Genomic DNA, 57,671 nt, shown 5'->3' on the forward strand with positions numbered 1-57,671 from the left:
GTGCACGGTGGAGTCTGTTGCGTAGAACTGTTTGGCGGAGGCGGCATTACCACCTACGTCATAGAATTCGCCGGAGACATTAAAGGGGGTATGGATTGTTTTTTCGTCAATATATTCTGCCTTATAGGTGTGTTTGTAGGTCATCTTAAAGGCGTCATTGACGAGTTGCTGGAAGTCATTTTTCGCATTTTTACCGATTTCCTTGTAGCTCATGTAGATCTTACCGTTCAGGGAAGGGAATTCGACATTGATCCAGTAGGGATTTTCGGTTTTCTGACCAAAGAAGAGGCTGTCCTTTACGACATTGGCATATACCGGGTACTCGAAGGTGTATGGATAACCGGGTACGTCAAACACGCGATATTCCTTTTTCGGGAAGTTGATCTGGAAGTAGCCGCGTGGTTTGGGCGTATAAGATTGTTCGCAGGCTGCAAAGATAAATGTAAGCAGCAGCAGGAGACAGATGGTATTCCCGGTTAATTTCATAGTAAGCTTCTTGTAGTTAGGTGTACTGCACTATTTCTCGTCATCCACATTTTGCCTGATGGTGACCTGTACTTTCTGGATACGCATTTTGCTTACTTCCAGTACGGTAAAGTCATATTCTTCGTAGGATATTACGCTGTTTTCTTCCGGGAATTTACCAGCCAGTTCGAGGATCAGTCCACCGATAGAGTCACTTTCTCCTTTCACGACTTCAAATGTATCGGGAGAGATGTTCATGATACGGCAAACGTCATTGAGCATGGTTTTGCCTTCAAAAACGTAGGTATTATTGTCTACTTTGCTGTAGTTGAATTCTTCTTCATCAAATTCATCTTTGATATCACCGATGACTTCTTCCACGATATCCTCGAGGGTAACGATACCGGAGGTACCACCAAATTCGTCTACTACTACGGCAAAATGCATACGTCTGTTCTGGAACTCGGCGAGGAGGTCTTCGATCAGTTTATGGCCATGTACGAAGAATGGTTGGCGCATAACGGTATGCCAGTCAAAGCTCTTGCCTTTATCGAGGTGGGGCAGGAGGTCTTTGGTGTGGATAACGCCGACGATATTATCGAGATTGCCTTTGTAAACGGGGAGGCGGGAATAGTGCAGATCAGCCACTCGTTTTACGACGATGTCGAAGTTATCGTCATATTCGATACCGGATACGTCCAGTCGTGTGTGCATGATCTGTTTAACGGTGATATTGCCGAATTTCAGGATGCCTTTGAGGATATTTTTCTCTTCCTGGGAGGCGGTTGGATCCACGCTCATTTCTATGGCTTCGTCAATCTCCTGATAGTTGACAGCGCCGCTGCCTCTGTGGAAGAAGCGGGCTTCAATGCTTTCGCTGAGGCTAACATAGAAATCGCTGACAGGTTCGAGGGTGGCGTGTACGAGGCTTACGAACCATGCGAAATAGGTGGCGAACCGGATATTGTTTTGTGCTGCCCATACTCGTGGGAGTACCTGACCACAGAAGAGGAGTACGAAGATGATAATGGCTATACGTACTACAAAAGACACAACCGGAACGGTCTGGAGGTCTTCCATCTGGGTGATGAGGTAGCTGGTGACCATGATAAAGGCGACGGAGAGCAGGATACCTGCTATCTGGAGGGATGCCAGCAGGGAGCGGGGCTTTTCCAATAGCTTGGTAATCAGCTTTCCGCTGGTGTTCTGCCTTGTTTTCAGGGCGTTCAGGTCTTTATAGTTCAGGGAGAAGAATGCTACTTCTGCGCCGGAGACGATAAAGGCCATGAGGAGGAGTATGAATATCACAAGCAGATAAATAACCACGTTCGGAGTGGCGATGGGCGCCGCTGCTTGTAACAGGGTAAGCTTACCAGGTAAAATGCTTGCCGGATAGGTGTACAAAATGTTCAACTTTGACGTGATAAATATTAGAACCCCGAGCATATAGCAAAGTAAGTTCCAAAAAAATGGGAAAGTAATTCAGGTCTTAAATTGAATCGCTTTCCCTATATGCAAATATAAGTAATGTCCCATAAAGGGATTATCAATCAAAAAGAATTAATATTTTTTATTGGATAGTTAAAAAGGAAGATCGTCCGCTGTGTCGTTCAGTTGGGGGGGTATTTCCATATTGGGGAAATTATCACCGGTATTGCTGCCTGTGTTGCTATGATGTATGGCATGTTCAGTGTTGTTCAGGTCCATACGTTTATCCAGCATAACAAGGTTATCACCTACTACTTCAGTGGCAAACTTCTTATTACCCTCCTTATCTTCCCAGCTGCGGGTACGGAGGCGTCCTTCAATATATACAAGACTTCCTTTGTGCAGGTACTTTTGGGCTAATTCCGCCAGTCCGCGCCATAATACAACCGTATGCCATTCTGTTTGGGAAATCAGTTTACCAGCTCTGTCCTTGAATGTTTCTGTTGTCGCCAGGGAAAACTTGGCTACTGCGATATTACCTTCTAAAAACTGTACATCTGGATCTCTACCCAAGTTGCCAATCAGGATTACTTTATTAACACCTCTCATTGTTGCAGGTTTTAATCTATTGATTTTAAACTATTGAAAATATACGCTTCTTTTAAAATGAACAACCTTTCTAAAGTTAATGTTTTTTTCAAATCGACAGTGAAAATTTTACCGTATAGTTTTTAGCTCAAATACCTTGCCGTAGCAAGTTGAGCGCTGTTCACAGGCAGTAAGTTTTCGTATCAGAAGAGGGTAAGTTCCCTGTTTTTGAGAAAGTCGGTGATGGTTTTAGGAAAGGCATAAAGATCCAGTTGATCCCTTGGAACGGCCGTGTATCCGGGCATTTCGGGCTTTTTACTGACTGAAAGCATGAGGAACTGACTATGGATCGTCTGGTGTGTAAGCTGTTGTTTAAAGGTAGCTGAAGCCCCATCCATGTTGTAACGTATATCTTTCATCACTGCTTTGAAGGCCGCAGAGGATTGTAAGGAGTCCGGGTCTTCCGGTCCTGGGGTTTCTATGAGAATGAACTCATGGAGGTTTTGCCAGATATCGTTTTCGGTACGTTTCCGGATATAGACATTGTCTTTATGCTGGAGTACCAGATAGTAGAAGTAGCGTTTCTTTACAACCAGTTTTTTGGACTTTACGGGCAGGAGTGCGGTGAGTCCCTGCTGATAACCTTTGCATTTTGAGGCAAGCGGACAGCTTTTACAGGCGGGTTGTTGCGGTTTACATACAACAGCGCCGAAGTCCATAATGGCCTGGTTATACGAAGCTGATTTTCCGTAAGGAAGCAGTTCCTGCGCCAGTGCGGTGAATTGTTTTTACCTGCGGTAGTATCGATCGGTGTATCTATATCGAAGAAGCGGGACAGCACCCGGAATACGTTTCCATCCAATACGGCGTGCGGCAGGTTGAAGGCAAAGGATGCGATGGCGGCGGCTGTATATGGGCCTACGCCTTTGAGTGATTGTATAGTATCGTATGTATTGGGAAAATGACCATGATACTGTGATGCAATCTGTCTGGCGGCGGCCAGCATATTTTTACAGCGGGCGTAGTAACCCAGTCCCTGCCATAGTCGGAATGCTGCTTCTTCCGGCGCGGCGGCCAGTTCCTGAACGGTCGGATAATTTAAGATAAACTTCTCGTAGTAGGCCCATCCCTGTTCCACACGTGTTTGCTGGAGTATAATTTCAGACAGCCATATCCGGTAGGGGTCTTTCTCACCTTTCCATGGCATGGAACGCGTATTCTCGTTATCGTTCCATTCCATGAGTGCATTCGTAAAAAACTGCTTCATTTCTGCAAATATAATGGGATGAATGTGAATGGGAATAATGGTAAAGGGGGAGATGTTTGTATAAGAAATATTTAATGTATGTAACGGAGCGGATAACCGATAAAAATTCCATCGGTTGCAAGTGAATATATTTACGATAATATTCAACTGTTGACAGGATGCAGTAAAATGGAACAGAAGTTGTTGAGATATAGACGAATATGGAAAAAAATGCGTTATAATAAAGAAAGAGTGTTTATCTGTTATGGGCTGAACAGGAGAGTTTTTTTTCATTAAGTGAAGAAAAAAAAGACGAAATGAATATTATTTTTTGTATATTCGTTAATGAGTGGTTTAGTGAATTATTGTGATTTACCCTAATGAATATGTACTTGTACTGGCCTCGCATATGGAATCATTCACTTTCCAGGTAGCTCATTACTCGTATTTTTCTGACTACTAATCGACTGATCTGCAAATAGATATATTATATTAATCTATGGTATAAGAAAAAAGTATAAAATTTATTTGCTTAAAATTCAGCAATTAAAAAAAAATAAATAATTTTGGGACAAGTAATCCTTCGCTTCAATTATGAGAAAAGCTGACTTAATTAACAATATTGCTGAAAAAACCGGCATACCTAAAGTAGATGTGTTAGTAACACTAGAAGCCATGTTTAAGGAGGTCAAGGAAGCGTTGGCTAATGGCGAGCATATCTATATCAGGGGCTTTGGTAGCTTCATTACGAAAAAGAGAGCTGCTAAAATTGGCCGTAACATCAAGAAAAACGTTGCCGTAGAGATTCCGGAGCATTTTATTCCGGCGTTTAAGCCTTCTAAAGAATTCGTTGCAGAAGTAAAGAAGCTTAAAAGTTTGTAGTTTTGCAGCCTAATATTTTAGGCGTGCAAAAATCACAGATTCTCTTGGTCGGTGCCGCAGCGACATTACTCGTAGTATTAGTCGCCTTCGGCCGCACCGTGCCTCATTCGGATAAAAAAGCGATGCCAACTGCCGCTCATATGCATGACGGACAGGAGGGAAAACCTATTGCCTTTGATGAATTGCTGGCGTCTGCCAAGCAAAAAATCCCTGCAGATAGACTCGTTGCCATCACCGCCCTTGAAAACAAGACGGTGCGGGGCGACGTGAAGAATCAGCAAATAGACGCTTACAAACAGTTATATGCCTCCTGGGACAGCCTTAACCAACTGCCCATAGCTGCGTATTACCTTGGCGAATCCGCTAAGTTGGAAAATTCCGAAAAAAGCCTCACCTTTGCAGCCAATTTATTTTTAGAACATCTGGAGCACGCAGAGGACCCTGCTATTGCCAAATGGGAAAGTTCACAGGCTATTGGTCTGTTGGATCAGGCTATTCAGCTCAATCCTAAGAATGATTCCCTTAAGATTAAACAGGCGCTGCTGTATATGAATACAGGAGAACCAATGGTAGGTGTCCAAAAATTACGGGATGTGGTAGCAGCCAATCCTGATAACGCAGAAGCGCAGATAACATTGGCAAATCTAGCTATACAGTCTAATCAGTTTGATAAAGCCATAGAAAGGATGGAGACGTTCACTCAGAAACATCCTGACGAGGCTAAAGCTGTATTTGTATTGGCAGAAGCCTATCGCGGCAAAGGTGATATCAAAAAAGCGGTCGAATTACTGGAACACTGTAAGACACTGTTAGATGATCCCTCACTGAAGGCTGAAATAGATAGTTATATTAAGAGTATTAAATAATATTCATTTTTCTAAACATTTAAAAACTTATTAGCGTATGCCTTGCGGTAAGAAAAGAAAAAGACATAAGATAGCCACTCACAAACGTAAAAAAAGACTGAGAAAGAACCGGCATAAGAAGAATAAGAAATAATTTTCTCCTGTTTCCCGCCATTTATACTAACCAGGTTTTATTTGCGGCGCGGTGATCGGATAAAAATTTTTATATATCCTGCATGATTTTGGCGATTATTATTAAATTGCTGGAGTCATGCAGGTTTTTCCACAAATCCCGCTTAGAATTCCGGATATTACCTGCTGATCGCTAAACCCTTAAGCAATCCATCATCACGTATGCTGGCCTTCGCCAGCAGTAATCTGGTATGCAGTACGCTGTTGTTAAATAGCCGTGCATAACTCAAAGGTGAAGTTATAATGGTTAAAATTTTGGACGCTTGAACAAGGAACTTATTATAAATGCGGCACCTACTGGTGTGGAAATAGCGTTGCTGGAAGATAAGAAACTGGTGGAATTGCATCACGAAAGCGGCAATCCCAACTTTTCTGTAGGGGATTTATACCTCGGGCGGGTGAAAAAATTGATCCCGGGCCTTAATGCGGCTTTTGTTGATGTGGGTTTCGAGAAAGATGCTTTCTTACATTACACAGACCTTAGCCCATATATACGTTCTATACTCAAATTTACCCAGCAGGCTATTTCAGATAAAACCCCCGAGGGGTTTGACTTTACAAAGTTTAAGAATGAGCCGGAAATCGTAAAAACCGGCAAAATCACAGATGTGCTGGGCGGTAAGCCTAACATCCTGGTGCAGATCTTAAAAGAACCGATTTCCTCCAAAGGTCCTCGTCTTAGTTGCGAAATTTCTCTTCCCGGAAGATTCATCGTGTTAACACCCTTTAATGACATTGTCGCAGTATCTAAAAAGATACACTCTTCCGAAGAAAGAAAAAGACTACAAAAAATAGTCGAAGCGATCAAAACACCCAACTTTGGTGTCATCGTACGCACCGCGGCAGAAGGAAAGAAAACGGCTGAACTGCATGAAGACCTGACAACACTCGTGGAAACCTGGAAAAATATTCAGGCTAACCTCCGCGGTGCACAACCTCCTCAGAAAATTCTGAGTGAACAGGCCAAAACTACCAGCATCTTACGTGACCTTCTTAACGAGAGCTTTAACCGGATTGTGATCAATGATCGCAACATGTATTCTGATACCAGGGCCTATATCCAAAAGATCGCCCCTGAAAAACAGGATATTGTGCAGCATTATCACAACGGCGCTCCTATTTTTGATCACTACGGTGTCACCCGTCAGGTGAAAGCTTCCTTCGGGAAAACAGTCAACCTGGATAGTGGTGTATATCTGATCATAGAAGCCACAGAGGCTTTACATGTCATCGACGTTAACAGCGGATATAAAAGCTCCAGCAATAATCAGGAACAGAATGCCCTCGCATCCAACCTGGAAGCAGCCGGAGAAATTGCCCGCCAGCTACGCCTTCGTGACCTGGGTGGTATCATCATCATCGACTTCATTGATATGAAGTTGCCGGAGAATAAGAAAGTAGTATACGAAGCCATGGAAAAATTCATGGCGCAGGACAGAGCTAAACATACCATCCTGCCTATTTCGAAATTCGGCCTGATGCAGATCACCCGCCAACGCGTGAAACCTGAAGTCACTATATCAGTCGCAGAAGATTGCCCTACCTGTCATGGTACCGGTAAAATCGGCGCTTCCGTATTGATCATTGACGAAGTCGAAAAGAACCTGCAATACCTGATCAATCATCAGCACAAAGGTCTTACTCTCAGGGTGCACCCTATTTTTTACTCCTATCTGGCCAAAGGCTTCCTTACCTCCCGCCAGTGGAAATGGTACTTCCAGTACAAGAAATGGGTCAGAGTCAAAGCTGATTCCAATTATCACCTGACTGAATATCGCTTCTTTGATGCCAACGAGGAAGAGATCAAATTATAGTTTCATCCTAACTGCTTTATCTAAAACGCTTAACACAATATTGTGTTAAGCGTTTTACATTTGTACCATCAAACATTTTATCAGCAAAGGCTGTTTTTCATTTTAATACCTCAAAGGGGACTTTCTGACTCATTACTAAAATTCAGGTACGTTTATGTCTGTACGTTACACATGTCTGTTACTTTCCTCAATCGTCCTGCTGGCTTCCTGTGGTGGTAGATTCAGCAGAAAAAAAGGTCTGGTAAGGGATACTTCCCACTATACCAGACAAGAATATATTGATCTCAAACTGGACAGTAATACGGTTAATCTCTTTCTGCAAAAAGATACCGCCTACGCCGACTATATCCGCGATTTCTACCGGCAGCGTGAATTTCACTATGCATGGATCGGCAATGACGGACAACTTACCGAGCAGGCGGGTAACTTCATCAACATGATGAAAGCAGATGCGGATTATGGGCTGCATGATAGCACGATCATCAATAAACCTCTGCGGGAAATGTATGATACACTGCTCATTGAAGGCGGGAAATTACGTCCGGGTGATAAAGCCATTCCGAGGGCAGAATTACTGCTCACCGCACAGTTCTTCGCCTATGGTAATAAGGTCTGGAGTGGATTGGCTTCTGATAGTGCCAAGTCATTGGAGTGGTTCATCCCCCGTAAGAAGATCAATATGGAAAGTCTGCTGGACTCTATGTTGAATAAACCCGCCAGCGCTTTTGAAGAGCCGGTTAACAGACAGTATAAATTGCTGCGGAATCAGTTAAAGAAATTCTCTGATCTGGAGAAACTGCCATGGGATTCTTTAAAAGCTTCCCGCAAGCTCTATAAGAAAGACGAATCTGATCCGCTGGTTGCAAATGTAAAACAACGCTTACATCTGCTGGGGGATCTGACAACAGCAGATACCTCTCAGTTATTTACGGCAGCACTGGATTCGGCTATACGTAATTTTCAGGACCGTACAGGATTGAAGACAGATGGGACTATTCAGACTCCATTGCTGAATGCGCTGAATGTTACGCCACGTCAGCGTATCCGTCAGATCCTGATTAATATGGAACGTATCCGTTGGGTGCCGGCTGAACCGCCGGCGGAATATCTGTTGGTGAACATACCTGCATTTAAGTTATATGTATACAATAATAATAAGCTGGACTGGACCTGCAATGTGGTTGTGGGAAAGCCGGGTGCTAACACGGTTATCTTCAGCAATGAGGTGAAATATGTTGTATTTGCGCCCTATTGGAATGTGCCTCCCGGCATACTGGTGAATGAGGTATTACCTGCTATGAAAAGGAACTCTGGCTATCTGGCCAGACAGAATATGGAGGTGGTAACAGGCAGCGGTAGTCCTGTGAATGCCGGTTCGCTCAACTGGAGTAAATACTCAGGTGGTAACTTCCCTTATATCATCCGTCAGAAACCGGGTGGTCATAATGCATTAGGTAAGGTGAAGTTCCTGTTCCCGAATGAATATAATATTTACCTCCATGATACGCCATCCAAAGGTTTGTTTGGAGAGAACAAACGTACTTTCAGTCATGGTTGTATCCGCGTATCTGAACCGCAGCATCTTGCAGAATGGTTGTTACGTAAAGATTCTGCGTGGACACAGAAGAAGATTGTAGAAGCAATGAATGGCAGTAAGGAGAAATTCATTACTCTGAAAGAAAGGGTACCGGTATACATTGGCTATTTCACCGCTTTTGTGGATAGTGATGGTCGCCTGAATTTCAGGGACGATGTATACGGACACGACGCGAAACTAGCGGCTACTTTATTTGGCAACAAATAATAAAAAGAGTCCGCCTGAGCGGACTCTTTTTATTTTCCGGATAATTATTTGCTCGCGATCACAGAGATCTCAACATTCACACCTTTCGGCAGTGCAGCTACCTGTACGGTTTCACGTGCAGGAAAGTCGCTGGTAAAGTAGGAACCATACACTTCATTGATCTGTGCAAAGTCGTTCATGTTCATAATGAAAATGGTCGTCTTCAGCACATTGTTGAAGTCCATACCGGCAGCGGTGAGTATACCTTTCAGGTTTTTCATTACCTGATGGGTTTCGGTTTTGATATCATCCAGCACCAGTTGGTTGGTTTCCGGATTAATGGCTATTTGTCCGGATACAAACAGCAGGTTGCCTGATTGCACGGCCTGATTGTATGGACCGATAGGAGCAGGCGCATTATTCGTATTGATGATCTGTTTTTCCATGAGCATAAAAATAGGGTCTTATTATTAGTTATTAATTAATAGGTTTGCGAAAATTTTGCACATGAATATCCTCGTTATAGGAGAGAAGCCGCATTATGCAGCTTTTCTTGAAAAGGGTGGTTTAAGTGGGCACCGGGTGCAGCAGGTGACATCGCTGGAGCGGACAGGATCGTTGACAGCATACGAGTTGGTGATAGACCTGAATTTTGATGAGCATACCGAACGGGCCGGGGTATATGCCCGTTTTCCACAGGTGCCGGTACTGGCCAGTATGGTAAGGACTTCGCTATCGGAACTGATGAATAATTATGCTTTTGAACAGGGATTTTCCATTATCGGATGTAACTGGCTTCCGGGTTTTTTGACAATGCCGGTGATGGAACTATCAGTGATTGATCACGGGCAGCTGACATCGTTGGCTGATATTATGTCTGCGCTGGGATGGGAATATGAGATAGTGGAAGACAGGGTAGGACTCGTAACGCCGAGAGTGATCTGTATGATCATTAATGAAGCGTACATGGCTGCTCAGGAAGGCACTGCATCGAGAGAAGATATTAATACCGCTATGAGATTAGGTACCAACTATCCGATGGGACCTTTCGAATGGTGTGATAAAATAGGTATCCGTAATGTATGCGGCGTACTGGACGCTGTGTACAGGGCTACGGGTAACGAACGGTATAAAATAAGCGCACTGCTGGCCCGTGAAGCCGGTATGGATGTAGCTGTTATGTGAACGCATTAAATTTAGAACATTGTCTTTAATACTGCATATAGATACAGCAACTTCAGTAGGGTCTGTTTGTCTGTCAAGAGACGGACAGCCATTGCAGACATTGGTGAATGACAAACAGCAGGACCATGCGGCGAGTATGGTATTGTTTGTGAAAGAGATCATGGAGCAGCAGGGTATTACACCTGCAGACTTAGATGCAATTGCTGTCAGCGCCGGACCTGGGTCTTATACAGGATTAAGAGTAGGTGTAGCTACTGCAAAAGGACTTTGTTATACATGGGAAAAACCATTGATAGCTGTATCTACATTACAGATGATGGCGCAAGGAGTATTGTCCCGTACCAATGATACAAACGCATTGTATTGCCCTATGCTGGATGCGCGGAGGATGGAAGTGTATACAGCGATCTATGATGCGTCATTGAATATCTTACTCGCGCCGCATGCGTTAATACTCACTCCTGAAGCATTTGGCGAACAGATGGCAAAACATAAAATATACTTCTTCGGAAACGGTAGCGACAAATGGCAGCAGTTAATGCCGCAAAATAATAATGCATTGTTTGTTCCTTATATATTGAATGCAGCGGATATGGTACCGTTGGCTACAGAGGCTTATGCACGTAAAGCATTTGAAGATGTGGCGTATTTCAGTCCGTTTTACCTCAAACCTTTCCATTCTACCATGAAAAAATAGGGCGTTTGTAATATAAAAAATGACCCCCATTCGCATGATAACAGGCTTTTTATGTCTTATTAAGAAGCGTAATCCCTACACTTCTGTCAATTTGTGTCATAGAACTGTCAAATTACGTTTATTTGGCAAGTAATCGGTGTGCATATATTAAAAAATAAGGTATAGAAGTTTTTTTTATTACGACTAATATTATATTTTTGTATAAATCGATACCCGGTTATTGTTGTCTAACAAGTTATGGGTTTACTGTCCGTTGATCCCTTTCATTTCATCATTTTTTAAAACTATTATGCGATGGAAAAAACATTATTAACGACCTCTTCTAATACTCTTATTATTTCTAGAGGTACCAATGAAAAAGACCAAATTAAATTGGATTACATTGCCGTTAAGAAGGCTGCTATGGTTTTGCGTGCTATAAACCATAAGCTGCGCCAGCAAATGATTAAGTTGCTGGAAGATCACAAAAAAATGACAGTAACTGAAATCTACGTTAAGCTGCGTCTTGAGCAGTCAGTGGCTTCACAGCATCTGGCTATTCTGCGCCGTGCCGGCATTGTGATTACAGAAAGAGATGGTAAGTTCATTCACTATACGATCAACAAACAGCGTATAGCAGAAGTTGCCAAATTCGTTGAAGAGCTGGTAGGCTAATCTGGTTTTGGAGTACTGGTCATTCAGACTACAGAAAATAAATTCGGGCCTAACTAAGAGTAAATAAAAGGACTTTTAGTTAGGCTCTGATTTTTTGTGATTATTTGTACCCTCCGGCGTACAAGTACACGCTACATCGTGGTGTATATTCCGGTTATGCTGTAACGGGCAGGGTATTTTATGCCTGATCTTCGTGCTCGGATTAAATCCGTAAATTTGCAGAAAATCAGAAATCAACAACCATGTTCGTCAAGCAACTTTACACCAATTGCTTATCAGAAGCCGCCTACTTTATCGAGTCAGAAGGAGAAGCTGTTGTGATAGATCCTTTAAGGGATATTGACGCTTACCTTGATTTAGCTAAAGAGCGTAATGCCACCATTAAATACATTTTTGAGACGCACTTTCATGCTGACTTTGTTTCAGGTCATCTGGACTTAGCCGCCGCTACAAATGCGCCCATCGTATACGGCCCTGAAGCTGTTACCACCTTCCCGATCTATCTCGCAAAAGACAGAGAGAAATTCACTATCGGTAAACTGACAATAGAAGTATTACATACCCCGGGACATACTCTGGAGTCTACCTGCTATCTTTTATCTGATGAAGCAGGTAATCCTCACAGCGTATTCACCGGCGATACTTTGTTTGTTGGTGATGTAGGACGCCCTGACCTGTTCAGCGGCAACCTGACCAAAGAAGAACTGGCAGGTTACCTCTTCGATTCACTGAATAACAAGATCAAAGTGTTACCTGACAGCGTTATTGTCTATCCTGCACACGGTCCGGGATCTTCCTGCGGAAAGAATCTGGGGCCTCATACCTACAGTACATTGGGTGATGAGAAAAGCACCAACTATGCGTTGAAGGCGACGGATAAAGATGCTTTCATCAAAGAAGTAACTTCCGGTCTGAGTACACCTCCATCTTATTTCCCTATCAATGCACGTATCAATAAAGAAGGATATGATGCACTGCAGGCTGTAATGGAAAAGAGTAACCGTGCACTGTCTGTTGCAGAAGTAAAGGAAAGACTGAAAGATGAAATTTTAGTTCTTGATACACGTCCGGCGGCTGAATTCGCAGAAGGATTTGTACCCGGTTCAATCAGTATCGGTCTGGAAGGCCGTTTCGCTGAATGGGCAGGTAGTCTGCTGCCTTTTGGTGAAGACATTATTCTCGTTACCAGCCCCGGTAAAGAGGAAGAGACTATCGTACGTCTGGCGCGTGTAGGATTTGATCACGTAGCCGGTTACCTTGAAGGTGGTTATGAAGCATGGATTGCAGCAGGTGAACCTCGTGATCTGATCATCACTGTAGAACCAGATGAACTGGCGATGGATCTGCCACATGATGAGAATCTGGTAATTGTAGACGTTCGTAAGCCTGCGGAGTACGCAGATGGGCATATCGAAGGTGCAATGAACCTGACCCTCAGTGACATGACTGACCCCGGCAATCTGGCTGATTTCGATGATAATCACAATCTGTATGTTCACTGTCAGGGTGGTTACCGTAGTATTATCGCCTGCTCTATCATGAAAAGAGAAGGTATTCACAACCTTCGTAATGTGCAAGGTGGTTACAATGCCATGAAAACACAGGAAGGTCTGAAAGTAGTACAGGAAAAAAACGTACTGAACTAATGTAAGATATTGCAATTTAAAGGCCTCGCGGGAATACTGCGGGGCCTTTGCTTTTTTTACAGGTATACTTTTTGACCCCTTACCGAAAAACCTTGCAATGGGAAAACTATTAGACGGACAGATTGCACTTGTTACCGGTAGCAGCAGTGGTATTGGCGCTGCTATAGCGGTGGCTTTCGGGGAAGCCGGGGCTACAGTTGTGGTGAACCATCACAGCGACAAAAGCTTAAAAGGCGCCGAAGAAGTACTGGCCAGCATCAAAGCAGCCGGTAGCGACGGTTTTATTCAACAATGCGATATCAGTAAGGAAGATGAAGTGAAGAAGATGTATGCGGAAATCTTTTCCCGCTTTGGTACCGTTGACATAGTTGTTGCCAATGCCGGTATTCAACAGGATGCCAATCTCTTTGATATGACGCTGGAACAGTGGAATACGGTAATTAATACCAATCTGACAGGTCAGTTCCTGTGTGCGCGTGAAGCTGCACGCGAATTCCGGCGCAGGGGTGTTGTGGAAAACCGTTCCAAAGCAGCCGGAAAGATCATCTGTATGAGTAGCGTGCATGAAGTAATTCCATGGGCAGGTCACGTGAATTATGCAGCAAGTAAAGGAGGGGTGAAGTTGTTGATGCAATCAATGGCACAGGAGCTGGCGCCGCATCGTATAAGGGTTAACGGACTGGCACCTGGTGCTATTAAAACCCGTATTAACGAAGATGCATGGGATACGCCGGAAGATGAGAAAAAGCTGCTGGAACTCATTCCATATGGCAGAGTAGGGGTACCGGAAGATGTAGCAAAAGCAGCCGTGTGGCTGGCCAGTGATGAGAGTGATTATGTAACAGGAACAACCCTGTTTGTGGATGGTGGAATGACCCTTTATCCGGGTTTTGCAGATAATGGTTGATTAACAGCTATTTGTAATAGAACAATCCGTTGGTCTAGCATGTTATTTGTTTTACTTAGTTAAACTTTTAACCATGAAATGTAAAACTTTCCTGATGGCCGGAATGATGTTCCTGGCCGTATGCTTATTTGCCTGTTCGCCCAGCGATAGCAGCGTTCAGCAATCCGTTAATGAGAAACTCACTGCTTCCCCTGGCGTTACTGCCGAAGTAAAGGAAGGAGTCGTTACCCTGAATGGTGAAGTAGCTGACGATGCCGCGAAAGTGGCTGCAGAAGATGCTGTTAAAGGCGTCAGCGGTGTAAAATCTGTGACTAACAACATTATGGTGCAGGCAGCAGTTCCTCCACCGCCCCCGCCAGCAGCTCCTGATACTACTATCAAAGTAGACAGCGCCGCTACGAAATAGTTTTGTGACTGAACTGATCAGTCACTTCAGGCGTACTGGTCAGTTCAGTTCTTTTATTACTCCCTGTACTCATGTTTCCACCTTCTGTGGCTCCACACCCATACTTCGGGTTGCTCCCGGATATTTCCTTCCAGAAATTTTACAAATTCTTCCGTGATCTGACCTTCAGGAACAGCTGCCGGTTCTTCAAATGCCAGTTTCAGCGTTGCATGATAATATCCTCGTTTTACCTTACGGATATCTACAAAAACAACAGGAATATTGCTTCTGCGGGCGGTCATTTCAGGGCCTTTATAAAATGCGGTCATTTTGTTCAGGAAAGGATACCAGTAACTGCGGCGTGGATTACCCGGATTCTGATCTGCCACAAGGGCAATCAGATATTGTTTGTCCATCCAGGGCAACATACTGTTTTTGATGTCATTCGCAGGAAGTAGCGTACTACCGGATTTCTCACGGAAATACCGGAACATACGATCGCCTACCTTGCTGGTCAGTGGCATATATACCACAAGGAAAGGAAACTGAACCCCCTGCATACAAAACTGATTCGCCCATTCCCAATTGAAATTATGGCCCAGATGCATCTGGCAGCTTTTACCTTCCGCATATAGCTTGTGCAGGACAGTCAGGTCGCAGACAAAACGGCTTTGTAGCTGTTTCCGGCTAAGCGTGAGAAGTTTGATGGTTTCCACCATCATATCCGTCAGATTGAGATAGTACTTCTTTGCAAGCCGGGTAATTTCTTTCTCCGTTTTCTCCGGAAATGCCTGCTTCAGATTCTCAAATACAACTGATTTGCGGTAACCAACAACATAATAAATAATCAGGTATAAAACATCACTTATGCGATATAATAACCATAACGGCAATATGGAAATGCCGTACATAAATGCCAGTAACAAATAATACATGTCATCAATTTCTATAACACAATATTCTGTACAAGGGCGCTCTTATGAGGATAGTCTGTATTAAAGTGTAAACCGCGGCTTTCCTTACGGAATGAAGCTCCTTTTACAATCAGGTAGCCTACGGTGATCAGGTTTCTTAATTCACACAACTGAGGAGATACCTCCGTTCTTTCGTACAACTGTTCTGTTTCTTCATGCAGAATATCCAGCCTGCGACTTGCACGCTGCATACGCTCATTTGTACGTACAATACCGAGATAGTCACTCATGATCTGTTTGAGCTCTTTCAGGCTCTGGGTGATCAGAATCATTTCTTTTGGTGCAGTGGTGCCGCCTGCATTCCAGTCGGGCACATTCACCTTATCTGTGATGCTGTTTATTTTTTGTACGCCATCCAGATAACAACGATGTGCAAACACCATCGCCTCCAGCAGTGAGTTGGAAGCAAGTCTGTTTGCACCATGCAGACCTGTACTGGAACACTCTCCGCAGGCATAAAGGTTATTGATGGAAGTACGTCCGTATTCGTTCACCTTGATACCGCCACAGCTGTAATGTGCTGCGGGAGCTACGGGAATCATGTCTTTCTTGACATCGATACCGGATGCAAGGCATTTTTCGTAGATGTTGGGGAAGTGATGAATGAACTTCTCCTGATCCATATGCCGGCAGTCGAGATATACATACTCTGTACCGGTGATCTTCATCTCGCTGTCAATTGCTCTTGCAACGATATCACGCGGAGCAAGTGAAAGACGGGGATCATACTTATGCATGAAATCTTCGCCGTGTATATTACGAAGTATACCACCATCGCCACGTACAGCTTCTGTGACCAGAAAAGCGTTATTTACGCCCGGCTGATACAGGGCAGTAGGATGGAACTGGATAAATTCCATGTTCTCAATCCTGCCTTTTGCACGATATACCATCGCTACACCATCGCCGGTAGCAATGGTCGGATTGGTCGTACTACGGTATACCTGTCCGTTACCACCAGTCGCCAGCACAGTAATGCGGCTCAGGATCTTTTCGATCTTATTGGTAAGCAGATTCAGGACGTATACGCCGTAACATTCTATATCGGGAGTGGATTTCGTAACAAGGTAGCCCAGGTGATGCTGGGTGATCAGGTCTACCACGAAGCAATGGGTGACCATCTCTATATTGGGTTGTTTGTGTACTGCATCCAGCAGCGCACGTTCAATTTCCTTACCGGTAACGTCTTTGTAGTGAATTACGCGGAATTCGGAGTGACCGCCTTCTTTACCCAGAGAAAAATCTCCGGCTGCATTCTTGTCAAAGTTGGCGCCCCATTCAATAATCTCATTGACACGTTCTGGTCCTTCTTTCACCACTATTTCCACAATCTCCTCATTGCAGAGACCATCACCGGCGATCAGCGTGTCTTCAATATGCTTTTCAAAGCTGTCGTTCTCGAGATCGTTTACTACAGCAACTCCACCCTGTGCGTATTTGGTATTGGTCTCATCCTCATGTGATTTGGTGATGATGGTGATTTTCTTGTCAGGACATGCGGCCGCTACCTTGAGGGCATAGGTCAATCCTGCTATACCGGAACCAATAACTAAGAAATCTGTTTGTTCCATAAGTTGTTCTCATCAAGCAAGGATCAAATGTACGGTTTAATACGGTTTATTTGCTCCATTTATTGCATGGCATAGCCCCGGCGCATACGGAGATAGAATAGTCCACCGGTAACCAGGCCCCATTGTGCCAGGCCGTACGTCAGCATGATAAGAAAGGTGCCCATTTGCAGGGGATGGTAGAAGTAGTGAATGGCGATAATTGCACAGGAAATGATATAAAGACCCGCTCCAGCCATCGCATACCAGCCGGAAGCTTGTTCTTTCAGTCTATAGGCATGTTTTACCGCCTGTAGCATAACAGAGGCAATTGCGGCAAAAATGATCACAGGAATAGCCATTTGTCCGAGGTACGGTAACATGAAGAAAATGAATGCAATAACAGCGGCCTGCGCGCCGATGATAAATGCCCATTGACAACGGGGCAGGGGATAGTTGGAATACCGGATCTTCAGGAAGAATGCTATATAGGCCATCAATGAAAACGCAAAAGTGACGAGGCTGAAAGAGAAGAACCATGTATTCTGCTCTGAAAACAGCAGGAACATGTCACCAAAGCCTGTAAAGAACAGGGCCGCCAGCATGGAAATCCGGAATACAGGCGGAATACCTTCCGTTCCCAGCACAAACTGGATAGCCAGTATAAAAGGCAACAGGAACTTTGAGGCGTAACTAAGTATTTCCAGGTGAAACACGATGGCTAAGAGGTGAACAGATAGTGTGACAGCGTACAATATGTTTAATACACTTCTCCCTTGCATAATGAGCATTATAATATCTTAAAGTACGACATCTTTGTCTAAATGGTTTCAGCTGACAGGGAGGAATACTGAAAAGGTCGTGCCATTATTGCCGGAACGGCTCACTTTAAGTTGTCCGCCGTGTGATTGTATGATCTGCTGGGAGAGGCTCAGACCAATACCACTGCCTTTTTTCTTCGTCGTATAGAAGGGGATAAAAATCTTGTTCATGGCTTCAGCGTCGATACCCGGACCATTGTCAATAATCTCGATATGTACCTGACCTGGGGTGCTCATGGTCGCCTTTACCTGTATGGCCGGCGTCTGGGTTTGTTCCAGCGCATCCATGGCATTTTTGATCAGGTTGATCATCACCATCTGTAATTGAGCTACATCTGCATGGATCTCTGTGCCGGCAGCCTCTATTTCGTAGTTATAATAAATACCAGCCTGCTTCAGCTCCGGTTGCAGCAAGCTGCTTACCCCACTAACAAGTTCTTTTATATTGACCTGTGTGAACTGCGGTTTAGGCAGCGTTGTATAGTCCCGGTAAGCATTTACGAAGTTCATAATACCCTTACTCCGGCTCTTGATCGTTTCCAGTGCTTCCTGCAGATCGTCAATAGCTTCTTTCTGGGCTGCCTCCGGAGAAATGTCCTGTTCTACGATATCCTGCATGGTGCCTATCAGAGACACAATAGGCGTGACGGAATTCATGATCTCATGACGTAATATCTTGGTCAGATTCTGCCAGGCTTCCAGTTCTTTTTGTTGCAGTTCGGCATGGATGTTCTGTAGCGAGATCAGTTTGATCAGCCGTCCCTGTAGTCTTACACTGGCGGCATGAATAGACAGTTGCTGCTCCTGCCGGGTACGGTACAATAACTTACTGCCTGAACGGATCTCCATCAGATATTCCGGTAATCCCGGATGGCTGTTTTTGAGTTCGGAAATGTTGCGTAGCCGGTAGATACCCAACAAGCGGAATGCGGCTGGATTAATCAACTCAATATGGCCTTCTGTATCAAAGGAGAGAACGCCTATGCTGATATGCTGGACGATCGTATCTATATACTTCAGGTTCGCTTCTTTTTCGGCTCTGGTTTGCCGGAAGGCCTCGAGCACCTCATTAAACTGGTGGTTCAATGCCTGAAAGCTTTTGCCCAGTTTATTGTCGGCGCTGAAGCGGATAGAAAAGTCCTCGTAGCGGATCGATTCCAGGAACAGGGTCAATTTCCGGTTTACCCGGTTGATGTAGTAATACATGCCGTATATCTGCATACAGATCAGGATAGCCATGGCTATTCCCGGAAACACGCCAAGCACTGTCCATACCCATACACTTGTGATGGTGCTGAGCGTCAGAAGAATAATACGCAGAAATATATTGACACTGAACTTGTTCATCGTAAACTACTAGATGTTATATTTTTCCAGTCTTCTGTAAAGGGCGGCTCTGCTCAGTCCCAGCTCTTTCGCTGCTTCCGTGATATTGCCATTGCACTTTTTCATGGCCTGAGTAATGATATTGCGTTCCATTTCCTCCAGATTATAGCCGGTATTCAGCGCCTGCTCCTGTATCGGATTTTTTACAAATACGTCCTTGGGCATGAGCGTTTTACCCTGCGAGAGGATCACCGCTCTTTCCATGGCATGTTGCAGTTCGCGGATATTACCCGGCCATTCGTATTGGCGTAACTGCTGTATGAGGGATTCATGCAGGTTAGTCACGGTACGTTTATATTTTGTCGCATATTTCCCGAGGAAATATTCCGCCAGAGGCACAATATCTTCCAGACGTTCCCGTAAAGGCGGTAACTGGATCTCAATGGTATTAATACGATAGAGTAAGTCCTGCCGGAACTGGTACTCTGCTGCCATCCGCTGGATGTTCCTGTTTGTGGCAGTGATCAGGCGTACATCTATAGAAGTTGACTTGTTACTACCTACTTTGGTCACGGCCCTGTTCTGCAACACCGTCAGCAGCTTTGCCTGTAAAGGCAGGGAGATGTTTCCCAGTTCGTCCAGAAAAATAGAGCCTCCATTTGCCTCTTCAAAACGGCCGGTACGGTCTTCTCTGGCATCAGTGAAAGCGCCTTTCACATGGCCAAACAGTTCACTTTCGAACAAGGTCTCGCTGATGGCACCCAGATCGACACTGACAAATGGCTGTTTATTACGGAGTGATAAGGCATGTATGTGACGGGCGAGCAGGTCCTTTCCGGTACCATTTTCACCCAATATCAGCACATTGGCATCTGTACCGGCTACCCGGGCGGCGGTATCCAGCACCTGCTGCATAGCCTCGCTACTGCCAATGATATTAACGTCTGACTGTGGGGTTACCGGGGCTGTTACTACCTTTTCTTTATTGCCGCGCTTCTTATTATAAGCCGCCTGCATGGTAGCCAGCAGTTTATCATTTTCCCACGGTTTCAGCACGAAATCGACCGCTCCTGCTTTAATGGCCCTTACAGCCATTTCCACATCTCCGTAGGCGGTAAACAGCACGACTGCCACTTCCGGTCTGATATCCAGAATGCGGTCCAGCCATTCAAAGCCTTCTTTTCCACTACTGAGGTCCCGGGTAAAGTTCATATCCAGCAGGATCACATCATAATCGAAATTAGTGACCATGTAGGGGATCTTCTGCGGGTTACGTTCAAAGTCAACCTGTTCAAAATGGCGTTTTAACAATAAACGGGCGGCACGCAGCACGTCCATGTCATCATCTACAATAAGAATTTTGCCGGGCAAGGGTGTGGTCATAACTTAATGTCTTGTCTATTGTTTTCTGTAATGAATCCGCAAACAGCGTTCCTGACAGGGGCGGTGGGATAGCAACCCGTGGTGGATGCGGCCACTGGCAATATTATAAAAAGATTTCGGTTTTTAAAGGCTGTTGGCCGGTACAACAGGAATTGTCCGGAAATGGACGTCTGGTGTACGCTTCAGGACGATCATTGGAAGGGCTTGTCCTTTGAAATGCCCTGCTGTACTGTGTTTCGGGCTTTGGCATGACCGTTGCCTTATTCGGTCAGGAAAGTAAGTATCACCTATGGACAGAAAAATAGAAAAGAAGTACTGGTCTAAAAAGAGAATCGCCCTTATCAGCGGAGGCGCTGTAGTAGCGATGTTACTTCTGTATAATCTCATATTTGCCGATCATCGTTCCAGGTTGAACGTAGAGAAAGATAAGATCACTATTTCTACCGTAAGCAAAGGCACCTTTGATCAATATATAGCAGTTACCGCTGTTGTGTTGCCTCTTAAAACAATTCGCCTCGATGCTATCGTAGGTGGTTATGTTAGCCAGAAATACCTCGAAGGAGGTAGCATGGTTAAAAAGGGTGACAGCATCCTGCGTCTGGAAAACCAGAACCTGATGATGGACTTTGTGAATCATGAAACAGAAATCTACCGTCTGATCAATGAGCTCCAGAATACGCGCCAGACTCTGAAACAGAATCGTTTTACCATGCAGCAGACCGTGGCAAACCTTGATTTTCAGATCGAACAGGCAAAAGACCTGTATGATCGTACCAAACAACTGGTAGACGAAAAGATCGTTTCCCGTCAGGAATTTGTAAAGAATAAGCTTGATTACGAGCGTCTTGTGAAGCAGCGTCAGATAGAAGTAGAAAGCCAGCGCTTTCAGGAAGAAAACGCCAAAATACAGATTGACCGCCTTGAGTCCACTATTCTGCGTACCCAGCGTAACCTGCAGATGATGAAGGACAATCTGAGCAATCTGGTGTTGAGAGCGCCTATCGACGGACAATTATCTTCTGTTGACGCGGAAGTAGGGGGAAGCATCACCGCTGGTCAGAATATTGGTCAGATCGATGATCTGGATGGCTTTAAAATGCGTGCGGAAGTGGATGAACATTATATATCAAGGGTATTCCCGGGTTTGAAGTCCACTTTCGAATTCAATAATAAAACCTATGCATTATCTATCATCAAAGTATATCCGGAGGTAAAAAATGGCCGTTTCAATGTCGATATGAAATTCGAGAAAGAAATGCCGGAAGGAATCCGTCGCGGACAATCTTCTCCGATCCGCCTTGAACTGGGCAAGTCATCCTCCGCACTCTTACTGCCAGTAGGTGGTTTCTTCTCTGACACCGGTGGTAACTGGGTATATGTAGTGGATAAAGCCGGAAACAGAGCAGTGAAACGTAACATCTCTCTGGGACAGAAAAACCCACAGTATTTTGAAATACTGGAAGGTTTGCAGGAAGGTGAGCAGGTAATTACTTCCTCATATGAAAATTTCGGAGACAAAGAGGTTTTAGTATTTTAATACGGCAGTCACAGTTGTTTTAGTTCCGGTGCCAGCCTCTGCAAGTCAGCAGAGGTGGTATCCTGAACACCTCACCTGAAAACTATATATGCAGATGATCAGCACTTACATCACCATTGCATTAAGGCATCTTTCGAAACGTAAACTGTTTTCGTTCATTAACATTGCAGGACTTGCTATTGGCATTACATTCTCTCTTCTCATTACCGTATACATCTGGGAGGAGAAACAAGTCAATCGTGACCTGCGCAATCTTCCTCAGCAGTATTTCATGCAATCTGCGTGGAAGGCAGATAATATGTACATGCCGCTGATCACTCCTGCGATGCTGGCGAAGGGATTGCATGACCAATACCCTTCTCTGGTAGCTGATTACTATCGCACATTTCCCTGTTCTGCCAATGCCAGCTATAAAGACCGGCATTTCAGGGTAGGACTGCAACCGGGTGATACAACCGTCGTATCCAATTTCGGACTGACAATGCTGTATGGCGATCCGGCGCATGCTTTTCGTGACAATAATTCTGTGGTGATCACTGAAGCAACGGCACTGAAGTTCTTTGGTAAAACGAATGCACTGGATGAAGTACTGACAATAGATACAAGACAGGATGGTAAGAAAGACTATACCGTTACCGGTGTATTGAAGGATGAAACACGGGAAAATAGTGTGACAACCATCAACGGGTTTAAGAACGACATCTTTATGCCAATGCAGAGTGTTGACTACTTTTTGGGCAAAGACGCTGATAAGGACTGGAACAACGTATCTATGGCCTCTTACATTCAGCTGAAACCGGGAGTGACTCCTGCACAACTGGATGGCCCTATCCGTAAACTGGTAGCCATGAACTGCAACCAACAGCTGAAAGACAATATGAGCATTCAGCTGGTGGGACTGGATTCATTCTATCTGGATACCAACAACGGTCTGGTAAGAAAGATGATCTACATACTCGCTATCATTGCAGGTTTTGTATTGCTGATGGCAGTGATCAACTATGTGAATATCAGTGTAGGCACTTCTACATATCGTCTGAAAGAGATAGGGTTGCGTAAAGTCTTTGGTGGCAGACGCCAGCAACTTATCGCACAATTCCTTGCAGAATCAATCGTACTTACTGGTATATCGGCCTTTCTGTCCATTGCTTTCTATGAACTGCTCCGTCCTGTATTAGGGCAGATCCTGAACAAAACGTTACCCCATGTATGGTCTTTCTCCGGAATGATGGTATTGTTTTATCTGCTGCTGGTGCTGGCTGTCGGATTGGTAGCGGGTATATATCCTGCATTTGTGCTGACTGCCAACAACCTGCTGAAAGTACTGAAGGGAAAGATATCCGTAGGAAAAGGGGAGCTTGTTTTCCGAAAAGCTTCCCTTATTCTACAGTTCTCCATCGCTATACTGGTATTTGTATGCACACTCTATATCTCCCGCCAGATCAACTATTTCTTTAACAGAGATCTGGGATATAATAAAGAGCAACTACTGGTTATTTCCTCTGTGCCCCGCCAGTGGGATAGCACAGGGCTGAAACGCCTCGAGTTGTTAAGAGATGAAATGATGCAGAAGGCAGGGGTGGTAAGCGCAACAATTTCCTACGAAGTACCTGATGGTATGAATGGGGGGAGTGTACCAATATTGCCGGAAGGCGCCGCCAATGACGCGCCTGTCAATGTAGAAAGACTTGTTACAGACGGAAACTATGCTAATACTTTCGGTTTAAAGATGACCGCTGGCCGCTTTTTTACGGATCATGACAGTCCGCTGGACGTCGTGCTTAATGAGACTGCCGTAAAAGCATTACACCTTAAACAGGGTGTTGGTCAGGAAATACGTATCCCGGGTAATGATACGAGACTGACTGTAAGAGGGATCGTAAAAGACTTTCATTTCTTTAACATGGGGCAGAAGATCGCTCCGATGATTTTCTTTGCTCAGCAGGTTAATCCTGCATACCGCTTCCTGAGCATCAAACTGCAAACGGCTGATATCAGGAAAAGCATTGCCGGTATTGAATCTGCCTTTAAATTCCGCTATAACGATTCTCCATTTGACTACTTCTTTATGGACGAAAAGTTTCAGGCCATGTACTTCAGTGAAACCCGCCTCAAAAAGGCAGCTGATGTAGCTACCGGATTAAACTTTGTGATTATCTTACTGGGAGCTGCCGGTGTCGTGGCCTTCAGTCTGACGCGTCGCGCGAAGGAAGTAGGCGTGAGAAAAGTATTAGGCGCTAATACGCGTAGTATCATCTTTTTGTTCCTGAAGGAGTATACAACCGTTATTATCATTGCCAACCTTGTTGCATGGCCGCTTGCTTATTTCCTTGCCAGTAAATGGCTGGATGGGTATGCATACCGTACCAGTATGAGCCTGGTGCCATTTATAGTAGCAGGAGGTATTACCTTTAGTTTAACCTATATACTGATTGCATTACAAAGTTTCCGCACGGCAAATGCCAATCCTACCGGATTGCTGAGACATGAATAATAAAAACCCTCATTCTAAAAATTTTAATAAACCGAAGTCATGATACGTACAGTCAATCTTCAAAAGATTTTTACAACAGAAGAAATTGAGACTTCTGCATTGAATGGCATTAACATGGAGGTAAAGGATGGTGAGTTCGTTGCTATCATGGGTCCTTCAGGTTGTGGTAAATCCACCTTGCTGAATATTCTTGGTCTGCTGGATAACCCTAGTGGCGGAGAATATCATTTCTGGGATCATGAAGTAGCGCGTATGAGCGAACGTCAGCGTGCACAGCTCAGAAAAGGTTCTATTGGTTTCGTATTCCAAAGTTTCAACCTCATTGATGAACTGACTGTATTTGAAAACGTAGAGCTGCCGCTCTTGTATCTGAAAGTACCTGCCAGTGAAAGAAAAGAGAAAGTAGAAAAAGTACTGGAGCGTATGAACATTATGCACCGTCGTAATCACTTCCCGCAACAATTATCCGGTGGTCAGCAACAGCGTGTAGCAATTGCCCGTGCAGTAGTAGCTAACCCTAAAATGATACTGGCGGATGAGCCTACCGGTAACCTCGATTCTACCAATGGTGAAGAAGTAATGAAGTTGCTGCAGGAGTTGAATGAGGCCGGTACTACCATGATCATGGTGACGCATAGCCCTTATGATGCTGGCTTTGCACATCGTGTTATCAACCTGTTTGATGGCCGTGTGGTGACTGAAAATATCAAAGAACAGTTCCACGTATAATGCGCTTGTCTGATATACCCTTTACTCATATTTTAAACTGACTCATATGCTTAACAACTATCTGAGAGTAGGCTGGCGCAATCTCCGGCGTTACAAAATGTACAGCAGTATCAATATTGGTGGTCTTGCACTCGGATTGGCATTGGGTATCCTGCTACTTGTATGGGTACAGGATGAGTTAAGCTATGATAAGTTTCATGAAAAAGGCGCTAACCTATATAAGGCTTCGGTTACGTTCACATCAGGGGCCGATGTGCAAAGCTGGAATCAAATGCCGGCACCACTTGCCCTGAATGCTGTAAAAAAAATCGCAGGTGTGCAGCAGGCCGTGCGTATGGTTCCGAACTGGGGGACTATCTCTAAATTCACTTATAATAATAAGGACATCCATGATGTCAAACTGGCTTTTGTAGAGCCGTCCTTCTTTACTCTGTTTACATTCCCTATATGGAAAGGAAAAACGGATAAACCTTTTACCGACAACTCATCTCTGGTAATAACGCGTAGTGCTGCTAAACGTTATTTCGGTACCGAAGATGCTGTTGGAAAGGTGATTGCAGGTGATAAAGACCAATATATAGTAAGTGCGGTAATGGAAGACTTTCCGACACAATCTACTATCCAATATGACTTCCTGATGCCTTATGGTATTCTACAACAGAAGTTTACTAAAGGAGATTACTGGCATTCGCTGGACGAAGACTGGGGTGATTTCGTTTTTGATACTTACTTTTTACTGGCTCCGGGTACATCTGTAGCGAAGGTGAGTAAAGAACTGGCAATGCTGCGTCCTGATGCGAAGCCGGATCCCAATGTACGCTACAACCTTCAGCCATTGTATGACGTGCACCTGTATAACCCGGACCTGTCAGAAGGAACGATTAAAATTGTCAGAATATTCCTGATCATTGCAGTAGTCATACTATTGATCGCCTGTGTAAACTATGTAAATCTATCAACAGCCAGAGCTATGCAACGTGCAGCGGAAGTCGGTGTACGCAAGCTCATCGGCGCTACCAGAAGACAACTGTTTATGCAGTTTGTAGGTGAGTCTCTGCTGGTGTTTGTGCTGTCTCTTGTGTTGGCTATTATGCTTATTTTATTACTGACTCCATTCTATAATAATCTCACCGGAAAAGAGCTTTCTTTCAGCCTGCAAAACTTCCAGATGATACTGGCCATCGGTACTGCTATGCTATTGACGCTGATTGTAGCAGGTATCTATCCGGCAGTATTGCTGTCTTCTTTTAACCCCTTAAAAACATTAAAAGGCGGACTGACCTTATCAGGCGGGAATATCAGTTTCCGCAGGGTGCTGGTGGTGGTACAGTTTCTGATCGCCACAGTACTTATTGTCAGTACGATCGTCGTAGGACAACAATTGCGTTACATAAAAAATAAGGCAATCGGCTATGATAAAGAGAATGTATTTATGTTCAATGGAGGCGCTATGTCCACCCATATGGAGACTGCCTTACAGGAGCTGAATACCGCCCCCGGTGTTGTCGTAGCTGCAAACGCCAATACCAGATTGACTTCTATCGACAACAGTACCGGCGATGTGGAATGGGATGGCAAAGGTGAAAAAGAGGCCATGATTGCGCATACCATCAGCGGAGATAAGAACTTTATGGAAATGATGAAGCTCCGGTTTGTAGCCGGACAGAACTTTACCAATTCCAAAGCTGATTCCAGTCACTATATCATCAATGAAACGGCTGCAAAGATGATGGGTGTAAAAGATCCTGTGGGTAAGCGTTTCAAGCTATGGCGATTCGAGGGAACTATTGTCGGTGTAGTAAAAGATTTTCATTATGCGTCTATGCATGAAAAGATAGGGCCTGTCGTATTCTATTACAGGGCAGATAACAATATCGTATATGTAAAAACAAAACCCGGTCAGGCGCAACAGGCTATCACTTCAGCAACACAGTTATTCAAAAGATATAATGCAGGCGCCCCTTTCAACTATGCATTTATTGATGAGAATCTGGACAACATGTACAAGGTTGACAGGCGTACAGGCAAACTGTTTGATTACTTTGCCGGTGTCGCAATCTTCATCAGTTGTCTGGGATTGTTTGGACTGGCCACTTTTGCTACAGGACAACGTGTGAAAGAAATTGGCGTAAGAAAGGTACTGGGTGCGTCTGTTACCAATATTGTTGCATTGCTGACCAGCGATTTCCTGAAAATATATTGATCTCTATAGTATTGGCTATCCCTGCAGCCTGGTATATTATGAACAGATGGCTGGATGATTATGCTTACCGCATTAGTATCAGCTGGTGGGTATTTGCAATAGCTGGTTTGCTGGCTGTGGCCGTAGCTCTGCTTACTGTAAGTTTTCAGGCTATAAAAGCCGCATTAAGAAATCCTGTACGCTCATTAAGAACTGAATAGTCCACATTATAAAAAAGAGGTATGTTAAAGAGTTATCTTAAGATCGCCTGGAGGAATATCACAAAGCAAAAGTTCTATTCCTTCATCAATATACTGGGACTGACAATAGGTATGACCTGTTGCTTCCTGATCTTTATCTATGTGCAGTTCGAACTGAGCTATGATAAATTTCATGAGAAAAAAGAGCAGATCTATAGGGTTGTTACAGATGTAAAGACACCTACTGAGGTGATCGAAGCAGATATTACTTCTGCACCAATGGGGCCAAATCTGAAAGCAGATTACCCTGAAATAAAGTCAGCTGTGCGGGTGTACTTCACAAAATGCTTGTGACAGTTGGTGATGACAAATATCAGGAGGATAAGCTGATCCTTCCTGATTCAACCTTCTTTGACGTATTTACTTTTCCATTGCTTAGCGGTAATGCCAAAACTGCTTTGTCAGAACCCTTTAGCGTCGTGTTGACAGAAAGTAAAGCGAAGAAGTATTTTGGTTCAACTAATGTCATTGGAAAAACTATTCAGATTGGAGGGAGAGAATATACGCTGAAAGTAACCGGTGTTATCAAAGATGTACCGGAGAATTCACAGATGCCATTTGATATGCTATTCTCTTTATCAACCTATAAGGCATTGGGAGTTGACCTTGATAATTCCTGGGGAAATTTTGGCGCTATGACCTATCTGCTGCTGGAAAAGGGTGCAGATGCTGCGAAGCTGGAAAAGAAACTGCCTGCTTTTATGGAGCGTCACATAGGTGCGCAGATGAAGAAGAACAATATGCACTATACCCTGCATCTTGAACATTTGAAGATGTATACATGCACTCAAAGAGAGTAGGTAGTACACTTGCGCATGGTAGTATTGCGAATGTGTATATCTTTTCTTTTGTAGCCCTGTTCATTATGCTGATTGCCGTGATCAATTTTGTTAATCTGGCTACAGCAAGAGCTACGGAAAGAGCGCGGGAAGTGGGTGTGCGTAAAGCTGTCGGAGCTTATGAACTACAACTCACTGCACAGTTTTTAAGTGAGACACTATTATTAAGCCTGTTTGCATTCATTTTATCAGCCCTGTTATGTCAGTTGTTGTTGCCTGCATTTAATCTGCTTGCCGGAAAGGAAATCGCTATTAATATATTTAAAACAGGCGTCGTTGGCGTATTTCTGTTAATTGCGTTAATGGTAGGCCTGTTGGCGGGTATTTATCCGGCGCTGGTGTTATCATCCTACAAACCGGTGATGGTGCTGAAGGGTGCGTTTAGTAGCAGTAATAAAGGCCTGTTATTGAGAAGAAGTCTGGTGATCTTACAGTTTGTGATTACAATTGTTCTGATTGCTGGTGTGATCGTTGTTTATAACCAATTACGTTATATGCAGTCACGTGACCTTGGCTTTAAGAAGGACCAGCAGCTGGTAGTGAGTTTTGATGGAATAGATGATATGAAGTTGAAATGGAAAGACATCAAAGGACAAGTGGCCAGTGTTCCCGGTGTGATCGGATGTACTTTCTCCTCTTCATTACCAAGTGTCAATCATAATTCTGCTTACAGTCAGATGGAGATGAAGGGAGGAGACATGCAGGCGAGCAATATCAATCTTTATTTTGTAGATTATGATTTTATAAAGCAATATGCCATTAAGGTAATAGCCGGACGTGCTTTTTCTGAGGAGATGGGCACTGACAGCACACAGGCAATGATCGTAAATGAAGCGACAGTTGCTTCTCTGGGATATAGTAAACCGGAAGAAATTATCGGCAAAAAATTCTCCCAGTGGGGACGTGATGGAAAGGTGATTGGTGTCATTAAGAACTTCAACTATCGTTCATTACGGGATGAAGTCGCTCCACTGACAATGCGTATTGAGCCTGGTGCATTTTCTCCGATGACTATTAATGTGAGCCCTGCCAATCTGAAAAAAGTGCTCGCCGGTGTAGAAGCTGTCTATAACATATGCACCGGGTGGAAGATTTGACTATTATTTTGTTGATGAAGCATTTGATAAGCAATATCGTGCTGAATATCGTTTTGGCCGCCTTGTGCTGACATTTACCGTGCTGGCTATCTTCCTTGCCACTTTGGGTTGTTAGGCCTTATTTCCTATATCGTGATTCAGCGCACCAAAGAGATCGGTATCCGTAAAGTGTTGGGCGCCTCTGTGAACAGTATCCTGTTCCTGTTGTCCAGCGACTTCCTGAAACTTGTATTGATCGCTTTACTGGTGGCCACTCCACTGGCCTGGTACCTGATGTATCAGTGGTTGAAAGATTTTGCATACCGCGTAGATATTCAATGGTGGGTGTTTGTGTTGTCCGGAGGTATCGCAGTAATACTTGCATTGATTACCGTGTATGTACAGACTGTAAAGACAGCTCTGACCAGTCCGGTAAAATCATTGCGTACTGAATAAGTTTCTTTAGTAGTTACGTTTAAATATGACAAGTGAAATGTACCATGGGCAGGTGTCTACCAGCCCATATGTTTCTTTCATGCACAAAAAAGGTACTATGATAAAAAGTTATATAAAAATAGCGTGGAGGAATTTGTGGCGTAACCGCACATTTTCCGCAATCAATATAGTCGGTCTGACCGTTGGAATGGCCGTGAGTTTTACTTTATTACTGTATGTATTATTTCAATTCAGCTATGATAACTTTCATGAACATGGCAAGGATATCTACCATCTGAAGCTTGGCGCAGATGGTGGACCTAATACGCCTGTACCATTGGGGCCATTTGTGGAGAAGAATATACCGGAAGTGAAAAGCGTAGTGCGGACTACCTACCTCACGCCGCATCTGTTGAAGGTAGGCGATAAGTCTATCAAGCAACATGGTATTTTTACAGACCCGCAGTTCCTGAACGTATTTACGTTCCCATTGGTGAAGGGGCAAGGTACACTGACAGATGAAAATGCCATTATCCTCACGGAAAGTACTGCCCGTAAATTGTTTGGAAATACAGACCCGATCGGGCAGATCATCAATTTTGATATCACACATCCACTCGTTGTACAAGGTGTTGTGAAAGATCCGCCTAAGAATTCTACTATACGTTTTGCATACCTGTTAAGCTGGAAACTTTGTGTACAGATGATGGCATGGGTGGGTGAAGAGGAATGGGGTAATTTCGGTGTCAATACATTTGTACAACTGAATCCGGCTGCTGATCCTGCGGTAGCAGGACGTAAGCTGAAAAATCTCCTGCATGAACAATCCAAAGGGATACCTGAGACAACTTATCTCATCATGCATCCGATGAGCAAATGGAAATTGTATTCCGAGATAAAGACGGTAAAATAATTGGAGGCGAGATTAGTTCCGTTCGTCTGTTTGCGTTGCTGGCATTGGGTATCCTACTGATAGCCTGCGTAAACTTTATGAACCTCAGTACTGCGCAGAGTGAAAAAAGGGCGAAAGAAGTAGGTGTGAGGAAGGCAATTGGCGCTAATAAACGGACCCTGATTGGTCAGTTTATGTATGAGTCCATGATGCTGGTATTTATCTCCTTAATACTGGCTCTGGTATTGATGTGGATAATACTTCCCCGTTTCAATGCATTGACAGATACTTCGCTGCAGCTATCATCAGCTCCTGCTTATTTCTGGTTCGCAATACTGATGCTGGCGGTGATAACCGGCTTTGTTGCGGGTAGTTATCCCGCTTTTGTATTGTCTTCTTTTAAACCGATTAAAGTATTGAAAGGCGGTCTGGGGAAATAAAGGGCAGCTTTAAATCAAGACAGACACTGGTTGTGTTTCAGTTTACGCTGGCTATAGTATTGATATTGGTGACAATCGTTATTTACAGACAGATAGATTTTATCCGCAATCGCCCTCGGGATATAATGCGAAAGGATTGGTAGATGTAGAACTGGAAGGAAAGGTATTTGACAATTACGACGCTTTCAGACAGGAAGCTATCGCATCAGGGGCTGCTGTCAACGGTAGTATCATGATGAGTTCTATTGCACAAATAGGTGGTAGCGTATGGGGATTGAAATGGCCGGGACAATTACCCGGTGAGGAAAATATAAACTTTGGTATTATCACCGCTACGGAAAACTTCGTTTCTACATTCGGGATACAATTGAAAGAAGGAAGGGATTTTCAGTCAGCTGCTGATTCCTTGTCGATCATATTGAATGAGGCTGCGGTGAAGACGATGCATTTGAAAGATCCGGTACTCGGACAGCAGGTCGTGCTGAACGGAGAGGCAAGGACTATCACAGGAGTGGTAAAAGATTTTGTGTGGATGAAGTCCTATATGCCGGCCACGCCTGCGGTAATACCTTACAATCCTTCGTGGAGAGGTATGCTGACTATTAAGCTCAATCCTGCATTATCGGTCAGTGAAGGACTGGCGCGATTGGAAAAGGTGTATCATAAGCTCAATCCCGATTATCCGTTTGAATATTCTTTTGTAGATGTTACTTACGAAGAGAAGTATGCCTATGAGAAATTGCTGGGCCTCATGATCAATGTTTTTGCAACACTGGCAATTGTGATCAGTTGTATGGGATTGCTGGGGCTATCTGTTTTTGCGGCTGCACGCAGAAGGAAAGAGATCGGAATTCGTAAAGTGATGGGCGCGGGCGTCGCACAAGTGACGATGTTGTTATCCAAAGACTTTCTGAAACCGGTATTGATAGCGATCGTGATCGCTTCTCCGGTCGCCTCTTATATTATGATAAAATGGCTGCAACAGTATACTTACCGGATTTCGCTGGAATGGTGGATGTATGCACTGGCTGGTATCACAGCGATCGCAATAGCATTGATGACGGTGAGCATACAGTCAGTCAGGGCGGCATTGATGAACCCTGTGAGGGCATTACGTTCGGAATAGAAAATGCACCATGTTAAATCTTAAAATAGATGCTTAGAAACTACATCAGGATAGCGTGGCGAAATCTTAAAAGAAACAGGGTATTTGCCTTCATCAATATCGGCGGTATGACGGTGGCCATTTGTGTTGCCCTGCTGCTGTGTATTGCGGCTTATCATGAATGGTCGTTTGATCAGTTTCATTCGAACAGGTCTTCGCTATACGAAGTATACATGGAGGAGGCCTTGCCCAACGGTAAAACCGTTATGGGCGCTAATCATCCGGCACCCTTAATGGCAGCCTTGCAACAGGAATGTCCTTCTGTTAAACAGGCGACTCGTTATCAGTCGAGTAAAAGGAGTGTTTCCTATAATGGGAAGACCCTGTCCAGAGTGATTGGTTTTGCTGATACGTCGTTTCTTCAGATGTTCAGTTTCCCTATACGGAGCGGTAACATCAATACTTTGCGCAACAGAGATCAGGTGTTAATATCCGAGGAAACTGCAAAGAATATCTTTGGTAATGAAGATCCGTTAAATAAGATCATAGAAGTAAAACTTGGGCAGCTACAAAAGAGCTATACAGTAGGCGGCGTGATGGCTAATGTGCCGGAGAACTCCAGTATTCATTTTGATATGCTTGTCAGTTTTTCTTCCTTATTGGAATGGTATGGCAATGAAAGTTCATGGTCCTACAGTTCTTATTATACCTTTCTGCAGGTAAAGGAACACGCGTCTGTACCTCTGGTCTTAAAGCAGATGCAGGGACTGGTGAATAAGTACATGTCTGAGAAGTTGCAGGGCATGAAGCGGGATGGAGTGCAGCCCGGTAAAGACGGACAGTTACTGACATACGGCTTGATGCCGGTCGGTGATATTCATTTCGACAGACGCAGTGATCTGGCTGGTATCGGCGCTTTTTATCCGTGGTTGATGGTTATTATCTCTATCATGGTATTGGCTATTGCGGCCGGTAATTTCATCAATCTTTCCATGGGACGTTCATTCACACGGGCAGGGGAGATAGGTATGCGTAAGGCATTGGGGGCCAGAAAAACACAGCTGATAGCGCAATTTTGGAGTGAGTCTTTTATATTGTGTGGCATCTCTCTTTTTGCCGGTATCGTCCTTGCCGCTTTTGTATTGCCGCAGTTTAATGAACTATTCAGATATCATTTCAGGATGGCATCCATTTTTAGCAGCATCCGTATTTTGAGTGGTGTTGTTGCCGGTTTTCTATTAATCACTGTATTGGCGGGCGGCTATCCGGCATGGATGATTTCCCGGTTTAAAATGCTGGAAGTATTAAAGGGTAAACTCAGTCTGGGAAGAAAGAGTATTTTCAGAAATGTATTGATCATTGTGCAGTTCTCAATAGCTGTATTACTGATCAGCTGTACTATCATTCTCTGGCAGCAGCTGACTTATCTGCGATCCAGACCACTGGGATATAATCAGCATGAAGTGATCAGTATCCCTGTAAATTCCGGCTTATTGCAGAAAGGGGATGCACTATCCAGATTGAGAACAACACTCGCAGGTGACCCACATATTCTGGCTGTCAGCGGATCGAATACGAATATGGGAGATGGGCTGGATGGTGGCCGGAATAGTGCGACCTATGGCTTTGATTATAAAGGGAGAGGGGTGAAATGTAACTGGTCGATGGTAGAATATGATTATCTTCAGACACTGGGTTTGCACCTGGTGGCCGGCCGTGATTTCTCCCGTGAATTTTCAACAGATTCCAGTGCCGTCATCATCAATGAGCTGATGGCGAAGGAACTGGGAGAAAAGGACCCTATAGGTGCTGAATTGGACGTGATAGGTAAGTTTCATGTGGTTGGTGTTGTAAAGAACTTTAACTTTCATTCCCTGAAAGAGGAAACCGGTCCGATGACCATACAGCTGATCCCCGGAATGAAACCAATGTATATTTTTGTGCGTGTACTGCCGGCAGATCTGCCCCTTGCTATGGAGAAAGTGAAGAAGGCCTGGCATACTATTGACCCTGACGGCGAATTTGAAGGCTCTTTCCTTGATGAAAATATTGACAGAATGTACAGATCGGAGGCCAGACTGGCTAAGATCAGTATTAGTGGCGCGGTGGTAGCCATCGTTATCTCCTGCCTCGGTCTTTTTGCGATTGCGGTATTAGTTATTGCACAGCGGAATAAGGAAATAGGTGTGCGCAAAGTACTCGGCGCCTCCGTATCAGGTATTGTTACCCTGATAGCAAAAGACTTTCTGCGGCTGGTACTGATAGCCATTCTGATCGCTACACCCGTTGCCTGGTATCTGATGAGGATATGGTTACAGGATTTCGCCTATCATATTGATGTTAAATGGTGGGTATTTCTGCTGGCAGGAATTACAGCCATCGTGATTGCATTCTTCACGATAAGTTTCGAGTCGGTAAAAGCAGCATTAATGAACCCGGTTAAATCACTTAAAACAGAATAACCAATGATACAATTAAGACATATCTCCAAGTATTATCCCGTTGGATTTGGTAAGAATGAAATATTAAAAGATATTGATCTCAGAATTTTCGAAGGAGAGTTTGTATCTATTATGGGCCCTTCCGGTTCAGGTAAATCCACCCTGTTGCATATAATGGGTTTGCTGGAAGAACCCAATCAGGGGGAATACCTGTTTGACGGAGAACCGGTGCATAAGATGAATGAGAAGAAACGTACCCAGCTGCACCGGGGTGCAATAGGATTCGTTTTCCAGGCTTATCACCTGATTGATGAGCTGACAGTATATGAGAACATTGAGACACCACTGCTATATAAAAATGTCCCTGCTGCTGAACGTAAGAGCCGTGTGGCCGATATTCTGGACCGTTTCAATATAGTAGCAAAAAAAGACCTTTTTCCCAGTCAGTTATCCGGCGGACAGCAACAGCTGGTCGGTATAGCGCGTGCATTGGTAGGTGAGCCTAAAGTGATCCTTGCTGATGAACCAACCGGCAACCTGCATTCTGATCAGGCGAAGGAGATCATGGAACTGTTCAAACAGCTAAATGAAAAAGATAAGATTACGATAGTACAGGTAACCCATTCCGAAGTTAATGCAGGTTATGGTCACAGGATTATACAGATCCGTGACGGGAAAATCGCATAAATCAATATAGGCCATTCCCGACGTCAGGTAATCTTATCAAGCTGTTACGCACCGGCGTAGGTTCTGATAGGATATCCGTCGTCGGGAATTGTTTATCTGCAAGTATTTTACGCCCTTCATAAAGAATTTATTTATGTTATCATCACAATTATTATATTTTTGGAATGTCATGAAAATATCCAAACTCCCGGGATTTCTCCTGGCGCTGTGCATCTTGTTTGCTAACTCTGCGGCCCTGAAGGCGCAGGATACCTGGACACTGCAACGCTCCGTGGAGTATGCGCTTCAGAACAATATATCTATCAAGCAGCAGGACGTGCAGAAGCGTTATGCATTGCTGACGCTCAAGCAAAACCAGATGTCACAGATTCCCACCCTCGGCGCTGGTGTACAGGCTCAGTTGGGTTCTGGTCGTAATATTGACCCATATACGAACGTTTACGTCACCCAATCTTATTTCAACCTTGGTGGTGGAGTGAATACCAGTGTTGATATCTTTAACTGGTTCGCAAAACGTAATGTAATCGCTGCTAATAAATATGAGTTACAGGCACAGGATCGCTTTCTGGAAAAGGCAAGGAATGATGTTGCTTTTAACATTGCCAGTACCTTCCTGCAATTACTCATGAATATTGAGCAGGTGCATGTCAGCGAGTTACAGGTGAAACTGACTTCGTCGCAGCTGGACAATACAAAGAAGCTGGTTGTTGCGGGTTCTGTTCCCGAAAGTAATCAGGCTGACCTCGAAACAAAGCTGGCGAGTGACAGTGTAACTCTGATCACCGCGCAGAACAATGTGATCATGTCTACCCTGCAGATGAAAGCATATCTGAACCTGAGCTTTGATCAGTCTTATGTGCCTCAGATTCCGGAAAATATTGCAGAACTAAAATTACCAAGACTGGATGAAGTAGATCCGGAGATGGTATACAGTTCTTCCCAGATGACCAATCCATTGATAAAGGGGTATGAGGCGAGAATAAAAGCACGGCAACGTACTTTGGCGGCTCAGAAAGGGTTATTGTACCCCAGTCTATCCGCAAATGGGGCATTGAATACCAGTTTTACCGATGTGGCAAAAGATGGCGCAACAGGTAAAACAATCAGTTTTAATCAGCAGGTGAATAATAACTTCCGTCAGTCCGCAGGGCTGAGTCTGAATATTCCGATTCTGAACGGCTGGCAGCAACGTACAGCAGTACAGAGGGCAAAACTGGATATTGTTGATCAGCAGCTGTTAATGGATAAAGATCTGCAGACACTGCGTCAGGATATCTATACTGCTCATGCAAATGCGGTAGCCGCAATTCAGAAATTCTCCGCATCTACCAAGGGTGTTGATGCTTCCCAGCGTGCGTATGATTTTGCGACCAAACGGTATAACCTGGGTTTAATGAATACTATTGACTATATTACTACGCAAACTAACCTGTTTAAAGCGCAGATCGATAAGGTATCCGCGCAATACGAGTTCATATTTAGAATGAAACTACTGGAGTTTTATAGGGATCAAAAGATCTCCCTGTAGCGGCTCCCTCCCTTTTGAAATAACGCCGTTTTATGAAGAGAAAGACACTTTTCTGGATCCTGGGGATCATCATTGTGCTGATTGCTATTTTCGCCTTGAGCAATGCACGCAAAGATGACAGCATTAAAGTGGCTGTCGATAAGGCAGAAGATAAAAATATCATAGAGGTGGTATCTGCCAGCGGCAAGATCTACCCTGAAACAGAAGTTAAGGTGAGTTCCGACGTATCAGGCGAAATAGTAGACCTTCCGGTACTGGAAGGTGATTCTGTTAAAAAAGGACAGGTATTGGCCCGTATCTATGCGGATGTCTATGGCTCCGTAAGGGACAAAGCGACAGCCTCTCTCAGTCAGGCACAAGCTCAGCTGGCAAATACAGCGGCCTCTCTCAACGCATTTAAGGCTAAGCTGGAACAGAGTAAAGCTGCTTATGACCGTAACAAGGAACTGCTGGCACAGAAAGTAGTGTCCCGCAGCGAATTTGAAACTGCTGAAGCAACTTACCGCTCCGCTTTGGCTGACTATAACGCAGCAGCAGAACAGGTGAACAGCAACCGTTATGCAGTACAGAGTGCCAGAGCCGGTGTAACTGAAGCAAATACCAATCTCCAACGTACTACCATTGTGGCGTCTATGGATGGTGTGGTGTCTTTGTTGCCGGTAAAGAAAGGTGAGCGTGTGGTAGGTACCGGACAAATGAGCGGTACTGAAATCATGCGTATCGCAGATCTGAATATTATGGAAGTACAGGTGGATGTCGGAGAAAACGATATTCCCCGTGTAAAATATAACGATACTGCTATCGTTGAAGTAGACGCTTATAGTGATCGTAAGTTCAAAGGTATTGTAACGCAGATCGCCAGTTCCAGCAAAGGTGCTGCAACTGCTACAGCCGCAACTTCTTCTTCTGCAGAACAGGTAACCAGCTACATCGTACATATCCGCATTCTGGCAGAGAGTTACGCTGACCTGATTGACCCTGCTCATCCGAAGAACTTCCCTTTCCGTCCGGGTATGAGCGCCAGTGTTGATATCCAGACCCGCAGAAAGAATAATGTGCTGGCCGTACCTATTAATGCAGTAACTACCCGCGATGTGGTGGATAGCTCAAAAGCGGTAGGCGCCAAAAAAGAAGATCTGGCAGCAGCGAAAGAAAGCGGTAAGAATCAAAAAGAGGTTGTTTTTGTATTGCAGGCCGATAAAACCGTACGTCAGGCTGTTGTAACAACCGGGGTGCAGGATGATGCGAATATTGAGATCCTGAGTGGATTGAAGCCGGGAGAATCTGTTATCAGCGCTCCTTATTCCGCCGTATCAAAAGACCTTGAACAAGGAAAGAAAGTAAACGTGGTACCTAAGAAAGAATTATTCGAAGGAACCACTAAATAGATATTTCAATAATAATAAAAGCGAAGGGCTCCGTTTAAACGGAGCCCTTCGCTTTTATTATTATATCACTTTGGATGATTTTATATTGTTAGTATTTATTATGGATTCGTTTGTTCACTCATGATGTATTGAGTATATAAAATGCCGCTAAAATCTCCTGTAGAAACTGCTGTTAAAACGTTCATTTTTACATCTCAATATCTGGTGTAATGCCTTCCTATTGCATGGATATTCAACTGTTTAGGAGGGCCGGAAAAAACTTAACATTGTCCTGTGTTAATTTAATATTAAATTTATGTTATCACATCAAATAAAGTTACATAATATGTCAAGTACAGATACTGCGAAGCCCGCCAAACCTTCCAAATCCTCCCGAAAAGAAGCACGCGACACCATAGAAAAGAAGCTGGACCTCCTGTTGGTAGACCTGAAAACTGAGTTAGGAGATACGAAATTCAAAAACAGAATTAAGAAAGCTGCAAAACTGCTGAGCAAAGGGCTGGACAAAAAGAAGAAAGCAGCCATCGTGAAGAAGAAAGCCACAAAGAAAGCAGTAAAGAGTGCCAAACCAGTTAACGTAAAAGCTGAAACCACAACAAAAGCTGCTGAATAAATAATAGTAACCCGCTTTCTGATGCGGCATCCTTTTATTTTTTGGTAATAAATAATTAACGGTCCACTGATAACACTTAACTGTTATTTGTGGACCGTCTGCTATATATTTAGGGCTTTTGTATGAAAAAGTCGCTAATATATCTACTGAGCCTGCTTTCTCTCACGGCAGTTGCCCAGCAATCAGGTCAGGTGAATGTATTCCTCGGTTCTTCCGGGGATAACGGGCAAATGTCTCCCGCCGCTTCCTATCCTTTCAGTATGGTCAGCATTGGTCCGGAAACGTATCCTTCCACTCATACAGGGTATGAGTATTATGCTAAAGAATTTCTCGGATTTACCCACAACCGTATGGAGGGGGTGGGCTGCCAGGGTTGTGGCGGTAACCTGCTGGTGCGTCCTTTTCTGGGTGACGGTCCGGTAAAAGCTGATCTTATCAAATATGAAGAACAGGCTTCTCCGGGTTATTATCACGTAGGGTTTACCAATGGCATCAAAGCTTCTTTTACTGTTTATAAGAATGGTGGTCTGCATCAGTATACTTTCCCTGAAGGAAAGAAAGGGCTGTTACTGGACCTGGGATTTGCGCATGTAGGTCGTTTTGTAGCTGAAGAGCATACCATAGAAGGTAATGCCGTAAGCGGATGGGTGGAATCCAGAACAACCTGTAGTGCAGGTATCTACAGAATATACTATTATGTAGAAGCGGATCGTCCGGTAAAATGGACAGTTACGCAGGCACATGAGCTGATCGCCAATGTCACTGATAATAACTTGGGTCTGAGAGTAGGCTTGTCATCTGTAGGTACATCCTATGCAAAAGCTGCTATTGCGAAAGGCCCATTCGATGTAATAAAAGGAAAAAGTGAAAAAGAATGGAATGATATGTTGGGGCATATCAAAGTAAAAGGGGATCCTGCAAGAGAGAAGCTGTTTTATTCCCTTTTTTACCGTTCTATCCAGTCTCCTTATGTGATATCTGAGCCAGATGGGGCATATGCTGCCACCAACGGTACTTTACAACATACAAACAGTAAGATGTATAACGGCTGGGCGATCTGGGATAATTACCGCGCACAGCTGCCTTTATTGTCTATTGCTTTCCCGCAGGAATATCAGGATATGACGACCTCTATTGCAGGGTTGTACGCGCATGGTAAAAAAGACTATGCGACGCTGCATGAACCTTCCATTACCGTAAGAACAGAACACGCAGTAGTAGTACTGCTGGATGCCCTGAAAAAAGGCTATAAACTTGATTTTAAGGCTATCGCTGACTCAGTAGAAAAAGAGATCAAAGGACTGGATTATGCGCATCCGGATAAGGCGCTGGAATCTTCCTATGATGCATGGGCACTGGCAGAACTGTATTATGCACAGAAAGACAAAACCCGTGGCGATCTCTATAAAGCACAGGCAGCAGATTATAAAAAATACTGGCAGAAAGACTTTCAGGACCTCACGAAACGTGATGTAGATCGTATGCAGGCAAGAGGATTATATCAGGGTACCATCTGGCAATACCGTTGGTTTGTGCCATTCGACCTGAAAGGTCTGATGGAACTGTGCGGCGGTGAGCAGGCATATCTTTCCCAGCTAGATGAATTCTTTGATAATGACTACTACTGTCATGCAAACCAACCGGATCTGCAGGCGCCGTTTATGTATAATGTGACTAACCAGCCCTGGAAGTCACAGGCGCTCATTCATAAGATCGCTGTTGATACCATGGTACAGCACTACTTCAATGATAACAGCCGGGGTATCGGTTCAGAAATCGGCCCGATCTACAAGAACCAGCCAAATGCCTATGTCAGAACAATGGATGACGATGCCGGTACGATGTCTTCATGGTTTGTACTAGTATCCACCGGGATATTTCCAGCCTGTATCGGTTCGCCGGTGTACTACCTGAATGTGCCTTTATTCGAATCCGTTGAATGGCAATGGCCGGGTGCAAAACCATTCTCTGTACAGGTGAAGAATTTCGGACCTAAGAATGTATACATCAAAGAAGTGTGGCTGAACGGTAAGAAATTGGACCGCAACTGGATCACACATACCGAGATCGCGAAGGGTGGTAAACTGGAGATCGTAGCCAGTGATAAACCAGATATGCAGCAGGGCCTTGGTAATAAATGGATTGCAGACATTACCCTTCAGTAGTCGTCTTAAATGGCGCTTAATCGGCAAGATTATTTACAGATACCCCGTAGATAAGCCGTAGATAACCCGTATATAAGCCATTCTTATAGATACGGGTTATCTACGGCTTATCTACGGGGTATCTATGGCAAGACTATGAATTATCTTCCTGATCCGGCCGGCAAAAAGTAGGTACCGGTATAGTCTTGATATAGGTTTACACTTACCAGTTAAGCCCTTTAATATCCCCGTCTTTTTACCCCTCTGGAAATTGAGACTTAACGATATGGTCATATTAGCAGGTAAAATTCCTTACTTTGCGAGAAAAAGACAGATACGTGAAAGCAGGTATTATCGGTAGCGGCAGTTGGGCAACAGCATTGGCCAAGATTTTAACGGATAATGGTAATCAGATTTCCTGGTGGATCCGGAATGAAGACACAATCCGCTATATGCAGCTGCGTCATCATAACAGGCATTATCTCACTTCCGTGTATTTTGACACGAACATGGTGAAACTGAGCAGCAACCTTGAAGAGGTAGTAGCGGCAAGTGATGTGCTGGTGCTGGCAGTACCTTCTGCTTTTCTGGAGGATGTGATGTTGCAATTGTCACCGGAGGCGCTGAAAGGCAAGAAGGTGGTGAATGCGGTAAAAGGTCTTGTACCGGGAAGCAACCTGCTGATCAACGATTATCTGTCAGATATTTTTGACCTTCCGCTGGAGCAGTATTATGCGATTACAGGTCCTTGTCATGCGGAAGAAGTCGCCAATGAGAAGCTATCTTACCTGACTTTCTCAGGTTTACAGGAGTCATCTGCACAATCTATCGCAGATCTGTTCACTAACAGTTATCTGCAAACGATCGTGAACCGTGATGTAATAGGCGTGCAATTGGCAGCGGTACTGAAAAATATTTATGCGTTAGGTGCAGGTATTGCGCATGGTCTGGAATATGGCGATAATTTCCTCAGTGTATATATCACCAATTGTTTCCGGGAGATGCAGTCTTTCCTCGAAGCATATGGAAAAGATCATAGTGAAGCAGGCGCACATAATTATAACGCAAGCGCCTATCTGGGTGATCTGCTGGTAACCTGTTATTCTTTGCATAGCCGTAACCGTACTTTCGGCAACATGATCGGTAAAGGATATTCTGTGAAGGCCGCCCAGCTGGAACTGAATATGATTGCAGAGGGCTACTATGCCAGCAAATGCCTCTTTGAAATGAATATGGAAGTCGGTGCTTATATGCCTGTTGCACAGGCAGTATATACCATATTATGGCAAAACTTAAATCCACGTGAAGCCTTCCTTTCCCTTGAAAAAGGATTTATTTAACTGATTGTTAACGTCTTGTTAAAATAGCGATAAGATAGGTTTGTAACCTTCGCAGCAGAATTCATCAACCACTAAAACTTGTATTCTGCTATGCGCTACACACGTCTATGCCTACAATTCTTATCGTTAGGCGTTTTCCTTCTTTTATTTTCCGTGAGTGTGATGGCCCAGCAGGCTATCAGCGGGAAAGTAATTTCCGGGGACGACAAGCAGCCATTACCTGGTGCGACCATACAGGTAAAAGGTGCATCTAAAAAGACCATTACAGATAATGCCGGCAATTTCAGCATTCAAGCCGGGAACAGTGACATCCTTATTATCAGTAGTATTGGATTTACCACACAGGAAGTAAGCGCCTCTCAGGCGGCTAATATTGTGCTTCCTACAGATACCCGGGGACTGGGTGAAGTAGTGGTAACCGCATTAGGTATTAAGAAAGAACGTAAAAAATTAGGTTATTCTCTGCAGGAGGTAAAAGGTGAAGACCTGACCGTAGCAAGAGAGTCTAACGTAGTTAACCAGCTGGCTGGTAAAGTAGCTGGTGTAACTGTGATTGGTAGTCCATCGGGTGTAGGTGGTTCCGCAAGGGTATCTATCCGTGGTGAAAGATCTGTAGATCTGAACAAGAACCAGCCATTATATGTCGTAGACGGGGTGCCTATCAGCAATGCCATCAATGGTGGTTCTGGTAGCAATAACCTGGAAGTGGACTTTGGTAACGGCGCCAGTTTCATCAACCCTGATGATATTGAGAGCATGAACGTCCTGAAAGGACCTGCTGCTGCTGCATTATATGGTTCCCGCGCAGCGAATGGCGTGGTAATGATCAAAACCAAATCCGGCCGTAAACAAAAGGGACTGGGTGTAGAAGTAAACAGCAATATCACGCTGGAATCAGCTTTAAAGCTGCCTGAATACCAGAAAACATATGGTCAGGGTAACGCCAGTGGAGGTGATTTCGCCTTTGTAAACGGTGGTGGCGCTGGTTTATCAGACGGTACAGACGAAGGTTGGGGCCCGGCTTTCCGTGGACAGCTGTTCCCTCAGTTCAACTCTCCCCGCACTTTGAATGGTCAGGCTATTCCTTATACAGGTGGTGATATGAACGCACCGGCAGGTAGCGTGATCACACCAACCACCTGGGAGGCAGACAATGACAATCTGAAGAACTTCTTACAGACTGGCAGAACCTTCACCAATAACGTAGCACTGGTAGGTGCTAATGACAACGGTGATTTCCGTCTGAGCTATACTAACCTGAATCAGACCGGTATTGTCCCTAATACTGATCTGAAAAGAAATACAACCAGTTTCTCTGCAGGCTACCACTTCACGCCAAAGTTCACAGCAAAAGCATTTGTAAGCTATATCAAGAGCGAAAGTGACAACCGTCCTTCCATCAGCTATGGTACTGAGAGCATCATGTACCTGTTTAACTGCTGGTTGCCGGCTTCTGTAAGAGTAAGCGATCTGAAACGCCTGTGGCAGCGTGGTCTGGATAACAGACAACAATATAACTGGAACTACAACTATCATGACAACCCATACATGACTGTGTATCAGAATACAAATGGTCAGTATTATGATCGTCTGATTGGTAATGTTGTTTTAAGATATGATCTCGCCAGCTGGTTGAACCTGCAGGTGCGTACAGCAACTGACTGGAGCAATGAGCGTCGCGAATATCGCAGAGCTTTCAGTACACAGCGTTTCCCTTATGGTGAGTACCGTGAAGTGAACATTGTGAATGAAGAGCGTAACACTGACTTCCTGTTTGCAGCTGACAAAGAGATCAATTCCAATTTCTCTTTCAATGCTACTCTGGGTGGTAACCAGATGCGTCAGACTTCCCGCTTCAATGAAAATATTGCCGGTCAGCTGAACATTCCTGATGTATACCGCCTGACAAACTCCCGTATTGCACTGGTATCTAATCAGAATAACGTAGGTAAGCGTATCAACAGCTTCTACGGATCAGCAGGTATTTCTTATAAAAATAAGCTGTTCCTTGATTTCACGGGTCGTAACGACTGGAGTAGTGCACTGACATTACCGGAAGACCTGAAAGCTTTCGGTCAGGAACAGAATTCCTATTTCTATTCTTCAGTAGCATTGAGCGCTATTATCAGCGATATGGTTAAACTGCCTGATGTGATCAGCTTTGCGAAGCTGAGAGGTAGTTTTGCACAGGTAGGTAATGACACTGATCCGTTTGCATTTACACAGACTTTCAATCGTAGCGAGCCTTTTGGTGCTTCGCAGATCTATGGTGAGACCAGCCGTTTATCTAACCTGAATCTGAAACCAGAGATCAGCAATGCCTTTGAATTTGGTGCTGATATCCGTTTCTGGCAGAACAGGGTAGGATTGGACCTGACTTATTATCAGAGTAATACAAAGAACCAGATCCTGAACATTCCATTATCTAATACCAGCGGTTATGAGAGCCGTGTGATCAATGCGGGTTCTATCCGTAACCATGGATTTGAGGTGATGTTGAATGTGACTCCAATCAAAACTAAATCCTTCAACTGGGATGCTTACGTGAACTTCTCTGCTAACCGCAGTAAAGTACTGGAGCTGACTGACGGTCTGACCAACTATGTAATGGCTGACAGAAGCGTATCAGTAGAAGCGAGAGTAGGAGAGCGTATGGGAGACCTGTATGGTATTGGTTTCGCACGTGTGCAGAATACGGATGCGAATGCTCCTTATTATGATGCAAGTGGCCAGTATACCGGTCAGATGGTATTTGCGGCAAATGGTCGTCCGGTAGCTACTACCGAAAGGATCAGACTGGGTAACTACAATCCGGATTGGCTGATGGGTATTGGCAATACATTTACTTATAAAGGAGTACGTCTGAGCTGTCTGTTTGATGTGCGTCATGGAGGTAAACTTTATTCTCTGACCCAGACGGTAGGTCGTGAAGGCGGTATCATTAAAGAAACGCTGGAAGGACGTGCAGACGGTTATGATATGAGCAAAGCCGGTAATGGTGTGATCGGAACAGGTGTGGTGCAGGCAGCAGATGGTAAGTTCAGTACTAACACTACCAAAGTAGCGGTACGCGAGTGGCACAGTGCCTGGACCGGTGGTCGTAACATTGCCGAAGGTGTAATGTATGATGCATCATTTGTAAAACTGCGTGAACTGCAGATTGGTTATTCTTTCCCCGGATCATTTAAAAAAGGTGTGATTAAGGGTATGAACGTATCACTGGTAGGTCGTAACCTCTTCCTGTGGGATAATGTACCACACGTAGATCCTGAGGTGATGTCTTATTCCGGAGGTACAGCCCTGCCTGGTATTGAGTATATGAGCTTGCCAAGCAGCCGTAGCTACGGTGTGAACCTGAGTTTTAAATTATGATCACCTTTAAACAAGCAATCATGAAATTCTTAAAGATATTTTTACTGGCCGGCCTTTTATCATCCTGTACACACGACTTTAGTGACACTAACACTAATGACAATAACCCCACCAATGTGACACCTGATCTGCTGTTAAGCGGGGTGATCAAAAATATGATGAGTAATCAGGTGAATACTGCCTGGGGGATCGGTAACATCGTTGCACAGCATCACGCCAAGATACAGTTCGTAAATGAGGACCGTTATCTGTGGGGTGAGCAGAATGGTGTATGGGACGATGTTTACAATAACTATCGTAATCTTCAGAACATCTTCACTGCTGTAGGAGGAGATTCTACGAATCCTTATCTGGGTGTATCACTGGTGTTGAAGTCATGGATGTTTGCGCTGGCGACAGATACTTATGGTGATGTACCTTATTCAGAAGCCGGCAGGGCCAAATTGGAAGGTAAATATCAGCCGAAGTATGATGATCAGGAGTCCATCTATGCGGGTATTCTGGCTGATCTGAAGAAAGCGAACAGCTATCTGGCGAAGAGCGGAACTACTTTGGATGGCGACATCCTGTATGGTGGTGGTGCAAATGCAATCCTGAAATGGCGTAAACTGGCCAATTCCCTGAGACTGCGTTATCTGTTACGTTTATCTAAGAGAAAAGATGTGAACGCGGAAATGGCAGAGATCCTGTCTGATCCGTCTACTTATCCGGTATTTACAGATAACGCGGACAATGCTGAGCTGAAGTATTTGTCAGCTGCTCCTAACCAGTGGCCTTTGTACGATGCCCGTGTAGGTTCATTTGATGAGTTCAGAGTAAGTAAAACATTGGTTGACCGTCTGACTACCTTAAACGATCCTCGTCTGAAGGTGTTTGGTCGTCCCAGCCAGAGGTCGGTAACTGCCAATGCTCCAAAGATCGAAGGTATTCCGAATGGTCTGAGCGATGTAAATGCGCTGGCTTATAACGGCGGTGTACAGGGTGTATCCAGAGTAGGTTATACTTTTGCATGTCTTGTATGTAATGACATCGGACAAGCGGCACCAGATCCGTCAGCGCCAAGAGCCTTAATCATGACCTATGCCGAATTACAGTTTACATTGGCAGAGGCGAGAGAGCGTAATATGATTACTGTCGGTGATGCGACTACTTATTACAATAATGGTATTACTGCTAACTTCAACTACTGGAAGAGCATTGTACCGTCTCAATACGGTATTGATGTGACGATGCCGCCTAACTATCTGACTCAGGCGACAGTTGCTTATACTGGTACTCAGGCAGAGAAATTGGCGAAGATCGCTTTACAGAAGTGGGTAGCTTATTACTTCAACGGATTGGAAGCATGGTTTGACTGGAGACGTACCGGTATGCCTGAGATTGTGCCAGGTCCATCGAACCTGAACAACAATCAGGTGCCTGTAAGATTTATTTATCCTCAGAAAGAGCAATCACTGAATGGCGGCAATCGTGGAGATGCTGTTAAACGCCAGGGAGCTGATAACCTGAATACGCGTATGTGGATTGCTAAATAACAGTAACTGCTTTTTGCATTGTCCGGCCATTTCTGCAAAGGGATGGCCGGATTTTTATTTTGTGAACTTCCAGGCCCACCATATCAATACGAACTGGAAGGGAAGCCGCAGGAGTGCCAGCCATAACATGGGATGTCTGGTTGCGTAGTAATTGATAGCCATCTGGATATTAGCGGGAAATACGGCCAGGAGGAGGCCAATGATGATCCATGCGCCTATATTCCGCGAAGCGGCAGGCAGGAGTAGTAATCCCCCTGCCACTTCCACACCGCCGCTAATGTATACGAGTTCGGTCTGGAAGGGCAGCCAGGGAGGCATGATGCCTATATAAATTTCCGGATTGACGAAGTGATTGATACCGGCGGCCACATAAATGGCTGCCATAATATATAAGGAAACCCTACTGCGCATATCATATAAACGCGAATTTCCCCGAGTAGTTTATTTCGCTACGTCAATGTTTACTTTCTTATTCTTGATCTTTTCGTTTTTGATCAGGGAGAGAGTGTGTGCAGCCCTGCTTTTCCTTACAGCGACGAAAGAGAAGAAGTCTTTTACTTCGATCAGACCTACATCTTCTTTTTTCAGTTGTCCTTTATTGGTCAGGAAGCCCACAATGTCAACCTTATTGACTTTATCTTTCTTGCCAGCGCTGATGTAGAAGGTCGTCCATTTCGGTTTTTCCGGCAGTTCATATTTATCCGCGAGGGTAATGAGTTCCGGATTTTCTTCTACATAGGAAGGCATTTTCTCGTCTGGACCTATGATCAGGATAGCGGTACCACTGGCGTCCATTCTGGCGGTACGACCGTTACGGTGTGTGTAGGTATCGGCAGTATGTGGGAGGTGGTAGTGAACGATATATCTGATATTAGGGATGTCCAGTCCGCGGGCGGCAAGGTCGGTAGTCACCAGTATATTGCTGGTACCGTTTCTGAACTTGCACAGTGCAGCATCTCTGTCGCGTTGTTCCATGGCGCCATGGTAGAAGACGCTGGTGAGTCCGCTATCTTTCAGGAAGGAGTTGGTACGTTCTACGGCTTCGCGATGGTTGCAGAAGATGATGGTAGAGCGGTTACCGAGGAAACATACCAATCTGAAGAGGGTGTCAAGTTTATCTTTATCCTCGCTTTCCACGTATTTTATAGCCAGTGCTTCTGATTTTTCTTCTGTGAGGAAGTTCAGTCTTACTGGTTCTTCGATGCCGACAAAGTCGGGTATATCCACAGCTTCGGTAGCGGAGGTCAGGATTCTCTTTTTCAGTCCTGGCAGGGATTCGATGATAAATTCTATTTCGTCCTGAAAGCCCAGTTCGAGGGATTTATCAAATTCATCGAGTACCAGTGTCTTTATACCAGCTGGTTTAATATTTTCTCTGCGGATGTGGTCGCCGAGTCTTCCGGGGGTACCGATGATCAGGGCAGGCGCTTCCAGCAGGTTATTTTCTTCCGTTTCACGGAGGTGTCCGCCGTAACAGCAGGTCACTTTAAATCCTGTGGTCATTGTTTTCCAGACCTTTTCGATCTGCATGGCCAGTTCGCGGGAGGGCGCTATGACTAAAGCCTGGGTACCAGGCGTGTTTTTGTCTAATTGTTCCAGTATAGGTATCAGGAAGCCAAGGGTCTTACCTGAACCGGTATTGGAGAGAAGAATGACATTGTCAGCCTTTTGATTGGCATCAATGGAAGCGATCTGCATCTCATTGAGTGCGTCGATTTTAAAGGCGTTGAGTATGGAGGCGTATTTTTGCATCGTGGCAAAAGTACGGATTTCCATTTACAAGGGCTGGAGGGCGGTATCATCGAGGACTTCTTCCGGAGCGGGAGGGGCAGGAGAGCCGTCTGCACGCAGGAAGAAATCGACGAGGGGGAGTACGAAAGCGAAAGTTACTGCCATATTGAAAAGCTGGTATCGGAGAACGATGGGGGAGGCGAACACGCTGAAGAAAAGATTCGCGGCCCAGAAGAGGAGGGTGATAAGCAGGGCAGAGCGGAATTGAGAGGGGAAGTAGAGGTGCCATTTTCTTGTAAAGAAGAGAATGCAGCCACTAAGAAACAAAATGGTTACGCAAACAATTAGGAAGGAATAATAGTCGAATAGACCGATCTTCTTTTTGTTGAGGTGATTAAAAACCTTGTTATCCTTATATCTAAACCATTTTACGGCTTCAGATTGTATCGTTTGATCTCCCTGATTATAGATTGAGAGAAATTCTGGTCGGGGAAAGAAGTATTGTTTTGTATTTGGCAGAAGGTAGTAACTAAAAAATGCCTTAGGGTGTTGCATGGCCAGATATGCTCCATAGTCTTTATATAATGGGCTGACTGCAGGCATTCTCCTGACTCCTGTGGGCGTAACAATACGCGAATACTTTTGCAGAGGTGCATTATCATTCCATAAATAGTATGCGTTAAGCGTTTTTTCTTTTTTTCTCCTTCGTCAATTGCCAGTCTCAGAGAGTCAAAATACGTATTCACTATTGTATGTAGTGCAGAAAATTTATCTGGTACCGGATTTCTTTCAGTAACGTGTTCATAAGCGATGAGTGCATTGCTGGCCATCTGCCATCCTCCAAAAACAGAAAATTGCCGGGTGCCGAAAAGTCGTTTGTTTTCATTGGCAGTATACATCGCAAAAGTCGCAAGTGTTAATATAATGGCTACTAAGCTAAAAGATTTTCTACCAGATGGCATTTTTGTCAGCAGTATTACGATGATGCTGATAACCGGATAAAAGAGTGCGTTATATCTTACGGCGAAGGCAAAAAGTAGAATAATTGCGTGTGAGATAATCAGTAAGGGAGAATAGTTCTTTATCAGGCGAAATAGTTGAGCCATCCACACCAGACTCAAGCTTGTAAAAAAGAGGTCACTTGAAATATAATTGCTGATGAATATAAATGCCGGATTCAGGAATAGGAATATAAAGACGCCTATTTTAACCCATCTGCTGTATCTGGCGATAGTAATAAATGTAAAGAAAAAGTAGAGGGCAGAGGCAATATAGATGGCATATTGAACCAGAATTAATGTGGTGTCGTTGTGTGTAAAAAAACCTACCAAACTTATAAGTTTGGGATATCCAACAGGCCAGATGTTGGCATTCATATTTTTCAATGCACTGCGGAGGTAGTTGTATGAGTCGGGCAGAAAATTTGGGAATGGATACAGGTATTTAAAAATAATAAATTGTATCAGTGCAATTATAATAGCGGCATATGTATAAGCGCGATTGGGATTATGCTTTGGCAAGGTTTGAGGTTCCATAGTACTATATTAACTATATGGGAATATAGTTAGCAGTTGCCAACCAATAATTAGGAGGAAGGGAATATTATTTTAACGGATATGTAAAACGCCGTCTTTGTAATAAGATTCTGCGCCGGTAGTTAACTTGATTGCATCCAGAAACTCCTGAATAGGTTCTGCTTTCAGGATGGTACCGGTAAACTTTTTGCGGGCTGTTGCAGGGTTGTCGATTACGACCTTTACACCATACCAGCGTGGGAGTACCTTGGTGATCTCACTCATTGAGGTATTATCCAGTTTATATCTTCCTTTAATCCAGAGTAAATCATTTTCGTTTAAAGCGGTCAGCATTGTCCCTTTGTTTTCCAGATATGTAATTGCTTGTCCTGGTTTAAGGATTGTTTGTTTGTTTGCTGTAGCAAAAGATACGGCGCCTTCTACCAGTGAGACTTTTATAAGTCCGGGGTCGTAAGTATTTACGTTAAAGGAGGTACCGAGCACCTGTACAGCACCATTTGGGGTGTGTAGGATAAAAGGCCGGTTTTGATCTTTGGCGACTTGTAAGTAGGCTTCTCCGTCAACAAACACTTCTCTGGTATTTCCTGTGAAGTGAAAAGGAAACCGGAGTGAGGTGGCGCTGTTGAGGAATATCAGGGTACCATCAGATAATGTAATGTGATAGTCCATACCTGGAGGAACCCATAGTTTGTTTACCTGTTCAGTAGTATTGGTCTTGTCTTTTGTGGAATATGTGAGGGAGTTGTTTCTATTCTTTAATTGTGTGCCACCATTAACTGTAATACTATCCTGAGGGGCAGAAAGATCGACGATCTCGCCATTGGATAATTGTAGTTGGAGCGTTGTATTATTAATTGCCACATCCTGACCTGATTTTATTTTATCAGGATGGTTTGTAAAAAGTGGGTATATAAAAATAACGAAGGCTGTTATAGATGCGGCGACGAGCAGCATGCTAAGAGCCAGTCCATTTCTTTTACGGAGTTTTCTACTTTTTAGTTTATCCTCAATAAGAGCGAAGTCAGCCTCGCTATCGAGCTGTTGTATGGCGGGTTCACTGGACCAAATGGCGTATTCCTGCTGAAGCTGTTCGAATTCGGTTTTTAGTGCCGGATACTCTTTAAATGCATTTTGAAGGAGTTGCTCATCTGTTTCGTTAATAACCCCCATCACCACTTTTCATTCATCAGCTGATGAATATGATCCCTATCTAATTCCATGAGTTATTATTAATTCAAGTATAAGAGTATTGCGCTCCCGAAATGGGTGATATAATTATATGATTATTATGACAATTTTTCACGCAACGTTTTAATTGCGGTAGCGAGGTGAGTCTTGACAGTATTATCACTTAACCCCATGATGCTGGCCACTTCTTTTCTTTTCATGCCCTGAAGGACATAGAGTTGGAATGCTTTGCTTCTCTGTGCTGGCATAAATTTCAGTAGTTCATTCACTTTATTGTCGATATAGTCGCGGACAGTTGGCTCATGTTCTTCTTCCATGTGTACGGTTGCCTCTTCCTGTGAAGAATAATATTCCTGTTGAGATTTCTGCAGACTCTTCTGTCGTTTTAAGATAAGCATACAATTGTACCGTATAGAGATATATAGATATCCCTTGAGGTTGGTGTGTATATTATTATATCGCTTTTTCTCGAAGAAGTCTATAAAGAACTCCTGTATAACATCTTTTGCTTCTTCTACATCTCCCAAAAGCCGGCTTGCTTCGAACAGCAGGAGCTTTTCGAAGCGTATGTACATTGTCTTATACGCGTTTGTATTTCCGGATTTTAGTTCTTGTAGCAGCAGATCGTCATTCACATCGGTGTGCATGCTGGTTGATTCTGTATGAATGATTATGATTGAAAAAGCACGATGCAAGCTAGTATGCTCTACGTTAATATCATAATGTTTCCCATTAATTTATGTTGCCTGTTCTGATGTACGACACTTTAATTTACGACCTTTCTTCCGGATTATTTCTTAATAATCAGTTAACATAGCCTGAAACCCTATATTGTACTATGTTTTCACGGATGGGTGAACCCAACCGAAAAAAAATATATTTTCTGAATTCACCCATTTTTCAAGACACCTATTCTTAAGGATAGAAAGGGGGAACCTTTTTGCCTAGCTAAATTCATTACCAAATATCGTCAGGTGACTGTCAATTAACTAACCATTTAGTCTTGTCCTTATGCATCAAAAATTTACTCACTGCTACGCAGCCCGTAGCTTAATGGGCATTCTTTGCCTGTTACTTCCCTGTATTTATTCCGTTGCGCAGAAGAGTGCGCAACCGGGTAGAAATGTTACACTTACAAGCAGCCGCATCGCCCTGGGGGATGTTTTCAATGTCATTGAAAAACAAACCGGGATATTGCTATTCTTTGGAGACCTGAATACCAATCAGACTGTTGGTGTGAAATTCGTTGCAACGCCTGTTGAAGAGGCCTTGGGAGAGATGTTGCCTCCTATCGGACTGACCTATGAGTATGTTAAGGGGAATAAGGATAAAATATTTATTAAGTCAATTATGCCTTCAAGAAAAGAGAAGGATACTGTGATGGTGAGTAGGGTTAGTGGCCTCGTGACAGACGAGAATGGTATGCCTTTGCATGGCGCTACTGTCAGGGTGAAGGGAACTTTATTTGGGACATCTACCAGTAACAGGGGGGAATTTACTTTGAATCATCCAATTGAGAAAGATGTTTTGCAGGTTAGTTTTACCGGTTTTGAGATGGTGGAGATCCCCGTTTCAGGAAAGTCCAGTGTAAAGGTACGATTAAAGCAAGGGGACAATAGTTTAAATGAACAAGTGATAACGGCGTATGGTAGCACGAAACAGACAAAACTGACAGGTGCAGTGACTGTTGTAAAAGGCGACCAGATACAAAACCTGCCTAATAGAAGTTTTGATAAAAGCCTACAGGGCCTGGTGCCGGGCTTATTGGTTACACAGGGAACCGGACAACCAGGTGGAGGATTAGGAAATTTTGTGTTACGCGGTATCTCAACAGGGGGTACTATTGAAAATGGTGCGACTACAAGAAATCCTTTGATTATAATTGATGGCGTGCCTGTCATTCAGGATCCTGCACAAGCTACTACGAGTAGTGTTGCTATAAATAATCCGATGTCTCAATTGAATCCCTCAGATATAGAATCTATAAGCATATTAAAAGATGCAGGTGCAATCGCTTTATACGGATCCAAGGCAAGTAATGGTGTGATTCTAATAACAACTAAAAAAGGCAAAGCAGGAAAAACACGGTTTAACTTTCGGCATCAGACAGATCTCGCATCCAGATTGAACAGTAATTACAATATGTTAAATCAGAAAGAGTATCTGGATTTATTATATGAAACATATAAGAATACTGATCCTGCTTTTTGGACTGATGATCGGATAAAATCGGACCTCATCAGCAAGTTTCCGCATCAGATAAACTCACCCGGTGATACCAGCTTTTATTCCGAACCTAACTGGATGAAAGAATTGTATAATAATCATGCCATGACATTTGCGAATGAATTGTCAATATCAGGAGGCAATGAGAGGAGCAATTTTATATTAATCTTGAATATACAAAACAAGATGGTATAGAAAAGAATACAGGTTTCGATAGAAAATCCATCCGTATCAATTATGAGAATTCCCCTGTTTCATGGTTGAAGTTAGGGCTAAATACAGCACTTTCTTATAATGTGCAAAAGTTTAGTTATCCAGGCGCATCAGAACGTTAGTGTCAGCGATATCTCCTCTGAATGCTATACGAGATAACAATGGACTGGAAATATTAAATTATTCATGGGGATTATCTACTCCTTATGATTTGACTTATAATTTTGATCAGGTGGCAAGTCCCTTGGCCGCAGCCAGATTAACATTAACAAAAACGTTTCATATCGTGGACTAAGCATCTATACGTAGACATTCATCCCTTTAAGGGTATTTCGTTTTCCTCGAATTTAGGCACCAATTTCATGTTAACTGAGTCGAAGGAAAAAATCCACTACTTGCAGGATCTAACCTCGACCCCGGAATTGGAAGGATCAATGAAACAGACGTAAGAAATGCCAATTTATACAACGAATATTCTGCGATACTCTAAAACAATCAGTAGTAAGCATAATTTAAGTTTGTTATTGGGGCACGAAGCGCAGATCCTTACCAGAAAATATTTACGTAATTGTACAGAATATAACAGGGAATCCATTAGCGGACCAGATAAATACAGGTAAAATAACAACGCTGGTGGTCTTACGAGTAAGCAGACTTTGTTGTCTTACTTCGGTCAGGCTAACTACGACTTTTCAGGTAAATACCTCTTGTCGGAAGCATTCGAACTGATGGGTCATCCTTATTTGGAGATAACAAAAATTCGGCTCACACTGGTCTACCGAATAGGGTGGGTCGTGTCATCTGAACCATTCGCAACACGTATATCTAAAGTCATTAATTACTTTAAAGTTAGAGGTAGTCTTGGATCACTGGAAATTCATCCGCTATATCCAACAATTTGCGCTATGACAACCTGGTATTATATAGGTTTCTTAACACTGGCGCAGTTTTGCCTAACCCTTATGTGCCACCTGGAAACCCAAATATTCAATGGGAAAAGACATTTAATTGGGATGCAGGAATTGAACTTAGATTTTAAATAACAGAGTTGCGTTTACGGGAGATATTTATAGTAAGAAAACATCTAAAGTTATTGCTGGAATTAATATTCCGACGACTACAGGTTTCTTTAATTTACGGAGCAATATAGGAGATCTTAGTAATAAAGGTATTGAACTCTCAGTTTCTGCTGATTTATCAGATCAGGTAAATTCAATTGGAATATAAATGCTAACTGGAGTAAGAATAAAAACATATTGACTCGTGCTTTCCTCCCTTTAGAAAGGCCTGGACGTAGTTTAATCGCAAATGGAACCGGAATAGCCTATAATTCATTCTATATGCCAAGATGGGCTGGTGTTAATCCTGCTGATGGAAAACCACAATGGATTGATTCTACTGGCAAAGTAACAAGTGACTATAACGCTGCTTTACCTGAATTCGTGGGGAATTCTCAGCAGATGGATTTGGTGCTATTACCAATTCGTTTCTTATAAAGGTATTGAGTTGTCAGCAATGATTTATTTCCAATATGGATCTGAGATTTATAATGGTGATGCGGCAATGTTCGGGGTAAATGATGGATTAAATCCATTTATTAACCAAGACCGTAGCGCACTTAATCGTTGGAAAAACCAGGAGATATCGCTGCAAATCCCAGAAGGTTACTTTTTGGACAACAACGGAACGTATGAGGAGGCACAAATGTGTCAACCAGATACCTGTTCGATGGTGATTTTATCAGACTTGCGAATATAACATTAGCGTATAAAGTTCCTAAGGATATAATTGATAAAACTCATATAGAAACACTACGATTCTTCTTTCAATGTCACAATGTAGCTACCTGGACCAGATACTCCGGACAGGATCCTGAGAGTGTAAGTGGGAGTGGAACTGCTGGTGCGATCTATCCATTACAAAGAACGCTTTCTCTGGGAATGAACTTAACTTTTTAATACAGCAGACTAAATAAATAATCTATGAGATACTGTAGACTAATTTTTATAAACATGATATTGTTAACACTTATATCATGTACAAAAGATTTTTTGGAAATAGACGATAACACAGCTTTAAACCGACAGAGCTATGTGAAGGATCTTGTTACGATGCAGGACTTTCTTAATGGTATTTATTTTAAGTATGCAGTGAATTTTGAGTATGCAAGCAGTCAGGCCTATCCGGAATTAATAGCAGACAATTTAAAGCCAGCTTCTGATGCAGGAGGATTATTGACAAGTCATTATGCTGGGCACAAAATCAGATTTCAGCGATACGCAGGAATATGCAGGAATAGATCCTCGTGCAACGGCGATGAATCCACTTTGGCGAATAGGTTATCAGATAGCGCATGCCTGCAGCTTTGTAATTGAAGAAACTGATAAATACCGAAAAGAAAATGAGAAACTTGCTGATGTATTAAAGGACAGGCGTATGCAATGAGAGCGTTGGTGCATTTTAAGCTTGTTAATGTCTTTGCTCAGCATTTAATTTCACAAGTGGGGGGACACATATTGGAGTTCCTATGTTGATAACTATGATATATCCTTTCAGTTGACAGATTAACCGTCGCGGATGTATACCAACGAATAATTGCGATTATGAGCAATCAAGAGCGCTTTTCAACAGAGGTAAAAGATGTGACAATAATGAATTTGTCTGCAGTAAAGGCATTGTTAGCCAGAACCTATTTATTTAAAGGAGATTATACCAATGCAAAAAAATGCTGCAGAAGTCGCTAATGAACACCTTGATGACAATTTCTGAAGGGTATCCTGATAATATATTTAAATATAAGAAACCTGCGAAACAGAACATTATATCAGTTGTCACCTTTGGGGTGGGGTTATGCCAGCTGGATTTTTGGGAATATTAGTGAATGGTGTTGATTGGGGCTTTGTTGCTACAAACGATATCGCGGATATTCTTGTTGAAGACCCCAGGGATATTCGCCGAAACTGGGTTGTTAGT

The 57,671-nt window shown here is 43.8% G+C and carries 52 protein-coding genes (2 of these 52 running past the window's edge); 35 read left to right on the plus strand and 17 right to left on the minus strand.

Translation table 11 applies throughout. From position 1 onward, the window contains the following. The 5 genes from gldD to FEF09_RS32635 form a co-directional block, all read right to left on the minus strand. Positions 1–486, minus strand: the 5' portion of a protein-coding gene (gene gldD, locus FEF09_RS01735) for a gliding motility lipoprotein GldD (RefSeq protein WP_146303288.1). It extends 117 nt beyond the left edge of the window; only the first 486 of its 603 coding nucleotides appear in the window; its start codon is at positions 484–486; its stop codon lies beyond the left edge, outside the window. Positions 487–516: 30 nt separating this feature from the next. Further along, a complete protein-coding gene (gldE, locus tag FEF09_RS01740; RefSeq protein WP_261387283.1) occupies positions 517–1,878 on the minus strand; it encodes a gliding motility-associated protein GldE in 1,362 nt (453 codons plus the stop codon). Between the two features lie 168 nt (positions 1,879–2,046). Then, entirely contained in the window at positions 2,047–2,502 is a 456-nt protein-coding gene (locus tag FEF09_RS01745; RefSeq protein WP_012788610.1) for a single-stranded DNA-binding protein, read from the minus strand. 182 nt (positions 2,503–2,684) lie between these two features. Beyond that, complete coding sequence (locus FEF09_RS32630) at positions 2,685–3,200, minus strand: NUDIX domain-containing protein (protein WP_261387284.1); 516 nt, start codon at positions 3,198–3,200, stop codon at positions 2,685–2,687. Next, positions 3,089–3,748: a hypothetical protein gene (locus FEF09_RS32635; RefSeq protein WP_261387285.1), complete on the minus strand. Its 660-nt coding sequence runs from the start codon at positions 3,746–3,748 to the stop codon at positions 3,089–3,091. The genes FEF09_RS32630 and FEF09_RS32635 overlap by 112 nt, the downstream gene beginning before the upstream one ends. Positions 3,749–4,321: 573 nt before the next feature. On the opposite strand from FEF09_RS32635, the gene FEF09_RS01755 reads away from it, so the two are divergent. From FEF09_RS01755 to FEF09_RS01770, 4 genes are all read left to right on the plus strand, one after another. After that, positions 4,322–4,609: an HU family DNA-binding protein gene (locus FEF09_RS01755; RefSeq protein WP_012788612.1), complete on the plus strand. Its 288-nt coding sequence runs from the start codon at positions 4,322–4,324 to the stop codon at positions 4,607–4,609. 2 nt (positions 4,610–4,611) lie between these two features. Next, the gene (locus FEF09_RS01760; RefSeq protein WP_146303292.1) at positions 4,612–5,475 is read left to right on the plus strand and encodes a tetratricopeptide repeat protein; all 864 of its coding nucleotides are present in this window, start codon (positions 4,612–4,614) and stop codon (positions 5,473–5,475) included. Between the two features lie 434 nt (positions 5,476–5,909). After that, positions 5,910–7,460, plus strand: coding sequence for an Rne/Rng family ribonuclease (locus FEF09_RS01765; protein WP_146303294.1), 1,551 nt, complete (start codon positions 5,910–5,912; stop codon positions 7,458–7,460). Positions 7,461–7,614: 154 nt separating this feature from the next. Then, the gene (locus FEF09_RS01770) at positions 7,615–9,264 is read left to right on the plus strand and encodes a murein L,D-transpeptidase (protein WP_146303296.1); all 1,650 of its coding nucleotides are present in this window, start codon (positions 7,615–7,617) and stop codon (positions 9,262–9,264) included. A gap of 44 nt (positions 9,265–9,308) precedes the next feature. Here FEF09_RS01770 and FEF09_RS01775 read toward each other — a convergent pair whose 3' ends face one another. Then, a complete protein-coding gene (locus tag FEF09_RS01775; protein WP_146303298.1) occupies positions 9,309–9,689 on the minus strand; it encodes a RidA family protein in 381 nt (126 codons plus the stop codon). Positions 9,690–9,750: 61 nt separating this feature from the next. Between FEF09_RS01775 and FEF09_RS01780 the strand changes: the two genes are divergently transcribed. The 6 genes from FEF09_RS01780 to FEF09_RS01805 all read left to right on the plus strand — a co-directional run bounded on the left by FEF09_RS01780 (position 9,751) and on the right by FEF09_RS01805 (position 14,738). Then, a complete protein-coding gene (locus FEF09_RS01780) occupies positions 9,751–10,428 on the plus strand; it encodes a 3-hydroxyacyl-CoA dehydrogenase family protein (protein ID WP_146303301.1) in 678 nt (225 codons plus the stop codon). Positions 10,429–10,447: 19 nt separating this feature from the next. After that, positions 10,448–11,125, plus strand: coding sequence for a tRNA (adenosine(37)-N6)-threonylcarbamoyltransferase complex dimerization subunit type 1 TsaB (gene tsaB, locus FEF09_RS01785; RefSeq protein WP_186774150.1), 678 nt, complete (start codon positions 10,448–10,450; stop codon positions 11,123–11,125). Positions 11,126–11,419: 294 nt separating this feature from the next. After that, positions 11,420–11,779 carry an ArsR/SmtB family transcription factor gene (locus FEF09_RS01790; protein ID WP_012788619.1) on the plus strand — a complete coding sequence of 120 codons (360 nt, stop codon included), beginning with the start codon at positions 11,420–11,422 and terminating at the stop codon, positions 11,777–11,779. A 242-nt stretch (positions 11,780–12,021) separates the two neighbouring features. Beyond that, on the plus strand, positions 12,022–13,425 hold the full coding sequence (locus tag FEF09_RS01795) for an MBL fold metallo-hydrolase (RefSeq protein WP_146303305.1): 1,404 nt from the start codon (positions 12,022–12,024) through the stop codon (positions 13,423–13,425). Positions 13,426–13,522: 97 nt separating this feature from the next. Further along, entirely contained in the window at positions 13,523–14,332 is an 810-nt protein-coding gene (locus tag FEF09_RS01800; protein WP_146303307.1) for a glucose 1-dehydrogenase, read from the plus strand. 73 nt (positions 14,333–14,405) lie between these two features. Next, complete coding sequence (locus tag FEF09_RS01805; protein WP_146303309.1) at positions 14,406–14,738, plus strand: BON domain-containing protein; 333 nt, start codon at positions 14,406–14,408, stop codon at positions 14,736–14,738. A gap of 56 nt (positions 14,739–14,794) precedes the next feature. On the opposite strand, the gene FEF09_RS01810 is transcribed toward FEF09_RS01805, so the two are convergent. The 5 genes from FEF09_RS01810 to FEF09_RS01830 are packed head-to-tail and all read right to left on the minus strand — an operon-like array spanning position 14,795 to position 20,768. Then, positions 14,795–15,652, minus strand: coding sequence for a lysophospholipid acyltransferase family protein (locus FEF09_RS01810; protein WP_146303311.1), 858 nt, complete (start codon positions 15,650–15,652; stop codon positions 14,795–14,797). An 11-nt stretch (positions 15,653–15,663) separates the two neighbouring features. After that, positions 15,664–17,262 (minus strand): L-aspartate oxidase, encoded by a 1,599-nt coding sequence (gene nadB / locus FEF09_RS01815; protein ID WP_146303313.1) that lies wholly within the window; start codon positions 17,260–17,262, stop codon positions 15,664–15,666. A gap of 59 nt (positions 17,263–17,321) precedes the next feature. After that, a complete protein-coding gene (locus FEF09_RS01820; RefSeq protein ID WP_186774151.1) occupies positions 17,322–18,020 on the minus strand; it encodes a lysoplasmalogenase in 699 nt (232 codons plus the stop codon). 48 nt (positions 18,021–18,068) lie between these two features. Then, complete coding sequence (locus tag FEF09_RS01825) at positions 18,069–19,406, minus strand: sensor histidine kinase (RefSeq protein ID WP_146303317.1); 1,338 nt, start codon at positions 19,404–19,406, stop codon at positions 18,069–18,071. A gap of 9 nt (positions 19,407–19,415) precedes the next feature. After that, complete coding sequence (locus tag FEF09_RS01830) at positions 19,416–20,768, minus strand: sigma-54-dependent transcriptional regulator (protein ID WP_146303319.1); 1,353 nt, start codon at positions 20,766–20,768, stop codon at positions 19,416–19,418. 289 nt (positions 20,769–21,057) lie between these two features. Here FEF09_RS01830 and FEF09_RS01835 point away from each other — a divergent pair, with 289 nt between their 5' ends. The 21 genes from FEF09_RS01835 to FEF09_RS01915 all read left to right on the plus strand — a co-directional run bounded on the left by FEF09_RS01835 (position 21,058) and on the right by FEF09_RS01915 (position 47,805). Beyond that, positions 21,058–22,305 (plus strand): efflux RND transporter periplasmic adaptor subunit, encoded by a 1,248-nt coding sequence (locus tag FEF09_RS01835; RefSeq protein ID WP_146303321.1) that lies wholly within the window; start codon positions 21,058–21,060, stop codon positions 22,303–22,305. A 94-nt stretch (positions 22,306–22,399) separates the two neighbouring features. Next, a complete protein-coding gene (locus tag FEF09_RS01840) occupies positions 22,400–24,799 on the plus strand; it encodes an ABC transporter permease (protein ID WP_186774152.1) in 2,400 nt (799 codons plus the stop codon). A gap of 39 nt (positions 24,800–24,838) precedes the next feature. Next, entirely contained in the window at positions 24,839–25,528 is a 690-nt protein-coding gene (locus tag FEF09_RS01845; RefSeq protein WP_146303326.1) for an ABC transporter ATP-binding protein, read from the plus strand. A gap of 46 nt (positions 25,529–25,574) precedes the next feature. Continuing rightward, complete coding sequence (locus tag FEF09_RS01850; RefSeq protein WP_146303328.1) at positions 25,575–27,731, plus strand: ABC transporter permease; 2,157 nt, start codon at positions 25,575–25,577, stop codon at positions 27,729–27,731. Between the two features lie 38 nt (positions 27,732–27,769). Beyond that, on the plus strand, positions 27,770–27,931 hold the full coding sequence (locus FEF09_RS30570; RefSeq protein ID WP_186774153.1) for an ABC transporter permease: 162 nt from the start codon (positions 27,770–27,772) through the stop codon (positions 27,929–27,931). A 21-nt stretch (positions 27,932–27,952) separates the two neighbouring features. Beyond that, entirely contained in the window at positions 27,953–28,264 is a 312-nt protein-coding gene (locus FEF09_RS32645; protein WP_261387286.1) for an ABC transporter permease, read from the plus strand. Further along, the gene (locus FEF09_RS32650; RefSeq protein ID WP_261387287.1) at positions 28,255–28,770 is read left to right on the plus strand and encodes an ABC transporter permease; all 516 of its coding nucleotides are present in this window, start codon (positions 28,255–28,257) and stop codon (positions 28,768–28,770) included. The genes FEF09_RS32645 and FEF09_RS32650 overlap by 10 nt, the downstream gene beginning before the upstream one ends. Then, positions 28,752–29,906 (plus strand): FtsX-like permease family protein, encoded by a 1,155-nt coding sequence (locus FEF09_RS32655; RefSeq protein WP_261387288.1) that lies wholly within the window; start codon positions 28,752–28,754, stop codon positions 29,904–29,906. The genes FEF09_RS32650 and FEF09_RS32655 overlap by 19 nt, the downstream gene beginning before the upstream one ends. Positions 29,907–30,038: 132 nt before the next feature. Continuing rightward, the gene (locus tag FEF09_RS32660) at positions 30,039–30,341 is read left to right on the plus strand and encodes an ABC transporter permease (protein ID WP_261387289.1); all 303 of its coding nucleotides are present in this window, start codon (positions 30,039–30,041) and stop codon (positions 30,339–30,341) included. 97 nt (positions 30,342–30,438) lie between these two features. Next, complete coding sequence (locus tag FEF09_RS01860) at positions 30,439–31,233, plus strand: ABC transporter permease (RefSeq protein WP_186774154.1); 795 nt, start codon at positions 30,439–30,441, stop codon at positions 31,231–31,233. Next, positions 31,197–31,652 (plus strand): ABC transporter permease, encoded by a 456-nt coding sequence (locus FEF09_RS01865; RefSeq protein WP_146303332.1) that lies wholly within the window; start codon positions 31,197–31,199, stop codon positions 31,650–31,652. The genes FEF09_RS01860 and FEF09_RS01865 overlap by 37 nt, the downstream gene beginning before the upstream one ends. Before the next feature lie 136 nt (positions 31,653–31,788). Beyond that, positions 31,789–32,778, plus strand: coding sequence for an ABC transporter permease (locus tag FEF09_RS01870; protein WP_146303334.1), 990 nt, complete (start codon positions 31,789–31,791; stop codon positions 32,776–32,778). 29 nt (positions 32,779–32,807) lie between these two features. Further along, positions 32,808–35,219 carry an ABC transporter permease gene (locus FEF09_RS01875; RefSeq protein ID WP_146303336.1) on the plus strand — a complete coding sequence of 804 codons (2,412 nt, stop codon included), beginning with the start codon at positions 32,808–32,810 and terminating at the stop codon, positions 35,217–35,219. Positions 35,220–35,222: 3 nt separating this feature from the next. Continuing rightward, positions 35,223–35,885 (plus strand): ABC transporter ATP-binding protein, encoded by a 663-nt coding sequence (locus tag FEF09_RS01880; RefSeq protein WP_012788635.1) that lies wholly within the window; start codon positions 35,223–35,225, stop codon positions 35,883–35,885. A gap of 169 nt (positions 35,886–36,054) precedes the next feature. Further along, positions 36,055–37,413 carry a TolC family protein gene (locus FEF09_RS01885; protein ID WP_186774156.1) on the plus strand — a complete coding sequence of 453 codons (1,359 nt, stop codon included), beginning with the start codon at positions 36,055–36,057 and terminating at the stop codon, positions 37,411–37,413. 32 nt (positions 37,414–37,445) lie between these two features. Next, positions 37,446–38,801 carry an efflux RND transporter periplasmic adaptor subunit gene (locus FEF09_RS01890; protein WP_146303341.1) on the plus strand — a complete coding sequence of 452 codons (1,356 nt, stop codon included), beginning with the start codon at positions 37,446–37,448 and terminating at the stop codon, positions 38,799–38,801. Positions 38,802–39,126: 325 nt separating this feature from the next. Next, on the plus strand, positions 39,127–39,414 hold the full coding sequence (locus tag FEF09_RS01895; protein ID WP_146303343.1) for a hypothetical protein: 288 nt from the start codon (positions 39,127–39,129) through the stop codon (positions 39,412–39,414). Positions 39,415–39,536: 122 nt separating this feature from the next. Then, positions 39,537–41,579, plus strand: coding sequence for a glycoside hydrolase domain-containing protein (locus FEF09_RS01900; RefSeq protein ID WP_146303344.1), 2,043 nt, complete (start codon positions 39,537–39,539; stop codon positions 41,577–41,579). 296 nt (positions 41,580–41,875) lie between these two features. Continuing rightward, on the plus strand, positions 41,876–42,898 hold the full coding sequence (locus tag FEF09_RS01905; RefSeq protein WP_146303346.1) for an NAD(P)H-dependent glycerol-3-phosphate dehydrogenase: 1,023 nt from the start codon (positions 41,876–41,878) through the stop codon (positions 42,896–42,898). Positions 42,899–43,060: 162 nt separating this feature from the next. Beyond that, complete coding sequence (locus FEF09_RS01910) at positions 43,061–46,270, plus strand: SusC/RagA family TonB-linked outer membrane protein (protein ID WP_261387292.1); 3,210 nt, start codon at positions 43,061–43,063, stop codon at positions 46,268–46,270. A gap of 20 nt (positions 46,271–46,290) precedes the next feature. Continuing rightward, complete coding sequence (locus FEF09_RS01915) at positions 46,291–47,805, plus strand: SusD/RagB family nutrient-binding outer membrane lipoprotein (protein WP_186774157.1); 1,515 nt, start codon at positions 46,291–46,293, stop codon at positions 47,803–47,805. A 54-nt stretch (positions 47,806–47,859) separates the two neighbouring features. Here FEF09_RS01915 and FEF09_RS01920 read toward each other — a convergent pair whose 3' ends face one another. The 6 genes from FEF09_RS01920 to FEF09_RS01940 form a co-directional block, all read right to left on the minus strand. Further along, complete coding sequence (locus tag FEF09_RS01920) at positions 47,860–48,189, minus strand: DoxX family protein (protein ID WP_261387290.1); 330 nt, start codon at positions 48,187–48,189, stop codon at positions 47,860–47,862. Positions 48,190–48,246: 57 nt separating this feature from the next. Further along, positions 48,247–49,557 carry a DEAD/DEAH box helicase gene (locus FEF09_RS01925; protein WP_146303352.1) on the minus strand — a complete coding sequence of 437 codons (1,311 nt, stop codon included), beginning with the start codon at positions 49,555–49,557 and terminating at the stop codon, positions 48,247–48,249. Positions 49,558–49,581: 24 nt separating this feature from the next. Further along, positions 49,582–49,863 (minus strand): hypothetical protein, encoded by a 282-nt coding sequence (locus tag FEF09_RS31345; RefSeq protein WP_222596907.1) that lies wholly within the window; start codon positions 49,861–49,863, stop codon positions 49,582–49,584. 101 nt (positions 49,864–49,964) lie between these two features. Then, positions 49,965–51,071, minus strand: coding sequence for a hypothetical protein (locus tag FEF09_RS01930; protein WP_146303354.1), 1,107 nt, complete (start codon positions 51,069–51,071; stop codon positions 49,965–49,967). A 72-nt stretch (positions 51,072–51,143) separates the two neighbouring features. Further along, positions 51,144–51,932 (minus strand): FecR family protein, encoded by a 789-nt coding sequence (locus tag FEF09_RS01935; protein WP_186774158.1) that lies wholly within the window; start codon positions 51,930–51,932, stop codon positions 51,144–51,146. A 425-nt stretch (positions 51,933–52,357) separates the two neighbouring features. Then, positions 52,358–52,834 (minus strand): RNA polymerase sigma factor, encoded by a 477-nt coding sequence (locus FEF09_RS01940; protein WP_409994843.1) that lies wholly within the window; start codon positions 52,832–52,834, stop codon positions 52,358–52,360. Positions 52,835–53,270: 436 nt separating this feature from the next. Here FEF09_RS01940 and FEF09_RS01945 point away from each other — a divergent pair, with 436 nt between their 5' ends. From FEF09_RS01945 to FEF09_RS01965, 4 genes are all read left to right on the plus strand, one after another. Continuing rightward, a complete protein-coding gene (locus tag FEF09_RS01945; protein WP_146303361.1) occupies positions 53,271–54,680 on the plus strand; it encodes a TonB-dependent receptor plug domain-containing protein in 1,410 nt (469 codons plus the stop codon). Between the two features lie 1,358 nt (positions 54,681–56,038). Further along, on the plus strand, positions 56,039–56,194 hold the full coding sequence (locus FEF09_RS30575; RefSeq protein WP_186774159.1) for a hypothetical protein: 156 nt from the start codon (positions 56,039–56,041) through the stop codon (positions 56,192–56,194). Positions 56,195–56,945: 751 nt separating this feature from the next. Continuing rightward, positions 56,946–57,143, plus strand: a complete 198-nt coding sequence (locus FEF09_RS01960) for a hypothetical protein (RefSeq protein ID WP_146303363.1) — start codon at positions 56,946–56,948, stop codon at positions 57,141–57,143. Between the two features lie 405 nt (positions 57,144–57,548). Continuing rightward, positions 57,549–57,671, plus strand: the 5' portion of a protein-coding gene (locus tag FEF09_RS01965; RefSeq protein WP_146303365.1) for a hypothetical protein. 99 nt of this gene lie beyond the right edge of the window; 123 of the gene's 222 nt are visible here — the first part of the coding sequence; the start codon lies at positions 57,549–57,551; its stop codon lies beyond the right edge, outside the window.

Origin of the sequence: Chitinophaga pinensis, assembly GCF_007896845.1 — a bacterium.
Taxonomy (GTDB): domain Bacteria; phylum Bacteroidota; class Bacteroidia; order Chitinophagales; family Chitinophagaceae; genus Chitinophaga; species Chitinophaga pinensis_C.

Excerpts from the sequence above, each read along its gene's own strand:
- FEF09_RS01745 (WP_012788610.1), bottom strand. The coding sequence starts at position 2,502 with ATGAGAGGTGTTAATAAAGTAATCCTGATTGGCAACTTGGGTAGAGAT.
- FEF09_RS32630 (WP_261387284.1), bottom strand. The coding sequence starts at position 3,200 with ATGGACTTCGGCGCTGTTGTATGTAAACCGCAACAACCCGCCTGTAAA.
- FEF09_RS32635 (WP_261387285.1), bottom strand. The coding sequence starts at position 3,748 with ATGAAGCAGTTTTTTACGAATGCACTCATGGAATGGAACGATAACGAG.
- FEF09_RS01755 (WP_012788612.1), top strand. The coding sequence starts at position 4,322 with ATGAGAAAAGCTGACTTAATTAACAATATTGCTGAAAAAACCGGCATA.
- FEF09_RS01770 (WP_146303296.1), top strand. The coding sequence starts at position 7,615 with ATGTCTGTACGTTACACATGTCTGTTACTTTCCTCAATCGTCCTGCTG.
- FEF09_RS01775 (WP_146303298.1), bottom strand. The coding sequence starts at position 9,689 with ATGGAAAAACAGATCATCAATACGAATAATGCGCCTGCTCCTATCGGT.
- FEF09_RS01780 (WP_146303301.1), top strand. The coding sequence starts at position 9,751 with ATGAATATCCTCGTTATAGGAGAGAAGCCGCATTATGCAGCTTTTCTT.
- FEF09_RS01790 (WP_012788619.1), top strand. The coding sequence starts at position 11,420 with ATGGAAAAAACATTATTAACGACCTCTTCTAATACTCTTATTATTTCT.
- FEF09_RS01795 (WP_146303305.1), top strand. The coding sequence starts at position 12,022 with ATGTTCGTCAAGCAACTTTACACCAATTGCTTATCAGAAGCCGCCTAC.
- FEF09_RS01800 (WP_146303307.1), top strand. The coding sequence starts at position 13,523 with ATGGGAAAACTATTAGACGGACAGATTGCACTTGTTACCGGTAGCAGC.
- FEF09_RS01805 (WP_146303309.1), top strand. The coding sequence starts at position 14,406 with ATGAAATGTAAAACTTTCCTGATGGCCGGAATGATGTTCCTGGCCGTA.
- FEF09_RS01810 (WP_146303311.1), bottom strand. The coding sequence starts at position 15,652 with ATGTATTATTTGTTACTGGCATTTATGTACGGCATTTCCATATTGCCG.
- nadB (WP_146303313.1), bottom strand. The coding sequence starts at position 17,262 with ATGGAACAAACAGATTTCTTAGTTATTGGTTCCGGTATAGCAGGATTG.
- FEF09_RS01820 (WP_186774151.1), bottom strand. The coding sequence starts at position 18,020 with ATGCAAGGGAGAAGTGTATTAAACATATTGTACGCTGTCACACTATCT.
- FEF09_RS01825 (WP_146303317.1), bottom strand. The coding sequence starts at position 19,406 with ATGAACAAGTTCAGTGTCAATATATTTCTGCGTATTATTCTTCTGACG.
- FEF09_RS01830 (WP_146303319.1), bottom strand. The coding sequence starts at position 20,768 with ATGACCACACCCTTGCCCGGCAAAATTCTTATTGTAGATGATGACATG.
- FEF09_RS01835 (WP_146303321.1), top strand. The coding sequence starts at position 21,058 with ATGGACAGAAAAATAGAAAAGAAGTACTGGTCTAAAAAGAGAATCGCC.
- FEF09_RS01840 (WP_186774152.1), top strand. The coding sequence starts at position 22,400 with ATGATCAGCACTTACATCACCATTGCATTAAGGCATCTTTCGAAACGT.
- FEF09_RS01845 (WP_146303326.1), top strand. The coding sequence starts at position 24,839 with ATGATACGTACAGTCAATCTTCAAAAGATTTTTACAACAGAAGAAATT.
- FEF09_RS01850 (WP_146303328.1), top strand. The coding sequence starts at position 25,575 with ATGCTTAACAACTATCTGAGAGTAGGCTGGCGCAATCTCCGGCGTTAC.
- FEF09_RS30570 (WP_186774153.1), top strand. The coding sequence starts at position 27,770 with ATGAACAGATGGCTGGATGATTATGCTTACCGCATTAGTATCAGCTGG.
- FEF09_RS32645 (WP_261387286.1), top strand. The coding sequence starts at position 27,953 with ATGTTAAAGAGTTATCTTAAGATCGCCTGGAGGAATATCACAAAGCAA.
- FEF09_RS32650 (WP_261387287.1), top strand. The coding sequence starts at position 28,255 with ATGCTTGTGACAGTTGGTGATGACAAATATCAGGAGGATAAGCTGATC.
- FEF09_RS32655 (WP_261387288.1), top strand. The coding sequence starts at position 28,752 with ATGCACTCAAAGAGAGTAGGTAGTACACTTGCGCATGGTAGTATTGCG.
- FEF09_RS01860 (WP_186774154.1), top strand. The coding sequence starts at position 30,439 with ATGATAAAAAGTTATATAAAAATAGCGTGGAGGAATTTGTGGCGTAAC.
- FEF09_RS01865 (WP_146303332.1), top strand. The coding sequence starts at position 31,197 with ATGGAAATTGTATTCCGAGATAAAGACGGTAAAATAATTGGAGGCGAG.
- FEF09_RS01875 (WP_146303336.1), top strand. The coding sequence starts at position 32,808 with ATGCTTAGAAACTACATCAGGATAGCGTGGCGAAATCTTAAAAGAAAC.
- FEF09_RS01880 (WP_012788635.1), top strand. The coding sequence starts at position 35,223 with ATGATACAATTAAGACATATCTCCAAGTATTATCCCGTTGGATTTGGT.
- FEF09_RS01885 (WP_186774156.1), top strand. The coding sequence starts at position 36,055 with ATGAAAATATCCAAACTCCCGGGATTTCTCCTGGCGCTGTGCATCTTG.
- FEF09_RS01890 (WP_146303341.1), top strand. The coding sequence starts at position 37,446 with ATGAAGAGAAAGACACTTTTCTGGATCCTGGGGATCATCATTGTGCTG.
- FEF09_RS01895 (WP_146303343.1), top strand. The coding sequence starts at position 39,127 with ATGTCAAGTACAGATACTGCGAAGCCCGCCAAACCTTCCAAATCCTCC.
- FEF09_RS01900 (WP_146303344.1), top strand. The coding sequence starts at position 39,537 with ATGAAAAAGTCGCTAATATATCTACTGAGCCTGCTTTCTCTCACGGCA.
- FEF09_RS01910 (WP_261387292.1), top strand. The coding sequence starts at position 43,061 with ATGGCCCAGCAGGCTATCAGCGGGAAAGTAATTTCCGGGGACGACAAG.
- FEF09_RS01915 (WP_186774157.1), top strand. The coding sequence starts at position 46,291 with ATGAAATTCTTAAAGATATTTTTACTGGCCGGCCTTTTATCATCCTGT.
- FEF09_RS01920 (WP_261387290.1), bottom strand. The coding sequence starts at position 48,189 with ATGGCAGCCATTTATGTGGCCGCCGGTATCAATCACTTCGTCAATCCG.
- FEF09_RS01925 (WP_146303352.1), bottom strand. The coding sequence starts at position 49,557 with ATGCAAAAATACGCCTCCATACTCAACGCCTTTAAAATCGACGCACTC.
- FEF09_RS01930 (WP_146303354.1), bottom strand. The coding sequence starts at position 51,071 with ATGGAACCTCAAACCTTGCCAAAGCATAATCCCAATCGCGCTTATACA.
- FEF09_RS01940 (WP_409994843.1), bottom strand. The coding sequence starts at position 52,834 with ATGTACATACGCTTCGAAAAGCTCCTGCTGTTCGAAGCAAGCCGGCTT.
- FEF09_RS01945 (WP_146303361.1), top strand. The coding sequence starts at position 53,271 with ATGCATCAAAAATTTACTCACTGCTACGCAGCCCGTAGCTTAATGGGC.
- FEF09_RS30575 (WP_186774159.1), top strand. The coding sequence starts at position 56,039 with ATGCCAAGATGGGCTGGTGTTAATCCTGCTGATGGAAAACCACAATGG.
- FEF09_RS01960 (WP_146303363.1), top strand. The coding sequence starts at position 56,946 with ATGCTGGGCACAAAATCAGATTTCAGCGATACGCAGGAATATGCAGGA.